This is a genomic window from Amycolatopsis sp. lyj-346 (assembly GCF_046548975.1).
Lineage (GTDB): Bacteria > Actinomycetota > Actinomycetes > Mycobacteriales > Pseudonocardiaceae > Amycolatopsis.
In genome coordinates, this window is sequence record NZ_JAJPWT010000002.1 from 1075916 (window position 1) to 1131580 (window position 55665).

Sequence of the window (55665 nt, forward strand, 5' to 3'; positions counted from 1 at the left end):
GCTCGCGACGGTAACGCAGCCGCGGCGCCCCCGCCGCCGCCGGTTCCGAAGATCACCTGGCCGGGCGGGCCGCGCCGGCTGGGTTCGGCGAACAACGAAACTTCGGCGCGGCCGAGGGGCGCCGGCCCGAAATCTCCGGGCCCTCGTGTTCCGCCGGCCACCGATCACCGGCTTCGTGCAGCTCCTGGGAGCGTGAGCCGCCTGTGGCGCGCGTCACGGAATGTGCGGCGATCTTCGGCGCTACACACAGGAGAACCCGTTCGTCCACAAGGGAGGGCCATGTCCGCCACCACCACCCCGGAAGAGTCCGTCGCCGTGCCCGAGCTGGAGGACTTCGACTTCCCGCTCACCGACGGTGCCGCCTGCCGCATCGACGACCCGGACTGCGAAGCCTGCCAGTGAAACCCCGGCTCCGGCCACCGCGCGACCCGCGGGGCCGGAGCCTGCCGCCTCAGACGCGCATGGCCAGCCACAACGCCATCCAGGCGAGGCACGCCAGCGCACCGCCGACCCCGAAGGCGAGCAGTACGCGGCGCAGCGCCGCGACGACGCCGGCCCGGCCCGTCATTTCGGTGATTCCCGCTTCAGCCATGGCCGGGGCATGCCCGCGTCCGGGGCCGTCAAACATCAGGCGCCCATCACGAGGCCTTCGATCGTGTGCTTCTGGGTGATCGGCGTCAGGACGTCGACGACCGGGCAGTCCAGGTGCCGCCGCACGGATTCCGGCAGCGCCGCCCAGAACTCCCGCGTCACGGCCGTGTCGTGGCGGGCGTCGTTGCCCGCTCCCGGTGCGTCGAGGCCCAGCACCAGGACGGGCCGGGCCTTGGCCGACTGATTGGCCGTGCCGCGGTGGATCGTCAGGGCCGACCGGATCGAAATGTCGCCCATCTGCGGGAACTTGCGCGTGGCGAGGTCCTGGTAGCGCGGGTAGGCCGCCCGCGGCGGGAACATGCCGTGCTCGAACGCGCTGCCGTCGTCCCAGTGCGTGCCGGGCGCGATCTCGAACGGCCCCATGTCCGGCTCCGTGTCGACGGCGGTCACGTTCACCGCCAGCGACGTCAGCCTGCGCTCGCGGGCGGTTTCGGCAGGCATCGGGAAGTCCCGGTGCCACGGCTGGTCGACGGCGCCGGCGAGCGGGACGTCGAAGCCCACCTCGACGATCCGGTACTCCGGCCCCAGCACCGCCTCGGCGACGGCGGTGATCCACGGGTGGGTGACCAGGTCGGTGAACCCGCGCAGCTGCTCCGGGTGGATCTCGACGTAGAAGCGGTTCGGGCCGCGGCCGACCGCTCCGTCCCGGCGGGCGCGGGCCTCGGCGAACGCGGTGTCGATGTCCTCGCCGAGCTGCCGCACCCAGTCGCGGGGGAACGCCCGGGGCAGGCCGATGATGCCGTCGGAGTCCAGCCGGCCGGTCAGCGCCGCGAGTTCGGCGGCGGACGGCGGCGCGAGGGCGGTCTGGTGTGCGGTCATCCGAACCTCCTGGGGACACACGGCGTGGCAGGCCCAGTTTGCAACGTGGCATGCCACGTTGCAAGAGGTACCATGCGCCGGTGAACCCGAAACTGCGTGACGTGGCCGAGCACGCCGGTGTCTCGGTGCGCACGGTGTCCAACGTGGTCAACGGGTTCCGGTACGTCGCCCCGGCGACCCGGGAGCGCGTGCAGGCGAGCATCGACGCGCTCGGCTACCGGCCCAACCTGGCCGCCCGCACGCTGCGGCGCGGCCGGACCGGTCTGGTGGCGCTGGTGATCCCGGAAATCGACTCGCCGTACTTCGCCGAGCTCGCCGCGCGGACGGTCCGGATCGCCGGGGCCAGGGGCCTGACCGTGCTCATCGACCAGACCGACGGCGACGCCGAGCGCGAGAAGGAGCTGCTGCACGGCCGGCGCAGCCAGCTGGTCGACGGCGTCCTGTTCAGCCCGTGGGCGGTGGCGCCCGCGGAGCTGGCCGCGCGCACCGACACCGTCCCGCTGGTGCTGCTCGGCGAGCACGACGGCACCGCCGGCGTCGACCACGTCGCCATCGACAACGTCGCCGCCGCGCGCGAGGCCACCCGGCACCTGCTGGCCTCGGGCCGCCGCCGCGTCGCGGCACTGGGCATCCAGCCGCGCTCGCTGAACGCGACCGCACGCCAGCGCCTGGCCGGCTACCGGCAGGCGCTGGCCGAGGCGGGCCTGCCGGTCGAGCCGGAGCTGGAGGTGCCGGTGCGGCGCCTGCACCGGGCCGACGGCCACCAGGCGATGCTGCGCCTGCTGGCGCTGCCCCGGCCGCCCGACGCCGTCTTCTGCTTCACCGACGAACTGGCCCTGGGTGCGCTGCGGGCCGCCGCCGACCGCGGTGTGGCGGTCCCGGAATCCCTGGCCCTGGTGGGGTTCGACGACATCGAAGACGGCCGCTACAGCGTGCCGGCCCTGACGACCGTGTCACCGGACAAGGACCGCATCGCCGAACTCGCCCTCGACCGCCTCACGCGGCAGGCGGCCGGCCCGGAACCCCCGCGGTCGATCGTCGCACCGCACCACCTGGAAGTGCGCGAGACGAGCTGAGCGGGTGGGGCGGCCGCCGCCGGGTAACCGCGCGGAAACGACCCCGGAGGACGCGATGGCACGGGACATCCACTCGGCGGAAGCGACGTCGAGCCGCGGCAGCGTCCGGGGCGACGGCCGCGGCGACCTCGCCTACCCGGTGGGCGAGCCGAGCGGCAACGGCACGTCCGACGCGCTCAACCCCGAGCGCCTCTACGCCGCCGCGCCGGCGACCTCTACGACGCGGTCACCCGCGAGGCGCTGTGGCTGCGCCCCCTGGTCGGCGCCGAGGTACCGGTGACCTTCGACCACGACCGCGGGCTCGCCCTGCAGCACCACCACGGCCCCGCCGACCCCGGCCAGAACTGACGGCTTCACCACCCCGCCACCGCCACCCGGTCGCGCCCCGCCTCCTTACCCGCGTACAACGCGTCATCCGCCGCCCGGATCATCTCGTCGAGGTCGGCCCCGGGCTCCGACGGGTGCAGTGCCGCGCCGATCGTTGCCGACAGCCTTACCGGCTCGCCCGTGGGCGCGGTGATGCGCAACGCCCGGATCCGGACGCGGATCCGCTCGGCGATCGCGCGGACCTCGGCTTCGTCGACGTCGGGCAGCAGGACGGCGAACTCTTCGCCGCCGTAGCGGCCGACCGCGTCCCCGCGCCGGACGGCGCGGGTGAGCACCGTGGCCACCTCGGCGAGGACGTCGTCGCCCACCGGGTGGCCGTGGGTGTCGTTGATGCGCTTGAACCAGTCGAGGTCGATCATCAGCACGCCGGTCCGGCCGCGGGTGCGCTCGAGGGTGTGCTCGGCCTGTTCGTGCCAGGCGATCGCGTTGAGCAGCCCGGTGCGCTGGTCGGTGCGGGCGGCGAGCTTGAGCTGGTCGAGCTGGACGCACTGGTGCAGCGCGAACGTCGGGATGATCATCAGCAGCGCGGCGGGCGGCCACCACAGCAACGCCAGTGCGACGAACACCCCGAGCGCGAGCTGGCTGACCTCCAGGAGGTTGTCCGAGGCGCTGCCCAGCAGCCGCCGGGGGTGCTCGACGGTGACCGTCCAGGCGATGGCCGTGCCGACGAGCCCGGTGTTGACCACCCACTGCACCGCGGCCGCGGCGACCACGGCGGCCAGGTCCGCCCCGCCGGGCCGCGCGCCGTCGGCGAGGTGCTCGTGGACCCCGCTCGAGCGCAGCACGGCCGCCGCGGCGGCCGCGGCCAGCGCGAGCGTGGCGGCGGTGTACACGGTGCGGTGCGGCGGCCGGACCGCGTCGAACCGGTTGACCAGCGCCCAGCGGTGGGCGTAGATCACCGCCACCAGCACCAGTTCGAGCACCAGGGGCAGCACGAGCACCCCGGCGAAGATCCAGACGCTGCAGAGGTCGACGTACGGCATGCCCGCGCGGTCGCGGCGCCGCCGTTCGATCAGGTGCGAGGCGTGCAGGTGCGGCAGCGCCGCCGCCGCGAGCCAGCCCGCCGTCACCCATTGTTCCGGTGTCGGTGCCGTGCGGGCCGCGAGCACCAGCACGCCGAACGCCACCAGGTCCACGCTCAGGACGAGGAACCGCACCCGCCCCGGCAACGACCACAGCTTCCACCCCGACGGTGACCGGCCCCCGCCGGTGACCACGTTGTCCCCCATCGCAGCGCCTCCCCGCGCCAGTGATCCCCCGGTCGCCCAGGGTAGTCGTGTTGCGGCCGGATGTCAGGCGTTTCCCGCCATCGCGACCCGACCGGGCGGCTGAGACCATTCCGGGTATCCGGCACCGGACGAACCGCACGGAAAGGCGAGCCGATGAGCGACAAAGGCTGGTGAAACCGCAGTTCCACTCCCCTTGCCACGCTGCCACACTGCCACCGGAAAGGAGCGCGCGATGAGCGACAAAGGCTGGTGACGCATCAGGCCTCGGCCGGGAGCGCGGCCGAGACGGCGTCCGGACTGCGGCGCGCCCAGGCCGCGGCCGCGGCGAGCGCGACCAGCGCTCCCGCGGTCCCCGCCCAGGCGATCGCCGCCGCCGGTCCGACCAGCTGGGCGAGCAGGCCGCCGGCCACGATCCCGAGCCCCTGCCCGGCGATCATCCCGGTCCTGGCGAACCCGAGGGTCCGTCCGCGCAGCCGCGGCGGGGACAGCTGGACGAACGTCGCCCCGGCGGTGACCTGGTAGGCCGAGCACAGGCCGGACACGAAGAGCAGGGCCAGCGCCGTGCCGAGGGTCGGCCGGCCCCAGAAGGCCACGAGCGGCGCCGACGTCCCGACCGCCAGCACACCGAGGGCGCGCACCCGCACCGGCCGGGCGAACCGCCGCAGCAGCAGCGCGCCGGCCACCGCCCCCGCCGGTTCCGCGGCCAGCAGCACCCCGATCCATTCGCCACCCGCCCCGACCTGCTGGGCGTACGGGACCGCGAGCCCCTCGGGGACGACGGTGAACAACGCCAGCCAGCCCAGCCACACCAGGGTGCCCAGCGTCCGGTCCCGGCTGACGGCCACCGCGCCCCCGGCGATCCGGCGCCACCACGTCGCCCCGCCTTCGCCTTCGCCTTCGCCTTCGCCGTCGGCCGGTGGCGGGTGGCGGCCGAGGCCGGCGCGGATCAGCAGCGCGGAAGCGGCGAACGTGGCGGCGTCGATCGCCAGTGCGGCGCGCGCGCCGACCCCGGTGACCACGAACGCGGCCGCGGCGAACCCCAGCACCAGGCACAGCTGCGTGGTGACCTGGTGCACCGCTTGTCCCGCCTCGTACCGGCCGCCCAGCAGCTCGGGCAGGACGGCGCCCTGGGCGGCCGAGAACGGTGCTTCGGCCAGCTGCACCAGCACGAGCAGCGCCGCCATCAGCGGCAACGGCACCGCCGGCACGGCCATCACCGCCACCAGCAGCGCCCGGATCACGTCGCAGGCCACCATCACCCGGCGGCGCGGGTACCGGTCGGCCAGCCACGACAGCAGCGCACCGGACACGAGGGCGGGCAGCATCGACAGCGCGTACGTCGCCGCGCTCAGTGCGGCGGAACCGGTGCGCTGGAACACGAGTATCGACAAAGCGACCCGGGCCAGCTGGTCCCCGGCCACCGACAGCAGGCCGGCCAGCCAGAGCAGGCGGAACCCGCGTACCGCGAACGCGGACCGCGTCGCACCCATTCCCCCACCCCCAGGCCGGCACACTGTCACGCAGAGCGTTGCCCAAGACGCTCACGGTAGCGCGTGCACCGGCCCCTCCTTCGTGTCGACCCTCCAATCACGCGTGTCGTCCCTTCAATCACGCGTGATGCCCGCTCAATCACGGCCGATGCCCCTTCCGGCCCGGCGAGCCGGTGGACGGGAAGGACATCTCGCGTGATCAGGGAGCCATCACGCGTGATCAGAGGGACGACACTCGTGATCGGAGGGACGACACGGGCCGGGCACGGGTCCTTCGGTTCGACTTGAGGCATCCGGATCCGGTCCTACACTCTCCGCATGGGTGCCCGATCCCGCCGAAGCGCCGGCAACCTGCCGGCCGAGCTGACCAGCTTCGTCGGACGGCGCCACGAGCTCGGGGAAGCGAAACGCCTGCTGTCCGCGGCGCGGCTGGTCACGCTGACCGGCTCCGGCGGCGTCGGCAAGACGCGGCTGGCGCTGCGGACCGCCGCCGATGTGCGGCGGGCGTTCCCGGACGGCGTGTGGCTGGTCGAGCTGGCCGACGTGGGTGATCCGCACCTGGTGCCGAACACCGTGGCGACGGCGTTCGGCCTGCGTGGCACCAGCGACCAGGCGGCCGGGCTCGCCGAGTACCTCGAAGACAAGCAGCTGCTCCTCGTGCTGGACAACTGCGAGCACGTCGCGGACGAGTGCGCGACGCTGGTCGCGAAACTGCTCGCGGGCTCCGGCGGGCTCCGGGTACTGGCCACCAGCCGGCACACGCTGCACGTGGAGGGCGAGCACCTCCTGCACGTCGAGCCGCTGCCGGTCCCCCGGGCCGGCGACACCGGCGGCCCGGTCGAAGCGGTGACGCTGTTCGCCGATCGCGCGGCGGCCGTCTCGCCCGGCTTCGCGCTCACCCCGGACAACCGGGCGACGGTGAGCCGGATCTGCCGTCGGCTGGAGGGCATCCCGCTGGCCATCGAGCTGGCCGCCGTCCGCGTGCGCGTGCTGTCGGCCGAACAGGTTCTCGAGCGGCTCGACGACCGGCTCGGCCTGCTCACCGCGCGACCGGCCGCCGTGCAGCCCCGCCGCCGGACCCTGGAAGCGGCGATCGACTGGAGTTTCGCGCTGTGCACTCCCGCGGAACAGCGGCTGTGGGCACAGGCGTCGGTGTTCCCCGGCGGATTCGACCTCGACGCCGCCGAGCACGTCTGCGCGCCCGCGGCGAACGGCGGCGGCAGCACGCTGGACGTCGTGACGGGACTGGTGGACAAATCGATCGTCCGCCGGCAGAACGGCACCTTCGGGCGGCACGCCTGGTACCGCATGCTGGAGACCGTCCGCGAGTACGGCGGCGCCCGGCTGGCCGAGGGCGACGAGGCCGGCGTGCGGGCCCGGCTGGCCGGGTACTACGCGGACCTCGCGCGGCGCTACCGGGCCGAGGGGTTCGGCCCCCGGCAGTCGGAGTGGCTCGGCCGGCTCCGCCGCGAGCACGCCAACCTCCGGGCCGTGCTGGAACACTGCCTGTCCGGTCCCGGCCAGGCGAGCCAGGCGCTGGACATCGCCGCTTCGCTGTGGAACTTCTGGTTCGGCGGCGGCCTGGTGCCGGAGGGCTGCGGGTACCTGCGGCGCGGCCTCGAGCAGTGCGGCGAGCACACCCTGGTCCGGGCCAGGGCGTTGTACGCGATGGCGTTCCTCGCGATCCAGACCGGCGCACCGCACGCGGACCTGCTGGCGGAGCTGACCGAGCTCGCCGAGGAGTTCGACGACGAACGCCTCCGGGCCGGCCACGCGGAGTGCGCCGGCATGGCCACGTTCTTCACCGGCGACCTGACCGGCGGTGAGGAACTGCTGGAGCGGGCGCTGGCCGGGTACCGCACGGCCGGCGACGCGCTGCTGGTGTTCGACACCCTGATCCTGCTGGCCGCCGCGCGCTTCTTCCTCGGCGATCCGCGTGGCGCGGCGGCCGCGGAGGAGGCACTCGCCCTCACCGACCGGTACGAGGCGCGCTGGTCACGGGGCTACGCGTTGTGGGCCGTCGCGATCCACCGCTGGCGCGCGGACCAGCCGCGGCAGGCCGCGGACCTGCTGCACGAGGCCGTCGCCCTGCGGCTGCCCGATCGCACCCTGCTCGCGTTCCTGGTCGAGGCGCTCGCGTGGTGCCACTCCGCCGAGGGCGAGCACGACCGGGTGGCCCGGCTGCTCGGCGGCGCCGGCGCGGTCTGGCGGCTCAGCGGCGCCCGTGTCGGCGAAATGAGCCCCTACCAGGGCATCGACGAGCAATGTGCGGCTTTGGCCCGCAAGGCACTCGGGGACGACGCCTTCGACGCGGCGTTCGCCGACGCGGCCGGCTCCGGCCTCGACGAGGTCGTCCGGTACGCGCTGCGGGAGCGGCCCGCCACGCCGGTGGCGGGCCCGGCGGCCGACCCCGGCGGGCTGACCCGGCGGCAGCGGGAGATCGCCGGGCTGGTGGCGCGCGGGATGAGCAACAAGGAGATCGCGGCCGCCCTCGTCCTCAGCGGACGGACCGTGGAAGGGCACGTCGAGAACATCCTGGTGAAGCTCGGCCTCACCTCCCGCACCCAGGTGGCTTCGTGGCTGGCGGGCCAGCCGGAGCAACCCGCGTAGCCATCCGGGTAGTTTCCCCGGTCCGCTCCGGTCCGGTCCGGACGATCCTCTTTCCCGCGACCAGTCACGGTGTGGAGGAGGACGAGGTGTCCATCGATTCGGTGCCACAGACCTGCCCCCGGTGCCGCCGCCCGACGGTCCTCATGTCCCACGCGTGGGGCCGCCAATGGGTGCACGTCGGCACCTGGCGACCGCAGTGCGGCAACCCGCCCTGGACAGTCCAGGCGGCGGAACCCCGGCCGCGGTAGGCCGGTTCGGACCAGCCGGGCGCGCGGCGGCGCCACCTCGCGTCGCCCGGCAGAACGTGGTGGGGCCGTGCCTTCCCCTCCCCCCAAGACGGCACGGCCCCACCACTCCCCCGGCTCGGCCACCACCCCCTGGGGCGGACGGCAGATCCCGCCGGGCAGCCTCGTAAACCGTTCCAGCCCGCAGGCCGGGCGCCGCTAGGCTGCGGCGGTGCCGGAGACGCGCCTCGACCTCGCCCGGATCCGGGCGGCCCGCCAGGTGATCGACCCGGTCTTCCTGGACACGCCGCTGTACCGCTGCGAGGCGCTGGAACCCGTGCTCGGGTGTTCGGTGAGCATCAAGCTCGAGACGGCGAACCCGGTGCGCAGCTTCAAGGGCCGCGGCACCGAAGTGGTCGCGAGCCGCCTCGGCTCGGGGGCGGTGGTGTGCGCCAGCGCGGGCAACCTCGGCCAAGCCCTCGCGTGGTCCGGGCGCGGCCGGGGCCTCGACGTCACCGTCGTCGCGTCGCGGCACGCGACGACGGCCAAGCTCGAACGCATCCGCGCGCTGGGTGCCCGGCTGGAACTGGTGGACGGCGACCACGAAGTGGCTCGCGAGCGCGCCGCGGCCATCGCCCGGCGCGACGGCATCCGGCTGGTCGAAGACAGCCTGGACCTCGAAACGTGCGAGGGTGCGGCGACCATCGGGCTGGAGCTGGTGGACGCCGCGCCGTCGTTCGACGCCGTCCTGATCGCTCTCGGCGGCGGGGCTCTCGCGACCGGCGTGGGGTACGTCGTGCGGTCCGGTGCGCCCGGCACCGAAGTGCTCTGCGTGCAGCCGGCGGGCGCCCCGGCGATGACGCGTTCCTGGCACGAGCGGCGGGTCGTCACCACCGGCCCGACGAACACGATCGCCGACGGCGTCGCCGGGCGGCGGCCGATCCCGGAGGTACTGGCCGATCTCCTCGTCGTCGCGGACGACGCCGTCCTGGTCGCCGAGGCGTCGATCATCGCCGGGATGCGGCTGCTCCTCGACCACGCCGGCCTGGTCGTCGAGCCATCCGCCGCGCTGGGCATCGCGGCGATCCTCGAAGACCGCGACCGCTTCGCCGGCCGGCACGTGGTGACCGTCGTGTGCGGCGGCAACGTGGACCCGGCCGCCTACCGCGGCTGGGTCGGCTGACGCGGGTTTCCCACGCGCGGCCGTCGCGTGCCGATTACCCCCGTTCGGCGCTCGTGAGCCCTTCAGCCGAGGGCGGCGAGCAGCTCGCGCTCGCGGTGCGGGCTGAGGCCCGCGCGCCGGTCCCGGTCCAGCCCCTGCTCGCGTTCCCAGCGCAGCGTGTCGGCCAGCACTTCCGTCCGGGGCCGGTGCCGCAGCCCCGCGGCACGCGCCGCCGACCCGTCCCGGGCCGACCACCCTTCCCAGCCCGGCTCGACCAGCCACATCGGCAGCGATTCGGGCCCCATGTACTGGGCCACGCCGTGGGCGAGCAGCCACGCCGGTCCGGCGGCGACCACCGGACCGGTGTGCCCACCGGCGGCGCGGGACAGCTCGATCCACTCCCCGAACGGAACGACCGGGCCGACCGCGTTGTACGTGCCGGTGGTGCCGGTCTCCGCGGCGCCGAGCAGCCAGGAGGCGAGGTCCCGCACGTCGACCACCTGGGTGGGCACGTCCGGCGTGCCGGGGACCAGCATCGGCCCGCGCGGATCGCGGGCCGCGCGGGCGACCCAGTAGCCGGAGCGCCCGGTGTGATCGCCGGGGCCGCCGATGAGCCCGGCTCGCGCAATGAGGAGCCGGTCGCCCACCGCGTCCGCCGAGGCCTGCTCGCAGGCGACCTTCGCCTCGCCGTACAGATCGCGGTCGACCTCGCCGCGGTCGGTGGGGGCGAGCAGGGCCGCGGACTCGTCGGCCCCCGGCGTGGCGTGGGAGGCGTAGGCGTTGCCGGACGAGACATACACCCAGTGCCCGGCCTTGCCGCCCAGCGCGTCGAGGGCGCCACGGACGAAACCCGGCTGCCACGACACCTCGACGACCGCGTCCCAGCTCCGGTCGAGCAGGGGTTCGTACGCCGACGGAGCGCGCCGGTCGGCGGCAACCAGCGTCGCTCCGTCCGCGACTTCTCCGCTCTCGCCCCGCGCGAGGCAGGTCACCCGGTGGCCGCGTTCGATCGCCTGCCGCGACAGCTCCCGGGCCACCCACGCCGTTCCGCCGAGCACCAAGATCTCCATCCGCACACACAAGCACGGGGACCGTCGCCTGGCCAGGCGGATTCGCCGACAGCGGAAGGACCGCCGCCGGCTCCCGCCCGCCGCTTTCGGCAATATCACCGCACCGGCTTCCGGTGAATAATTCTTCACCACATTCGGAAAACGCGGGTTCTTAGCCTGACCTCGTTACCCGAACGAGTGAACAGGGGCGGCATTCGGGCGACGTCCACCGCTGAATCCGCTCGTCACGGCAGGTGTCCAACACGGCAGGCGGCCCAGCAACTGCGCTGTTCGCATCGCCTTTTCGGCGCCAGGGTGAGAGTTCTTCAACCACACTGCCGGTGCGGCATAGGATTTTCCCTCGGCCAGGAAAACGTTTCCTGACGCATTCCGACCCGGTGAAGAATCGAGGATCGACCATGCGAAGACGCATGCTGGGGGCACTCCTGCCACTGGTGCTCACGGCGGCCACCGCCGTCCCGCTGCCCGCGGCCGCCGAGACCGCCGCGGCGGTCTCGGCGCTGACGAAGTCCGTGCAGGGCACCGGTTCGCCCGCCGCGCACGGCGCGACCGCGAACTGGGTCGTCGGCTACGAAAACCACGCGACCACGACCGGAACCGCCACCATCACCGACGCCGTCGGCGCCGGGCAGGCCTTCCAATCCGGTTCGCTGCACGTCCCACCCGGCTGGACGCCGGAATGGTCCACCGGCGGCGGCACGTTCACCGGCACCGAGCCGGCGTCCGGCGTCACCGCGGTCCGCGCGACGAACCCCACCGCCGGCCCCGACGCGACGCAGCTGACCGGCGCCCTCACCCCGCCCGTGCAGGCGGTCACCACCGCCACCGGCGGCGACGGCTTCACGCCGATCCTGTACCGCACGCCGAGCGGCGCGTTGCAGGCCTGGAACATCTTCCACCACCTGGGGACCACCGAGCCGAAGGTGGTCTGCACCGATCTCGCCACCGGGACGCGCTGCGGAGGCGGCACGTGGCCGAAGGTGCTCAACACCGCGCCCGGCCCGCTCGGCACGCTGGGGGCCGGGGACATCGCGAGCACGATGGTCGAGCAGTACGTGCGGGATCCCGCCGCGCCCGCGAAGGTCTACTACCCCGCCGTCACGGCCGCGTCCGTCGGCGTCGGCTGCCTCGACATGGCCGCCGCGGCCAACTGCGGGTACTGGTCGCTCGCCGCCGTCGGCGGATCGCCGCCGGTGCGCGGCCTCACCGGGTTCGTGGAAACCGGCGGCAACCTGTACGGCCTGGTCAGCAGCGGCGCGGTGGTCTGCTGGACCATCGCGACCCAGAGCGCCTGCGGCGGCCAGCCGTACGCGCCGATCGCGCCGCCCATCAGCGTGAACCCGTACGTCTACGGCGCGCTGGACGTGGTGGCGGGGAAGGTGTTCGCGTCGTCGTCGGACCCCCACACCGGGCAACAGCCGTCGCTGGGCTGTTTCGACCCGGCGACGGGGACGGCGTGCGCCGGCTGGGCTTCCTGGCGGCCGACGGGACCGGCGGGCAACTACACCTACAACGCCTACACGGCGTTCAGCACGGCCGGCGCCCCGGTGGGCGTGTGCTCGTCGACGACCGGTGGCACCAACGTCACGACGTGCTTCGCGCTCGACGGGTCGGCGCTGCCGGCCCCGCCGGGTGCGGCCGCGCTGACGGCCGGGGTCTACGTCTTCAACCCGGAGGTCGTCACCGATCCGGGCGGCCACGTGCGCAGTTACCTCCCGGTCTGGAACGGGGGTATCGCGGGTGCGGCGCTGTGCCACGACTGGACGACGGGAGCGGCGTGCGCGGGGTTGCCCGCCCAGATCACGCACCCGTCGGTCAACGGCGGCGCCACGCGGGACTACGGCTACACGTTCGACCCGCCGTCGGGTTGCCTGATCGGCCTGGGCGACGCGGGTGTGCTGTTCTCGATGGACCCGGTCACCGGCGCCACCCCGTGCGTCCGCTCCGGCGGGCAGGTGACCCTGCGTCCGGGTGACTTCTACTGCGACGGCGGAAGTCACGTCCAGGGCTACACGGCGGCGCGGCTGACCGGCGTCGATCCGGCGAACGTCGACTTCGCGGCCTCGCGGGTGACGGTCGTCGATCAGGACGGCGCCGTGGTGCCGACTCCGGGCTTCGCCCCGGACGGCTCGGTCGACCTGACCGGCGTCTCGGTGGCGGCGCACCCGTCGATCACCGTGACGACGACGCTGGTGCTCCACAATGCGGCCGGCTTCAGCGGTTCGCTGGTGGTCGACTTCGCGGGTGACGCACCACAGTTGTGCTTCCGCACGACGATTTCGGCGGACTGCGCGGTGACGTCGGTGGCGAACACGGCGACGGGCACGGACTCGACGGGTTCGTTCACGTCCAACACGGTGACGCTCCCGGTGGCCCCGGGCGCGTCGTGCACCCCGAAGGTGACCGTGCAGAAGGAGATCTGCACGGCGGTCCACCCGTCCCAGTGCGGTCCGGGCGGCGCCGGGCCGTGGGCGAAGCAGGCCCCGGTCGGCCTGCTCGGCGTGCTCGCCGCGTCGGCGTACTGGCGGATCACGGTGACGAACGAAGGTCCGGTGGGCATCACGTCCGCACAGGTCGTGGACCCCGTGGAGCCGTCGTGCCAGACGGGTCCGTTCACCCTGGCGGCGGGCCAGTCGAAGCAGGTGCACTGCGCGACGTACGCGCTGCTGAACCTGTTCCCGATCACCAACAAGGCGAAGGTGAGCTACCTGCCGGTGAACGTCCCGCCGGGGACGCCACCATCCACAACGGACTGGTCGTCGGCGAAGGCCTGTTCGCTGCTGTGCAGCCTGTAGGGAGGTGAGAAAGCCGGCCCGCGGGGACGTACCCCGCGGGCCGGCTCACACCGGGACGGCGTCGCCCGCGGCCGGCTCGGGCTCGGTGGCCTCCGGCGCGACCGCCGGTGCCACCAGTACCGCGCACAGCGGCACCGCCATCGCGATCGCGGCCAGCACGAACACCGGGAACAGGAAGGAGAACACCTCCGCGCCCGCCGGGTCCGGGGCGTTCGGGTCCACGGTCATCCGGACCGCCGCCATGCCCGTGTAGTGCATGCCCGTCACCGCCGCGCCCATCACGAAGCCCGCCAGCAGCCGCAACGAGAGGCGGTCGAGGAAGACCGCGAACCACAGCGCCGCCGTCGCCGCCACCACCGCGATCACCACCGAGAGGGCCACCAGGCCGCCGTCGTGGCCGAAGCCGCCCTTCACCCGCAACGCCGACATTCCCGTGTAGTGCATGACGTTCACCGCCAGGCCGGTGATGAGGCCGCCGGCGGCGAGGCGCCACCAGCCGAACTTCGCGCGGCCGCCCACCACCACGAGTCCCGCGAACACCGCCGTCACCGAGAGGATCGCCGACAGGACCGTGCGGAAGATGTCGTAGCGGACCGGCATGCCCGGCGTGCTGAAGCCGAGCATCGCCACGAAGTGCATCAGCCAGATGCCGACGCCGCCGATCGAGACGGCCGCCAGCACCAGCCACCGCACGCGGTGGCGGGGATCGGCCGCGTGGCGGGCCCGCACCGCGCACGCCAGCCCGACCGCGCAGCCGACCACCGACGTCAGGTACGCGAGCACGAGCAGCCAGTGCCCCAGCGCGAAATGCTCCATGGCGAAGTCCTCTCTACAGGTCGCGCAGCCCGTGCAGCACGCGTTCCATCAGGTCGTGGCGCTCGTCCCAGCCGGCGGTGTCCGACAGCGTGTCGCGGACGATCACCAGGTTGTCCGGCAGCAGGTCCGACACGAGCACGCGGACCACGCCGAGCGGCAGGGCCAGCAGCGCGGCGATCTCCAGCACCGACCGCGGCCGGACACACAGCTCGAGCACCTCCGCCAAAGCGCTCGACGGCTGGTAGACGGCTTCGGCCCGGCCGTCGGCAGTGGTCTCGACCAGCGCCTCGACGGCGATCTCGACCGACGGCGCCGTCCGGCCTTCCGTCCACGCGTAGGGGCGGGCGAGTGCCGGGCTGCGGCGCGGCTCGTCCCCGGACGGCGGATCTTCGATCACCGGCGGTCCTGGGCCACCGGTATCTCGCGCGCGGGTACGTCGACCTTCTGCCCCACCCGCTCGACCAGCATCGTCATCTCGTAGCCGACCAGCCCGATGTCGCAGCCGGTCGAGGCGAGCACGACGAGGTTCGAGCCGTCGCCGACGCTCATCAGCAGCAGGAAACCCTGCTCCATCTCGATCACCGACTGCACGACCCGGCCGGCGGTGAACAGCTCGGCGGTGCCCAGCGACAGGCTGGACAGACCGGCCGCGATGGCCGCGAGCTGGTCGCCGCGTTCCCGGGGCAGTGCCTCGTCGGCGGCGACGAGCAGCCCGTCGGCGGAGACGAGCACGGCGTGCGCGACACCCGAAACGTCCTGGACGAACCCGTTGACCAGCCAGTTCAGCGTCGCGGACCGTTCAGGCGGCGCGGGCAGCGTCCCGCCGCGGGACCGGGCCGCCTGCTGGGTGGCGGAGCGTCGGGGGTGCAGTTCCGTCATCGCGGATCCACTTCGTCCTTTCCGGATTGATCGGTGCGCGCCGCGGTCTCCAGCCGGGCCGCGCGCATGCCCTGGTAGTGCCGGGAGAGACTGCTGCGCACGGCGGCGGCGTCCCGGAAGGACCCGCCGGTCTGTTCGCGCCCCCGGGGCGCCACGGCCCCGGGGGCGAGCTGGGCACCGGGCCGCCGCGTGGGCAGCCCGGCGTCGGTGAGCCGCTGGGCGGAGGCGGGCTTGAGAGCGCTTTCCGCGGTTTGCCGTGTGCGGTCGGCCGGGGTGTCCCAGTCACCGACGGGGAGCTGCTCCGGCGGGGTGGTGGGTGACGAGGTGGCGGCCGGCGGGGAATCGGCGGCGGGCGGCTCGGCTGCTCCGGAGTGCCCGGCCGGGGTGGCTTCCGCCGGGATCGCCCGGTGCGCACCGGAAGTCTCGCTCACGGGATCCGCGCGGGTGACTCGTTCGGCAGGCACCGCGAACGTTCCGGAAGCCTCACCCGCCGGATCCGCACGAGCGACCCGCTCGGCAGGCACCGCGAGCGTCTCGGCGGCGGACGGCCACTTCACCGGCCCCGCCGTTCCGTTCCGGCGGACCACCGGCTTCGCCGACGGCTCGGTGAACCAGCTCGTCACCACCTGCTCGAAGATCGGCGTCGAAGCCTGCGCCGGCACCACCGGTGGCCGGTGGTGCCCGGTGCGGTTCGCCGTCGCCGGCCGGCCCGCGCCGATCGGGCGGGCCAGGTCGGCGATCACCAGTGCACCCGGGACGTGGACGCTGGCCGTCACCCCCGCGTGGCGGGCCGCCGTTCCGGTCGCGCGCAGCCGCACCGTCACCCCGTGCAGCGCCGCGAGCCTGGCGACCACGAACAGCCCCATCCGGCGAGTCGTCTCCGGGCCGACCGTCCCGGCCGCCGCCAGCCGGTCGTTCACCGTCGACAGCTCGGCCGTCGTCATGCCCAGCCCCCGGTCGACGACTTCGATGAGGAGGCCGCCGTCGGCGCCGCGGTCGGCCGTCAGGGCCACCTTGTGCTCCGGTGGCGAAAAGCGCGTCGCGTTCTCCAGCAGCTCCGCCAGGATGTGCACCACGTCCGCCGCCGCCTCGGGCTGGACCGAACCGCGCGGTGCGTTGCCCATCGCCACCCGGCGGTAGTCCTTGACCTCCGACGTCGCCGCGCGCAGCAGGTCGCGCGCCGGCACCGGTTCGCGGCCGTGGCGAACCGGGCGCCCGCCCGCCAGGACGTGCAGGTTCTCGCCGTTGCGGCGCAGCCGGGTCGCGATGTGGTCGATGCGGAACAGCTCGTCGAGCCGCCGGGGGTTCCGCTCCTCCGCCTCCAGGTCTTCGATGATCGACAGCTGCTGCTCGACCAGCGACTGGCTCCGCCGCGACAGCGTCATGAACATCTCGCTGACCTGCTTGCGCAGTTCGGCCTGTTCGACGGCGAGCCGGACCGCCTGGCGGTGCATGTCGTCGAACGCCCGCGCCAGCTGCCCGATCTCCTCGTCGGTCCGGACACCGCTGCCGGGCACCGCGCGCCAGTCGACGTCCTGGCCCGCACGGATCCGCCGGACGGTCGCCGGGAGCTGGTCGTTCGCCGCGCGCAGGGCGGCTGCGCGCAGCCGGCGCACCGGCGTGACCAGCGACCGCACCACCAGCAGCGCGATGGCGAGCGCGCCGAGCAGCGAACCGAGCACCAGTGCCGTGTCGCGCAGCGAGTCCGCCCGTGCCCGGTCGGCCGCCGCCGAGACGTCGCTCGCCAGCATCGCCGTGACGTCGTTCAGCACGGCCGTGACGCCGGTCGTCTCGGCGGCGATCGAGGGGGCGAACGACGCCAGCGCCGTGCCGGGCTGCTGCAGCGCGTCGAGGCGGGCTTCGGCCGGGCTCGTCGCGGCCTCGAACCGGGTCAGGAGCTCCCCCGCGAGCCGGTGCCCGGTCTGCTCGCCGAGCACCTCCTGCTCGGCCGCGGTCTGCACGACCGCCGGGCGCAGCGAAGCGTCGTCCGGGCTGTGCTGCGCCGCCCGCGCGTACGTCTCCTCGGTGGCCAGCTCGCCCCGGAGGTGCACCAGCAGCCGGGCGTTCTCCGCGCCGGCCGCGGTTTCGGCGCCCGCGTCGGCCGGGACGAAGGCGGGCACGAGGTCGCCGAGGGTGGCGATGATGTCGTTGTAGCCGGCGGCTTTCGTGCGGACGTCGCCGCCGCCGGCGCCGGCCGCGCGGATCCCGGCGAGCTTGCCCAGCGCGGTGTTCAGCGCCCGGCCGGTGTCACCGGGCAGCGGCGCGAAGCCCGCGTCGCGCTGGACCGCGGCCACCTTCGCGTCGACGGCCGCGGTCAGCGTGTCCGGCGCGCCCGCCGGTACCGCGACCGCGGCGACCATTTCCGCGCCGAGGGACGCGGTCAGGTCGATCGTGTCGCGCAGCACCGGCAGCCGGTCGCGGGCCGCGGTGAGCGCGGTCGCCCGGTCGAGTTCGCCCTGGATCCGGATTTCCGCGAGCACCACCGCGACCAGGACCGGCAGCAGCAGGACGACGCTGATCTTGGTGCGGACGCTCCAGTGCGCCGGCCACCACGCGGCGTCCGCCGGGCGGCGGCGCGTGGATCTGCTTTCGTGCATGGCGGAATCGCTCGATTCCCGGCCGCGCGCGCACGGCCGATGTCGAACTCGGACAGGACGGAGAACCCCAGGAAGACGTGGCGTTGATCGAGCCGATCAGCAGAAGACATCAGGCCCGCCACCCTTGTCAACCCTGCGGACCGGCGTTTCGGAACGCGGAGAGTGAATTGTTTCCGAGACTCACGGATTGTGCTCCGATGATCGCTGCTTGCACACCGTTCAAGCGCGTTCATGCAGCTCGCAGGGCCTACTGGGCAGTAAACAAGACCCGGTTCACACTGGCGGCAGAATTACCGACAGCAGCCGCCGGGGCGAATTCCGCCATTGTCCGGGCAGTGTGTTATTAATTCCCGCGACCGATGTGGACGGACCGCCGCGGGTGTCAGCGGTGGGTCCGGCGATCCAGCGGTCCCCACTCGCGGGATCCCTGCTCGTCCACCAGCCGCCGAGCCTCCTGCAGCACTTCGTCCGCCACCCACGCCAGCGGCTCCGCGTCCACGACCAGCGGCTCGTTGTCCGGGCCGCGGGCGATCTCGCGGCCACGCAGGACCCAGGGCCGCACGCCCGGGCCGCGCAGCTCGCGCAGGTGCTCGTAGTCGTACAGCCGGCGCGCCAGCCACAGCCGCACCGGACGGTCGTGCCACCACGGCTCGCGGCGCAGCGAGTTCGCCGACAGGCCCGGCAGCGCGATCCCCGTCAGCCCGTCGCGGCTCGACGCCTCGTCCGCCAGGTCGACCTCCGGGCCGCGCGACCAGCGGACGTACAGGTCACCGTGGGCCCCCTCTCGCCCGCACGCAGGTTGACGCCGATCGACCGCCCGGTCACCGCGATCCGGCCGGCGCCGGCGGACATCGGCCGAAAGGACGAGGCCGCGGCCGCCGAACCGCCCCTTCGGCCGAGGTGGCCTGCCCCTTCCCTCCCCTAGCTTGATCGTCAGGCGGGAGGAGGGGACCGTGAAGTTCACCGCCAAGCGAGTCGTCGTCTCCGCGGCCGTGGCCGGGGTCGCCGTGGTCGCCGTCGGGGCCACCGTGATCGCCACCGCCGCGGATCCCGTCTCGCCGGAGGTCACCAGCTCGACCCCCGCGGAAGCCGGGCACGGGACCGAAGGCAAGTACACCACCGGGGACTACGTGCTCACCGTGCACGAACTCGACGACGACGGCGACGGCACGAGCACCGCCATCGGGCCGCACACCACGTACTACTCCAAAACCCTGCACGGCAACGGATACCGGCAGCACACGGTCGTCAAGTTCTCGGCCGGGGCGGACGCCGGTGCGCCGATCGTCTTCAGCTACCCCGTTCCCGCGCCCGGCCGGGTCGTCGACTGCGTGGCCTCCGGGACCGACGCCTCGCCGCAAGTGCGGTGTGAAACCAAACCGGCGTTGCCCCGCGGCTGAGACCCCGCGTCACAGGCCGAGCGCGCTGCCCAGCAAGGCCGCCACCGCCGCCCGGTGGTCCGGGGTGTCCGCCCACCGGAGCCGACGGCCGGCCTCGACGACCACGCCGAAACCGGCGTGCACCAGCACCCGGGCCTGGCGGGGGTCCAGGTCCGGGCGGGCCTGGCACAAGTGCTGCTCCCACACCGCGATGTGCTCTCTCTGCGCCGCCACCAACGGGCGGCGCAGACCATCCGGCAAGCCGGCGATTTCCGCGTTGGCCACGCTGTTGAGGGCGCTGTGCTCGAAGCTGTACGCCACGTAGGTCGCCGTCAGCGCGCGCAGGGCGGCGTGCGGATCGGTCGTCCCGCGCAGGTTGTGGTCGACCGCTTGGGCCAGCAGGGCCGCGGCCTGCAGGCACGCCGCCGCCAGGATGTCGGCCTTGCCCGGGAAGTACCGGTAGAGCGCGGACGGGACCAGCCCCACCGCCTCGGCGATCCGGCCGTTCGTCACGGTGGCGAAGCCGTCCCGTTCGAACAGCGGGACGGCGGCCGCGAGGATCTCCGAACGCCGCGTCCGCGGCACCGGCGGCGCGGGTACCTCGACGGCGGGCGCGGGCACCGCCGCGGGGTCGGTGGCGGCCACCCGCCGGGCCGCCGCCTGCAGCAGTTCCCCGACCCGGCGCTGGGCGATCGAGTTGTGGTGCGTCGTGACGGACCCGATGGCGCCCAGCGCCCCCACGGCCCGCAGGTGCTCGCCGGGCCCCGGGTGCTCGCGCCGCACCGCCTCCGCCACGCGGTCGACGACGTGGGCGAACTTGCCCGCGAGCAGCCGCCGGTCGTCGCGCTCGAGGTAGCGGGCCTCCCACCGGTACACGCCACCGGTTTCCCGGTGGGCGACGGTGACCCGGGTGACGGCGGCGAAGATTTCCGCCAGCGCCGCGTCCGGTGGCACGTCGGCGAGCGCGGCGACGAGCCGGTCCGCCATGACGTTCGCGCACTCGGCGAACAACGCGTACTTGTTCGGGAAGTGCCGGTACAGGGCGGCCGCGGTGATGCCCACGCGCGCCGCGATCTCCTCCATGGACGCCGCGTGGTAGCCACGCTCGCTGAACACCGCGGCGCCCGCTTCGACGATGAGCTGCCGTCGGTTGCGGGGCCGGACGGCCGCGGCCGGTACGGCGGTCATCAGGGCCGCCGCCGGGGCCGGGTGCGCGGGAATCGGGCCATGCGTGTCAGTCAACCACAGGCCAGCCGGGTCTTGCCGACGCGCGAGCCACCTTCTATGTTAATGAGGAATCTCCTCTCAAGCACCGCTCATACTCAGTCTGACCGGCTACTACCTATCAAGGAAGCTAGGTAAGTAAATGAGCAATCTCAGCAGGAGAAACGCTCTTTCGCTCGGTGTCGCGCTGGGTCTGGCCGGCGCGGCGAGCGTCGTCCCCGCCTGGGCGTCGACGGCGGGGGCCGACCCGTGGTGGGTCTGGGACGACGAAGCCGACCGCTTGCTGGCGGGGCTCGTCGACAGCGGCCGGGTGCCCGCGGTCAACACCGCTCTGCGGTCGTGGGTGGACAACGACGATCCGCTGCCGGCCGGCCTGCCCGCCGACCTCACCGCCTGGCTCGGGCGCGTCAACCGGCTGCCCGGCTGGGCCGACGCCGCCAAGCTGCGCCGCGCCGCCGACTTCAACCGGCGGAAGGACACCTACCTGTTCGTGCTCTACGGCCTCGGCAGCGGCATCATGAGCACGGTCATCCCGCGCGAAGCCAGGTCGGTCTACTGGTCCGCGGGCGGTGCCGACATGCAGGACCGCGCGGCCAAGACGTTCACCTTCGGCTACGACCTGAGCGAAGCCGGCGCGTTCGAACCCTCCGGCCAGTTCGTGGTCACGGCCAACAAGACGCGCCTGGTGCACGCCGCGGTGCGCCACCTGCTGCCGCAGTCGCCGCGCTGGCGGGCGGTCGCCGACGAGCGGGTGCCGATCAGCAACGGCGACATCCTGGTCACCTTCCACAGCCTCGGCACCTTCGTGCACCGCAGGCTGCGCGACTGGCACGTCCCGATGTCGGCCGCGGACGAGGACGCCTTCCTGCACCAGTGGCAGGTCGCCATCCACCTGCTCGGCGTGCGGGACGAGTTCATCCCCAAGACGTGGGCCGAAGCGGACGCGCAGGCGGACCGGGTGCTCACCCCGCTGCTCGCCCCGACGCCCGAGGGCAAGGAACTGGCCGAGGACCTGCTGGGCCTGACGGCGCAGATCGACCTGGGCGTCACCCGTGGCTTCCTGAACGAATTCGTGCGGTACGTGCTCAGCAACGAGGTCGGCGACTGGCTCGGCCTGCCGCGCGACTACGCGGCGGCCACCCTGATCCGCACCGGGTGGCCCGCCTACATCGCCTTCCGGGAAGGGCTGCTGCCCATCGTCCCGGCGGGCTTCTTCCTCTTCGACCAGTTCGTCCGTGCGCTCGCCATGCTGTTCCTCAACAAGGGCACGTCCTCGACGAGCACGCCCATCACGATCCCGACCGGCAACCGGCCCGGCGCCTGACCGCGCCGGGCCGCCGTCGTCAGGCCGGTCCCCGGCCCCACAGCCGCCAGGTCTGGTTGAGCGGGCTGCTCTGGGTGACCGGCCGGCACGTCCACTGGATCACCGGGCCGCGTGCGGCCGTGGACACCCCGCTGACGTCGACGCACTTGCCGCTGTGCCGGGCGACGAGCTGGTGGTCGTGGGCGTCGTTGCCGCCGTAGGTGACCCGCCGCGGCGCGAACTGCTGGTTCGTGGCGCCGTCGGTGCAGGTCCGCTGCTGGACGGCCGCGCCGTCGTCGGCCGAGGCACCGGCCACCTCGAGGCACTTGCCGCTCTGCTGGTTGACGACGGTGTACGTGCCCGCCACCCCGGGCACCGGGCGGAAGTTCCACTGCTGCTGGCCGCCGCCGTCGCAGAAGTCCTGCTGCTGCCGGTTGCCGTCCGCGGTGCTCAGGTCGGTGTTGTCCAGGCACTGCTGGGAGTGCTGGGCGACGGCGACGGACTGGAAGCCGCCGTCCGACGGGGGCAGCAGGGTGATGCCGAACGCGTCGTCGACCGTCGTGTGCGGGAGGTCGACGGTCACGGCGTTGCCGGCGACCGTGGCCACGGAGTCCCGGATGGTGACCGGGCTCTGCACCGCGGCACCGCCGTTGTACGGGAACCGCTCGACGACGACCCGCACCTGGTTGTTCCGGACGACGCCCGCGGTGGCGTCCAGGCGCTGCAGGGAAACCGCGACGTTCCCTGTCGTGCCGCCCCCGCCGACCAGGACCTTCGCCACCCCGGCCGCCTTCGTGGCGAACGGGTCGTAAGCCGGGCTGGGCTTCGAGGCCACGACCTGCCCGGTCTGCGAGGCGTAGAAGCGGTAGGCCCACCACTCGCCCTTGGGCAGGTGCCGGCCCGCGGAGTTGCGGACGAGCAGGTTGCCGAGGTCGTTGTGCAGGTTGCCGCCGCCGGCCCAGTTGGCGCGCAGCCCATCGGCGCCGGCCCGCTCGAGCCGGGCGATGTACCAGGCGCCGTCGCCGGGGTTCTGCTCGTTCGACGCCCCGTACTCGTTGATCTGGTAGGGCCGCGGGTGCGGAATGCCGCGCGCGTCGAGCGAGGCGTTGGCGGCGGCGACGTTCGCCACCGGATCACCCGGCAGGGAGTGCCAGCTCACGATGTCCGGAACCGTGCCGGAGCCGCGGACGAAGTCGAGGTACTGCGTCCACCAGCTCGTCGAGGTGGACGGGACCCCGGCGAGGCTCGGGCCGACGATCGGCTGTGCCGGGAACGCCGCCCGGATGCGCTGGTACGTGCGCTGCCACAGGGCGAAGTACTGGCTCTGCGGCCGGTTCCAGAACAGCGTGATGTTGGGTTCGTTCCAGAGGTCCCACTCCACCGGGACGCCGGTGGCCCGCACGTCGCCGATGAGGCGGGTGAGGAAGGCGTCGTAGTCGGACCAGTTGCCGTTGTCGCCGGGGAACCGGGAGATCGGGTAGCCGTCGGCGCCCCACAGGTCGTGCACCAGCAGGACGAACCGGCCACCGAGCGCCTGGGTGCGCAGCAGCTGGGCCCGGGTGGCGTTCCACCGCCGGTCGTACCGGCCCGACACCCAGCCGCCCGGGCTGTCCAGCTGCGCGCCGCCGGCCCGCATCGCCTGGAAGTTCACGTCCCGGAAGAAGTGGTCGGGCGGTGCCGCCGCGTTCTCGGTCATGCCGTAGATCCACCCGGACGCCCGGTACGTGGGTGAGCCGCCGGCGGCGGAGAAGTCGACCGAGATCGACTCGTCCGCGGCACGGGCCGGCTCGGTGAGGGCCACGGCGGAGGCACCGGTCAGTGCTCCGGTGATCAGGAGGGCGGCCAGGCCACGGCGGACGCGGGGCCGCTGACGCGAGAGGTCCACAGACGACTCCTTTGGCGGTGGACGTGCGGAGGACGATCCCGGTCATCGAACCGGTTCGACCACCAAGGAACGTACGCCGCAAGCAATTCACCGACAATCGGCCAAATGGAGGCGAACCGGTTCGGCGACCGCCGAGGTCAGCAAAAAAGGGGGCCTCCCTCGCGTCACGCGCGAGAGAAGCCCCCTTCGGTGCGCTGCGGCGGCTCAGCGGTAGCCGGCGGCGACCACGTTCGCCTGGACCGCGTTCTCGGTCGCGTCCGACGGGTAGCCCGCGACCATCGCCCCTTCGTAGAACGTCCCCGCGCTCAGGTTCGCCCCGCCGCCGGGCTTGCAGCAGTCGCCCCCGCTGCCGAGGATGATCGCGCCCTGCTTCTTCATCGGGCTGTAGCCGCTCGGGAGGCTGCCGTCCCACATCGTCGTGAGGCCGCCCGACTGGGCGTTGCTGCCCTTGAGCGCGAACCGGGACGTGCCGTTGTTCTTCAGCATCGCCGTGACGAACTTGCTCGGCAGCGCCCGCTGGTTCGGGTTCCACTGCTGGCTGCCGCCCGGGTACAGCCCCCACTCGAGATCGGCCTGCACCCACGGCCCGGTGCCGGCGCACCCGCCGAACCAGCACTGCGTGCTGAAGTTGATCGCGTCCATCGCCCCGGCCGCGTCGGCCTTCCTGGTCGTCTCGCTGTTGCCGTAGTCGAAGCAGCAGCCGCTGTTGACGTGCGTCCCGCTCGTCACCATGTACATGCCCTCCGGCGCGCTGCCGGTCGGCACGCCGGTCAGGTGCCCGTCCCGCCAGTAGCTGTTGCCGGGGTTGATGAACAGCGAGTACGCCTTCGCGCCGCCGACCGTGAGCGACTCCGACGTCGCCTTCGCCGGGCTGCTCTGGCTGGACCCGGGGACGACGCTCGATCCCTGGTACCACAGGTCGTTCCCGCGTCCGGACTGGTCGTAGACCACCGTGATGACACAGGACGTGCCCGCGCAGAACGCGTCCTGGGCGGCCGCGTCGGCGGTGCCGCCCGCCGCACGGAGGCCCACGTTCCTGGTCGTGTTGTCGGACGAGCGCCGGACCTGGTAGAGGTTGCCCGCGTAGGTGCCGTACAGGGCCCGGACGGTGCTGTGCGCGGCAACGCACGGCGTGCCCCCGGAGGCGTAGATGTCGCACGGCGCCGTGCCGGACGGGTCCGGCGGGGTCGTCCCGCTCCACTGCTGGTTGCTCTGGCCGTGACAGGTCCACAGGACGACCGCGGTGCCGTTGGCCGTGCCGGCACCGGTCACGTCCAGGCACAGCCCCGACTGGACACCGCGGACCGTCCCGTCGGCGTTCTGCCGCCACTGCTGGTTCGCCCCGCCGTGGCAGGACCAGATGACGACCGCGGTCCCGGGCGCCGTCCCGTTGCCGGAAGCGTCCACGCACCGCGTGCCGTTCACCGTGCGCAGCTCGCCCGCCGCGGTGAACTCGTACGCCTGCCCGGCCTGGCCCGCGCAGTCCCGGATCTCCAGCGCCGTGCCCGGCGCGTCGGTGCCGCCCCGCACGGTCAGGCAGCGTTCCGACGCCGCGCTCACCAGGGGCACCGGCGCCGCCGACGCCGGTGCCGCACCGGCCAGCGCCGTCACCAGCATCGCGGCCACCACCACGAACACGCGCACTGATTCCTCCTCGGTCCTGAGTGGACAGCCAACTCACGCAGACTTGCGCGGCACCAGTTCGGTGTCGAGCACGGTGCACCGGCTCGGAGCCGCACCGTCGATCATCGCCAGCAGCTCGGCGGTCATCCGGGCACCCATCTCCTCGACCGGCTGGCGCACGGTGGTGAGCGGCGGATCCGTCCAGCAGCCGATCGGCAGGTCGTCGAACCCGACGACGGCGACGTCCTCGGGCACCCGGCGGCCCGCGCGGCGAAGCGCGCGCAACGCCCCGACCGCCATCATGTCGGAGGCCGCGAAGATCCCGTCGACGTCCGGACGGCGGCTCAGCAGCCGCGACGTCGCGTACTCGCCGGACCCCTGGCCGAAGTCACCGCACACCACGAGGCTTTCGTCGTACCGGCCGGCCCGCGTCATCGCCTGCCGGTACCCGAGCAGCCGGTCCACGCCCGCGGTCATGTCCTGCGGCCCGGCGACGGTCGCCACGACCTGGCGGCCGCCGTCGAGCAGCCGCTGGGTCGCCAGCCGCGCCCCGCCCTGGTTGTCGGCGTCCACGTACGGCAGCCGGCCCGTCCGGCCCGCCTGGACCGGGCGCCCGCCGAACACCACCGGGATGCCGAGCCAGTCCAGGTCGAGCGGGCGGCGGCCGTGCATGCCGACGACGAGTGCGCCGTCGACGTGCCCGCCGTCGAGGTACCGGACCACCGGCGACTGGTAGTCGTCGGTGGCCGGCACGGTGAGCAGCACCAGCTGCACCCCCACCGCGGTGAGTTCCCGGCCGACCCCCGCGGCGATCCGCGGGAAGTAGGGATCGGTGAACAACCGCGGCACTTCCTCGCACACCACCAAGGCGATCGAGCCGGTGTGCCGCGCGCTGGCCGCCTTCGCGGCCCGCTGCCGGGCATAGCCCAGCGCCAGCATTGCCGACTCCACCTGCTTGCGGCGTTCCGGGCTCACCCGCGGGAAGCCGTTCAGCACCCGGGAAGCCGTGGCGATCGACACCCCGGCCGCCCGCGCGACGTCGGCCAGGGTGGGCCGGAAGCCCGACGGTTCGATTACGGACACGGGCTCAGGCACGCTGGAGCTGGAACCGCTGGTTGGCGTTCCCGGTGAACGTCCACTGGGAGATCCGCGCGCCGTCGGCGGTCGAAACTCCCCAGACGTCCATGGCCAGGCCGCTCAACCGGTTGACCAGGCTCACCGCGCCGCTGCCCTGGTCGACGACCCGCCACTGCTGCGCGGTGGCGTTGGTGTCGGCCTGCTGGCTGATGTCCGCGCCGCTGTTGGCGTTCGCCGCCTGGAGCACCAGGCCGCTGTGGCGGGCCCGGACCCGGTAGTAGCCGTCACCGGAGTCGACGAAGTCGAACTGCTGGTTCAGCCCGCCGGTGGCCGACCACTGCTGGATGAGCGCGCCGGCCGCGGTGGACGAGCCGGCGATCTCGACGAGCTTGCCGCTGTGCTGGACCGTCAGCCGGTAGTTCACGCCGATCTGGACCGGCGCCGTGGGCGTGTTGGGGCCGAACTGCGTGATGAACTTCCAGACCTCGCCCGAGGTCCAGGTCTGCCAGCCGCTGCCGCCACCGTCCCGCGGGCCCGGGTCGTGCCCGCCGTCGAAGGCGGCCCAGACGACCGGGTAGCCGGCCCGGCAGCCGGAGTAGGCGGTGACGATGTGGGTCCGGCTGCCGGCGGCGGGCTCCGGCGGGTTCTGCGGGGTGCAGCCGTTGTTCCGGACGAACTGGTCGCGCAGCGAACGCCCGGACGAGATGGGCAGGACGTTGTCGCCGAGGCCGTGCATCCCGATGTAGGCGACGGGCTGGTTGCCGCCGCTGCAGCCGCTGAGGTTCGCGCCGGAGTAGATGGCGACCGCGCGGAACACGGTGGGCCGGGCGCAGGCCAGAGCGAAGCTCATCCCGCCGCCGTAGCTGAAGCCACCGGCGAAGACCTGCGAAGTGTCGACGCAGAGCGCGGCCTCGACCTGCCGCAGCAGGTCGTCGATGAAGGTGACGTCCTGGCCACCGGGGTTGGCCCAGCCGTTGCCGTTGCCCTGGGGCGCCACGAAAATCGTGTTGTTGCCCGAGCTGTCGGCCAACCGGCGGAGCCCGTAGTAGGACCAGTTGTAGCCGTCGGTCCCGCCCGAGTCGACGTCGTTGGCGGTGCCGCCCCGCCAGTGGAGGCCGACGAACAGCCGGTACTGGTGGTTGTTGTCGTAGTTGGCCGGGACTCGCAGGATGTAACTGCGGTTCTGGCCGCCGCTGGAGATCGTGTGGTTGCCGCTCGCCAGCCCGGGTGCTTTCCCGCAGCCGGCGGTGCCGGCGGCCGCGGCGGCCGGCCGGTCCGCGCCGGCGGGGGCAGCAGGGACGGCTTGCGCGGTGCCGCCTGCGAACAGGGCGAGCACGGCTCCGATCACGGTGGAGGCGAACAGGAATCTCTGTTTCACCATCACACGCTCCCTTCGTCTCGGACGTCGTTGTCCTCCCGGGCCAGTGCGGGATCCCGGGAGCAGAAAGGTCCACAGTGGAACGTCTAGCGCGGTGCGGTCACCGGCCGAAGAGCCGGCGCTGGATCTCCCGGCGGTAGTCCTCCAGGGTGTTGTCCAGGTGGACGCCGGCGGCGTGGGCCGCCGCGTCCGGATCGCCGTCGCGGATCGCCCGGTAGATCGCGGCGTGCTCCTCGACCGCGCCCTCCGCGTGCCCGCCGATCGCGCCGGACATCCCGATGATGTTCGACTGGCGTTGCAGGCGGCGGGCCTCGCGCACGGCCGCGACGAGGAACTGGTTGTGCGACGCGGCGGCGACCCCGGCGTGGAAGTCGTCGTCGCCCCGGTCGAACAGCGCGTACTGCCCGGTCAGGTGGCCGTGCCGGCAGGTTTCGGCGGCGGCCTCGATCGCGCGCAGTTCCGCGGGGGTGGCGTTGGCCGCGGCCAGCCGGCTCGCCGCCGTTTCCTGGATCCGCCGGAACTCGAAGAGCATGTAGACGTGGCCGAGATCGGCGGGCTGGAAGAAGCCGCCCCACCGGGAACCGCCGAGCATGCCCTCGTCGTCGGAGACATACAGCCCACGTCCTTTGTGCGCTCGCACCCGGCCGATGGCCGAGAGGATCTTGACGGCCTCCCGCACCATGGTCCGGCTGGTTCCCATCCGCGCCGCCAGCTCGTTCTCGGTCGGCATCCGGTCGCCGGGCCGCAGTTCCAGTTCGGCGATCAGCCGCAGGATCTGCTCCGCCACGACTTCGTAGCCGGGGCGATACGGGACAGGCGGTGCTACTTCCTCGTCACGGGTCACGTAATGAGTATGACTCAGTAACTCCGGTCAGCACCTTACCTCCTTCACCCGCCATCCGGTCAATCTCGGCCGAAGCGGCTTGAAAATTACACCCCGGGCCCTCTTCACCAGGGCGAGACGGAGCAATGAGCATGCTCCTCGCTTGACGCCGGGCAGGCGCGCTGTTCTCATGGATCACCGAGACAGCAACGGAAACTCGTCAACCAGTGTCGAAACTTTCGATCCCGGTCCGAACCTTTCCGCGTTGAATGAGTCCTACACATACTGCCCGGTCCGCCGCCGGACAGAGGCCGCTCCGCCTGACGCAACCCGGACGGCCGAACGCCGGGCGTCGTCAATCAGTACACAGTGGACGGTTAGCCGCGCCAGCCGCCGGCCCGTCTCCGGAGAGGTCCCCGCCCATGCCGTCGCGCATCGCCGCCGCGCTCGTCACCGCCCTCGTGGTGACCGCGCTCGCCACCCCGTCCGCCCACGCCGCGACCGTCACCATCGCCGTCGCCCCCGACGGCAACGACGCGAACCCCGGCACGCCCGCCCAGCCGGTGGCCACCCCGGCGAAGGCCCAGCAGCTGGCCCGCGCCCAGTCGGCGGGCAACGACGTCGTCGTGCAGCTCGCCGGCGGCACCTACCGGCTGGCCGCCCCGCTGCGGTTCACCAGCGCCGACTCCGGGCAGAACGGCCACACCGTCACCTGGCAGGCCACACCCGGGCAGAAGCCGGTCCTCTCCGGCGGCAGCCAGGTCACCGGCTGGTCGGTGCAGGACGCCGGCCAGAACATCTGGGTGGCGTCGGTGCCGCCGGGCGCGGACTCCCGGCAGCTGTTCGTCGACGGCGTGCTCGCCCCGCGCGCGGGGATCCCGATCTCCCGCTCCGACGTCCAGTTCACCACCAGCGGGATGACCATCACCAACCCGGCGCTGAACTACCTGGCCACGCTGCCGCAGCAGAACCGGATCGAGGTGGAGAGCCAGAACTCCTTCACCGACCGGTACTCCCCCGTCGAGCGCATCAGCGGCACGTCGATCGTGATGCAGCAACCCGCGTGGAACAACAACAACTGGGGTTACGACACCCTCGCCAAGCCGTTCGGCGGCGGCCAGCTGTTCCTCCAGAACTCCTACTCCTTCCTCAAGAACACCGGCCAGTGGTACCTCGACCCGCAGGCCGGGAAGCTGTACTACAAGGCGCCCGGCGGCTGGGTGCCCGGCAGCCACGACGTCGAGCTCCCCCGCCTGACGTCGCTGCTGCAGATCGGCGGCACCTACGACAACCCGGTGCGCGGCTTGACCTTCAAGGGCCTGAACTTCGAGCACACCACCTGGCTCACGCCCAGCACGTCGGTCGGGTACGCGAACCAGCAGACCGGCACGTTCCTCCCGGCCGCGGCGCCGATGCCGGGCGACTTCCTCACCTCCTGCCAGTCGGGCTGCCGCCAGTTCGAGGGCGCCCGCAACAGCTGGGCGCAGGCGCCCGCCGCCGTCCAGGTCTCGGCCGCCACCGGGATCACCTTCAGCGGCAACACCTTCACCCACCTCGGCCAGGTCGCCCTCGGCATCGGCAACGACGCGAACGCGAACGCCTCGGGCGTCGGCCTCGGCGCGTCGTCGATCACCGTGGACCACAACACCTTCACCGAGAACTCCGGCGGTGGCGTCGTCGTCGGCGGGGTGCGCCCCGACGCCCACCACCCGTCCAACCCCGCCATGACGAACCGGGACGTCACCATCTCGTACAACACGGTGAGCCGGGTCGCCCTGGACTACCGCGAGATGGCCGGCATCCTCTCGACCTACGCCACGCACACCGTCATCACGCACAACGACGTCTCGAACCTGACCTACGACGGCATCGACGTCGGCTGGGGCTGGGGTGCCAACGACCAGGGCGGCAGCCAGGACTACCGCAACCGCGGCCTGTACGACTACCAGCCCGTCTACCAGACGCCGACCACGCTGCGGGACACCGTCGTCAGCTACAACCGGGTGCACGGCACGAAGAAGCTGATGCACGACGGCGGCAGCATCTACAACCTCTCCGCCAACCCGGGCAGCTCCATCGACCACAACTACATCTACGACAACAACCGCACCGTCGGCCTGTACCTCGACGAAGGCTCCCGGTACGTGTCCGTCTCGGCCAACGTGATCCAGGACTCCGGGGTCTGGGCCTTCACCAACGCCAACGGCAGCAACAACACCAACGACAACACCTTCAGCGGCAACTGGCTCAACGGGGGTGCCACCCAGGTGGCCACCGGGCCGCCGCACAACAACGTGCTGAGCGGGAACGTCCAGGTCAGCGGCACGAACTGGCCGTCGGGCGCCCAGCAGGTCATCGCCGCCGCGGGCACCGGCGGGACCAGCCCGGCCGCCGGCCCGGTCCGCGCGCTCGGCAAGTGCCTGGACGTCAGCGGCGCCAGCACCACCCCCGGCGCCCAGGTGCAGCTGTGGGACTGCCACGGCGGCACCAACCAGGCCTGGGCCCGGACCACCGCCGGCGAGCTGGCCGTCTACAGCGGCGACAGCACCCGGTGCCTGGACGCCACCGGCCAGGGCACCACCCCCGGCACCCGGATCGTCACCTGGAACTGCAACGGCCAGCCCAACCAGCGGTGGCAGGTCAACGCGGACGGCAGCATCACCGGCGTCCAGTCCGGGCTGTGCCTCGACGTGACCAACGGCGCCACGGCGAACGGCACCGCGATCCGGCTGTGGACCTGCACCGGCGCGAACAGCCAGAAGTGGTCACTGGGCTGAAGGATCAACGGCAGCACGAACAACCAGTGGACCATCGCCGGCGTGTGACGGGCGATCAACGAGGAGGCACGATGCGAAAACGGCTCAGGTGGCTCGCCGCGGCCACGGCGGTCCTGGCCGCCGGCGCCCTCCTGCCGGGCACCGCGACCGCCGCGTCGAACGGCGGGGTCCGGGTCATGCCCCTCGGCGATTCCATCACCGAGGGCACGCAGGTCCCCGGCGGGTACCGGATCGGGCTCTGGCAGCGGGTCACGGCGGGCGGCTACCAGGTGGACTTCACCGGTTCGCAGTCCAACGGCCCGGCCACCCTCGGCGACCGCGACCACGAGGGACACCCGGGGTGGCGCATCGACCAGATCGACGCGAACATCGCCGGCTGGCTGCGCACCAGCACCCCGCACACGGTCCTGCTGCACATCGGCACCAACGACATCCTGCAGAACCACGACGTCGCCCGCGCGCCGGACCGCCTGTCCGGGCTGGTCGACCACATCACCGCGACGGCACCGGACGCCGAGGTCTTCGTCGCGACGATCACGCCGCTGAGCGGTGACGCACGGGAATCCGCGGTCCGCACCTTCAACGCGGCGATTCCCGGCATCGTGCAGCGCAACCGGAACGCCGGCAAGCACGTGCACCTGGTGGACATGCACGCCGCGCTGACCACCGCCGAGCTCATCGACGGCGTCCACCCCACGGCCGCGGGCTACGACAAGATGGCCGCGGCGTGGTACACCGCGCTGCGGGCGGTCCCGGGCAGCATCGGCACACCGGGGCAATCCGCGGCGGCGCAGCTCGTCGGCGCGCAGTCGGGCCGGTGCGCGGAGGTGGCGGATTCCGCCGACGGCACCCCCGTGCAGTTGCGGGACTGCGGTGCGCCGGTGTGGACGCGGACCGGCAGGCAGCTGGCGACCGCCGGGACCAAGTGCCTGGACGCGTCCGGCCAGGGCACGGCCGACGGCACCCCGGTGATCATCTGGACCTGCTCCGGCCAGGCCAACCAGCAGTGGAACGTCAACGCCGACGGGACGATCACCGGCGTGCAGTCCGGCCGGTGCCTCGACGCGACCGGGCAGGGCACCGCCAGTGGTACCCGGCTGGTCCTGTGGAGCTGCCACGGGCAAGCGAACCAGAAGTGGGTGCTGCGGGTGGCGGCGTGATCGGAACCGGGGCCGGACCGGCAATGTTCCCACCTGCGTTCCGGGCGGAACAACGAATGCGGAAAATTGATCACGGGCACCCCCTTTGCTCCGGCTCGCCATTGTGGTTTCATCAATACGACTTCGACTGAGAGCGCTCCCAGAATCGCTCCGGCACCATCGCCACAACGACGTGGAGGAGATCCATGAAACTGAGGAACGCCCTGTCCGCGGCCTTGCTCGCCGCGGCCGGTCTCGCGGCGCCGGTCGCCGTTGCGCCGGCCGCGCACGCGGACACGCTGATCTGTGACCAGTACGGCTCGACCACCATCGGCGGCCGGTACGTCGTCATGAACAACCGGTGGGGCAGCAGCGCTCAGCAGTGCATCAACGTCACGGGCAGCGGGTTCCGGATCCAGACCCAGCAGGGGTCCACCAGCGGCGGCGCGCCGTTGTCCTACCCCGCGGTCTACGTCGGCTGCCACTACACGAACTGCTCCCCCGGCACGAACCTGCCCCGGCAGCTCAGCCGGATCGGCAGCGCGTCGTCGTCGATCAACTACTCCTACGTCGGCAACTCGGTTTTCAACGCCTCCTACGACATCTGGCTGGACCCGACGCCGAAGACCAACGGGGTCAACCAGATGGAGCTGATGATCTGGTTCAACCGCACCGGCCCGATCCAGCCGATCGGCAGCCGGGTCGGCACGACCACCATCGGCGGGCGTGGCTGGGAAGTGTGGCAGGGCAACAACGGCGGCAACGACGTGGTGTCCTACGTGGCCCAGTCCACCATCTCGGGCTGGTCGTTCAACGTGATGAACTTCGTCAACGACGTCGACAACCGCACCCGCGTCGACCGTTCCTGGTACCTCACCAGCATCCAGGCCGGGTTCGAGCCGTGGAGTGGCGGCGTCGGCCTCGCGGTCAACTCGTTCTCCGCCAACGTCAACTGATCCGAAGGACCACGGCCGGGCGCCCTTGGCGGCGCCCGGCCGGCGCTCCGAAGCACCACCCCGTTCCACGGTCCCGATTGTTAGCGCTAACAGAGGTATTTCGCCGCAGAAAGTTTCATCCGGCGACGGAAATGTAAGTTACCCGGATTTCGTGGCCACCGATCCCACCGGCGGATACGCTGGCCGGCCGAGCTGAATCGGCGCGAAATGCCATCCCGCAGCCCACGAATGAAGGTGTGAACATGAAGTTGACATCGCGGTCCTTCTCCCGCGCCGCACTGGCCTCGGCGTTCCTGGCGACGACGCTCGGAGTCTCGCTGGTGCTCGCCAGCTCCGCCGACGGCGCGGCCTCGACGCTCGGCGCGGCGGCCGCCCAGAGCGGCCGGTACTTCGGCACCGCCGTCGCGGCCGGGAAGCTCGGCGACTCGACCTACGTGAACATCCTCAACCGGGAGTTCAACATGGTCACCGCCGAGAACGAGATGAAGTGGGACGCCACCGAACCCAACCCGGGGCAGTTCAACTACAGCAGCGGCGACCGGATCCTCAACCACGCCGTCAGCAACGGCAAGCGGGTGCGCGGGCACGCGCTGCTGTGGTACCAGCAGGAACCAGGCTGGGCACAGCGCATGGAAGGCGCCGGCCTGCGCCAGGCCATGATGAACCACGTCACCCAGGTCGCCACCCACTACCGGGGCAAGATCTACGCCTGGGACGTCGTCAACGAGGCGTTCGCCGACGGCAACAGCGGCGGACGGCGTGACTCCAACCTGCAGCGCACCGGCAACGACTGGATCGAGGCCGCCTTCCGCGCCGCGCGGGCCGCCGACCCCGGCGCGAAGCTCTGCTACAACGACTACAACACCGACGGCATCAACGCCAAGAGCACCGGCATCTACAACATGGTCCGCGACTTCAAGGCCCGCGGCGTCCCGATCGACTGCGTCGGCATCCAGTCCCACCTCACCAACAACGCGCCCAGCGACTACCAGGCCAACCTGCAGCGGTTCGCCGACCTCGGCGTCGACGTCCAGATCACCGAGCTCGACATCTCCGGCGCCAACCAGGCCAACGCCTACGCCGCCGTCACCCGCGCCTGCCTGGCCGTCGCCCGCTGCACCGGTATCACCGTCTGGGGCATCCGCGACACCGACTCCTGGCGCACCGGGCAGAACCCGCTCCTGTTCGACGGCAGCGGGAACAAGAAGGCCGCGTACAACAGCGTCCTCGCCGCCCTGAACGCCGCCACCCCGACCACGCCCACCACCCCGACGACGCCGACCACCCCCACGACACCGACCACGCCGACCACCCCGACGACGCCGAACCCCGGCGGCTGCACCGCTTCGGTCTCGCTCAACTCCTGGAACGGCGGGTTCGTGGCCACGGTGAAGGTCACCGCGGGCGGCACCCCGCTCACCGGCTGGCGGGTGACGACGCCCCTGCCCGGCGGCGCGGCCGTGACCAGTTCCTGGAGTGCCGGCAACAGCGGCACCACCGGCAACGTCTCCTGGTCCAACGTCTCCTACAACGGCAACGTGCCGGCCGGGCAGTCGACCGAGTTCGGCTTCCAGGGCACCGGCAGTGCCGAGGGGCTCACCGCCACCTGCTCGGCGAGCTGACCCGGCCCGTTCCCCGCTACCGACGGAGGTACCCGTGTCCCACCGAAGGCGCCTGTTCGCCTGGATGACCGCGGCCTTGTGCGCGGCGGCGCTCCTGCCCGGCACCGCGCACGCCGACAACCCGATCGTGCAGCACGTCTACACCGCCGACCCGGCCCCGCTGGTGCACAACGGCCGCGTCTACCTCTACACCGGGCACGACGAGGACGGCTCGACCTACTTCACCATGAAGGACTGGCGGGTCTGGTCGTCCGCGGACATGGTCAACTGGACCGACCACGGCTCGCCGATGGGCCTGTCGACGTTCAGCTGGGCCAAACAGGACGCGTGGGCCGGGCAGGCCGTCGAACGCAACGGCAAGTTCTACTGGTACGTCCCGGTGGTCAACCGCGCCACCGGCCGGATGGCCATCGGGGTCGGCGTCGCGGACAGCCCCACCGGGCCGTTCCGCGACGCCATCGGCCGCCCGCTCGTCGAAAACGGGGAGATCGATCCGACCGTCTTCATCGACGACAACGGCCAGGCGTACCTGTACTGGGGCAACCCGAACCTCTGGTACGTCCGCCTCAACGCCGACATGACGTCGTTCTCGGGCAGCCCCACGCAGATCCCGCTCACCACGGCCGGGTTCGGCACGCGTCCCAACGGCGGCAGCCGCCCGACGATGTACGAGGAAGGACCCTGGGTCTACAAGCGCAACGGCACGTACTACAACGTGTTCGCGGCCAAGTGCTGCTCGGAGTTCATCGCCTACTCCACCTCGCCCGGCCCCACCGGTCCGTGGACCTACCGCGGCACGGTGATGCCGACGCAGGGCAGCAGTTTCACCAACCACCCCGGGATCGTCGACTACAAGGGCAGCTCGTACTTCTTCTACCACAACGGCGCGCTGCCGGGCGGGGGCGGGTTCACCCGCTCGGTGGCGGTGGAGAAGTTCGCCTACAACGCCGACGGCAGCATCCCCACCATCACCATGACCAGCGGTGGGCCGCCGCCTGCCGACACGCTCGGCCCCTACACCCGGCAGGAAGCGGAAACCATCGCCTGGGGTTCGGGGATCGAGACGGAAGCGGCCTCCGAAGGCGGCATGAACATCGGGTGGATCGAGAACGGCGACAGCGTCAAGGTCCGCAACGTCGCGTTCGGGGCCGGCGCGAAGTCGTTCACCGCCCGCGTCGCCTCCGCGGGCTCGGGCGGCACGATCGAGGTACGCCTGGGCAGCACCACCGGCCCGGTCGTGGGCCGCTGCACGGTCCCCGCCACCGGCGGCTGGCAGACGTGGACTTCGGTGTCCTGCCCGGTCAGCGGCGTGACGGGCACGCAGGACCTGGTCCTGCGGTTCGCCGGCGGCAGCGGCTACCTCTTCAACGTGAACTGGTGGCAGTTCGCCGCCTGACCTCCCTCGCCGACCGGAAAGGGGCATGCACGTGGTGTCACGTCAACGATCGTGGGCAGCCGCCTCGGCTTTGCTCGCCGCGACCGGCCTCGCCGGCGCCGTCCTGGTGGCGACCCCGGCCGCGTACGCCGCGGCCGGGTGCTCGGTCACCTATTCGAAGACCTCCGAATGGCCGGGCGGCTTCGGCGCGTCCGTGTCGATCACCAACCTGGGTGACGCGATCAGCGGGTGGACCCTCGACTGGTCGTTCGCCTCCGGCCAGCAGGTGGGCCAGCACTGGAACGCGGCGATCACCCAGGCCGGGACCCAGGTCAGCGCGAAGAACGTCGCCCACAACGTCGCCATCCCCACCGGCGGCAAGGCGGAGTTCGGCTTCAACGGCTCGTTCACCTCGGCCAACCCGGTGCCGGCGGCGTTCCGGCTCAACGGCACCACGTGCACCGGGGACGTGGTGCCCACGACCCCGACCACGCCGACCACGCCGACCACCCCCACCACCACGACCACGCCGACCACCACGACCACCCCGAACCAGCCGGCCACCTTCACGAACCCGGTGCTGTGGCAGGACTTCGCCGACATCGACATCATCCGCGTCGGCAACGCGTACTACTACTCCGCCTCGACGATGCACTACTCCCCCGGCGCGCCGATCCTGCGCTCCTACGACCTGGTGAACTGGGAATTCGCCGGCCACTCCGTGCCCAAACTGGACTTCGGCGCCAAGTACGACCTCAACGGCGGCCGTGGTTACGTGCGCGGCATCTGGGCGTCGTTCCTCAGCCACCGCGCCAGCAACAACACCTTCTACTGGGGTGGCTGCATCGACTTCGCCAAGACCCACATCTACACCGCCACCGCCGTGGACGGCACCTGGTCGAAGCACACCACGATCGACAAGTGCTACTACGACGCGGGCATGCTCGTGGACGACGACGACACCATGTACGTCGCCTACGGCAACACGACCCTCAGCGTCGCCCAGCTCTCCAAGGACGGCAAGACCGAAGTCCGCTCGCAGCAGGTCTTCCAGACGCCGTCGAACATCGGCACGCTCGAAGGATCGCGGTTCTACAAGCGCAACGGCAGCTACTACATCTTCGTGACGCGTCCGGCCAACGGCCAGTACATCCTCAAGGCGAGCAACCCCTTCGGGCCCTACACCGTGCAGCAGGTGCTGCTGGACCTGCCGGGCCCGATCTCCGGCGGCGGCGTCCCGCACCAGGGCGGGCTGGTGCAGACGCAGAACGGCGACTGGTACTACCTGGCCTTCGTCGACGCCTACCCCGGCGGCCGCGTCCCCGCGCTCGCCCCGATCACTTGGACGGCCGACGGCTGGCCGCGGCTGCAGACGGTCAACGGCCGCTGGGGCACGACCTACCCGAAGCCGAACCTGCCACCGCCACCCCGGCAGGTCGAGCCGATGACCGGCACCGACACCTTCCCGGGGCCGGCGCTGGCACCGCACTGGGAGTGGAACCACAACCCCGACCCGACCAAGTTCTCCGTCGGCAACGGGCTGAAGCTGAGCACCGCCACGGTGACCGGCGACCTCTATTCGGCCCGCAACACCCTGACCCGCCGGATCCAGGGTCCCAGTTCCACGGCCACCGCCACGCTCGACCTGTCGTCGATGCGGGACGGCGACCGCACCGGCCTGGCGATGCTGCGCGACTCCTCGGCGTACATCGGCGTCAAACGCGACGGCGGCCGCAACCGGATCGTCATGGTCAACGGCCTGACCATGGACGGCAACTGGAACACCACCGGCACCGGAACGGAGGTGGCGAGCGCCGCCCTGTCCGGCACGCGGCTCTGGCTGCGCGCCAACGCCGACATCCGCCCCGGCAGCGGACGCCAGGCCCGGTTCTCCTACAGCACCGACGGGGTGAACTTCACGCCGCTGGGCACGGCGTTCACCCTGAACAACGCCTGGCAGTTCTTCATGGGTTACCGGTTCGCCGTCTTCAACCACGCCACCCAGGCACTCGGCGGCGCGGTCACCCTCCAGCGGTTCGACCTGACCACGCCCTAGCCCGCTGGCCGCGGCGCCCGGTTCCCCGCTTCGGGTGAACCGGGCGCCGTGCCGAGCCGTGCACCACTACAGGAAGTGGATCAACGGCTACGGAGGTCACTGCCATGCGTTCCCGACACCGGAAGATCAGCCGCGGCAAGATCCTGGCCGCGGCCGCCGCCGTCCTGGCGGCAGGCACCGCGGCCATCGCCCTGCCGCAGGCCAATGCCGCCGACTCCGCCGCCACCGCCGGCACCACCGCCTCGGCAGAGGCCATCACCGGGACCGCGTGGGCGGTCGACGCGCGGACCGGCGAAACCGTGGTCACCGCCGACAGCACCGTCCAGGGCGCCAAGTGGGACAGCCTGCTGGCGGCCACCCGCGGCAAGGCGGTCCGCGTCGAGCGGACGCCCGGGGTGCTCAGCCTGTTCGCCGAAGGTGGCGACGCGATCTTCGCCGGCGGCGCCCGCTGCTCCCTCGGGTTCAACGTGACGACGGACAGCGGGCCCGGCATCCTGACGGCCGGCCACTGCACCGCCGCCGGCCGTCAGTGGTCGCTGACCCAGGGCGGCCGGCCGGTCGCCACGGTCAAGCAGTCGACGTTCCCCGGCAACGGCGACTTCGCCCTGCTGACCTACGACAACGCTGCGACCAGCGCACCCAGCGCCGTCGACACCGGCGGCGGCCGGACGGTGACCATCGCCCGCGCGGCGGCGGCCCAGGTCGGCCGGCAGGTGTCCCGGATGGGCAGCACCACCGGGCTGCGCAGCGGCCGGGTCACCGCGCTGAACGCGACGGTCAACTACCCCGAAGGCCGGGTCACCGGCCTGATCCAGACGACGGTCTGCGCGGAACCGGGCGACAGCGGCGGTTCGCTGTTCACCAACGACGGCAGCGCGATCGGCCTCACCTCCGGCGGCAGCGGCAACTGCCGCACGGGCGGCGTGACGTTCTTCCAGCCGGTGACCACGGCACTGGCCGCGGTCGGCGCCCGCATCGGCGGCTGACCGGCCGGGCGGCCACCCGGCCCGATCGGCGGCCACCCGGCCCGATCGGCGGCCACCCGGCCGGTCAGCCGAGCCCGGGGGCGCCGACGAGGACGAGCACGCCGGTGCCGAGCCCGCCGAGCGGGCGGGTCAGCTCGAACCGTCGCGGGCGGCGAGCCCAAGCGCCCCAAGGCCACATTGGGTGCGCTCAACGCACCGAAGGCCACCTTGGGTGCGTCCAACGCACCGAAGGCCACATTGGGTGCGCTCAACGCACCGAAGGCCACCTTGGGTGCGCCCAACGCAACCAAGGTGGCCTTGGGGCGCACGAGACCAGGCGGGCGCGCCGACCCAGCGGCGGGAACCACCGCGTGGGGGCGAGCGACCCCAGGCCGGAAAGTAGGTTGCCCGCGGTAGCGCCGAGCGACCGGGGGTCGCCCGATGTGGGACGGGGTTCCCGCATACTGGTGACGGCCCCGGCGGAAGGAGAGGCGCTTGAGCGCAACCGCGGAGACGGGTACCGGCGCGTTCGGGCACCCTGCGTTGTTCTACCGCGGTGCCGCCGAGTACCTGGCGGGCACCGTGCCCTTCGTGTGGGGCGGGCTCGCCGCGGACGAGCCGGTGGCCGTCGCGGTGCCCGGGGAGAACCTCGAGCTGCTGCGGCGGGAACTCGGCGCCGACGCGGCCCGGGTCCGGCTGCTGGACATGACCGAGGCCGGGCGCAACCCCGGGCGGATCATCCCCGGCGTGCTGCGTGCCTTCGCCGACAGCCACCCCGGCCGCCCGGTGCGGATCATCGGCGAGCCGATCTGGGCGGCGCGCTCGGCCGTCGAGTACCCGGCGTGCGCTCAGCACGAAGCCCTCATCAACCTGGCCTTCGCCGGCCGGGACGGGACCATCCTGTGCCCTTACGACGCCGACGCGCTCGCCCCGGACGTCCTCGCCGACGCCGAGGTCACGCACCCGGTCCTGGTCGACGGCGCCGGGAGCCGCACCAGCCCCGCCTACGACCCGGCGGCGGTGATCGCCCGGTACAACCAGCCCCTCCCCGTGCCCGCGGGGACCTTCGAGCTGACGGACACCACCGACCTCGCGGCGGTCCGGGCGCTGGCCCACGTCCGCGCGGCCGCCTGCGGGCTGAGCGACGACCAGGTCGCCGACGTCGAGGTGGTCGTCACCGAGCTGCTGTCCAACAGCGTCGAGCACGGCAGCGGGTCGGGCACCGTCCGGTTCTGGGGCGGTGACGGCGAGTTTACCTGCGAGGTGCACGACCGCGGCCGGCTCACCGACCCGCTCGCCGGCCGCCACCCCGCGAGCCCCACGCAGCCGCGCGGGCGCGGGCTGCTGCTCGTCAACCACCTCGCCGACCTCGTCCGCCTGCACACCGGCGACGACGGCACTACCTTCCGGGCGTACTTCCGCGCCTGAGCCGCCGGTGCACGAAGCCACCCACCATGGCGCCGATCGCGACGCCGCCGTACACGTCGGTCGGCCAGTGCGCCCGCGTCCGGAGCCTGCTGTAGCACACGGCGGCCGCCAGCGGCGCGATCGCGGCGCCGGTGGCGGGCGCGGTGAGCGCGACGGCCACCGTGAACGCGGCCGCCGTCGTCGCGTGCGTGGACGGGAACGCCGACGACTTCGGCCGTTCGAGCAGCGCACGGTGGGCCGGCAGGTCATCCGCCGCCGGCCGCGGGCGGCGCACCACGGCTTTCACGCCGTGCCCGAACGCCATGCCGGCCGCCCCCGCCACGAGCCCACGGCCCGCCGCCCGGCGCCCGGGTCCCGGCCGCCACGCCAGCACCCCCGCCACGAAGACCCAGAGCTTGCCGCCCTGCGCCGCCGCGCTGAGGGCCGTGACCGGCCACGCCGGCCGGGTGACCGGAAGGTCGTTGTCGTCCGGTCCGTCCTCGGCACGAAAGGGTGATTCGCTCGGCATGGCCCCCAATTGCCCGCGTGGGCACCGGTTCAACCACCCCCGTCTGTCCACCGTGGAGCACCCCGGCGTTTGTCCGGGCCGTGAACGGGTATCCCCCGCGGGTGATTGCGCTGCGGCGAACCCGGCGTGGCGGCCGCGGCGGTGGCGGTGGCGGTCGCGGCACTGGCGGCGGGCTGCGGCACCGACCCCCGCGCCGAGACCGTGCACGCCGGGCGGCAGATCCGCGGTCAGCTCGAACTCCTGCGGCTCGTGGTGACCGCCGACCGCGACGATGTGCCGCCCGTACCCAGCCTCTCGGTCACCGTCCGCGACGCGGCCGACGAACTCGGCGCCGCGGGCCAGGACGTCGGCGAGCTCACCGACGACCGCGCCCGCGCGGCGCTGGCCTCGATCACCGACCGCGCGGTCGCGGTGGCCCACCGGCTCGACGACGGCCTCGGGGACGGCACCGACGAAGGGCTCGACATGATCGACGCCGACCGGCCCTGAGCGCCGGTCGGTGACATCCGGGCCTCCGGAGGGGCACTTTCACGTGAAAGTGCCCGCTTCGGACGCGGCGCGGCGGCTGCGCCCCGAGCCGGGGCTCCGCCACCCGGACCCCCGCAGGAGGTCAGGGCAGGCCGGCGAGGTCGGCCAGCAGGGCCATGTGGTGCTCGAAGTATTCGGCCTGCGCCCGGATCATGGTGTCGAGCCGGTGGAAGACCTCGAAGTTGACCTGGCCGAACAGGTGCGTCCACGCGAGCAGTACCCGGTCCAGGCTCTCCTCCGGCAGGTCGGTGGCCTGCCCGTCGATCAACCGCCGCAGGTCGGTGCGGACGGGCCCGGGCAGCGGCCGGGGTGAGTCCGGCTCCCCCGGGGCGGCGCCGACGACGGCGACGAGCAGGAGGATCACCTTCGACGCGGGCGCCACGGTCTCCGGCGGGGCGGCGTAGCCGGGTACCGGGTTTCCGTAGAGCAGGCCGTATTCGGCCGGGTGCGCGAGCGCCCACTCCCGCACCGCGCGGCACACGGCCAGCCACCGGCCGCGCAGGTCGTCGCGCGGGACCGCCGCTTCGGCGGCTTCCGCGGCCGCGCCCAGTCCGTCGTAGGCGTCGATGATCAACGCGGTCAGCAGGGCGTCGCGGCTCGGAAAGTACCGGTACAGCGCCGAAGGGACGATGTCCATGTCCCGCGCCACGGCACGCAGGGACAGGTTCGCGCCCTCCTCGGCGAGGCGGCGCCGGGCGGCTTCCTTGATTTCCTGGTGCATCTCCGAGCGGACCCGGGCGCGCACCGACGAGGCGGACATGACCCCAGTCTCGCACACGCCGAGAACACCCGAACGTGACGAGAACAGTGTTCTTGACGCCGTCCAAGCGCGCCCAGTACGGTGTTCTTGTTCGAGAACACTGTTCTCCTGGGGTGGAAAAGGTGGTCCCATGTCCCTGCACGTCATCGTCGGAGCCGGCCCGGTCGGCTCGGCCACGGCTCGCCTGCTTGCTTCCCGCGGCGAAGAGGTCCGCCTGCTCAGCCGCAGCGGCGGGGGTCCGGCGGTCGAAGGCGTCCGGCTGGTCGCCGCCGATGCCACCGACCCCGCCACCCTCGCGCGGCACGCCGAAGGCGCGGTCGCGCTGTACAGCTGCGGAGGACCGGCCTACCACCGCTGGGCCACCGGGTGGCCGCCGCTCGGCGCGGCACTCCTGCGGGCCGCCGAGACGAGCGGCACCCTGCTCGTCACCACCGGCAACCTCTACGCCTACGGTGCCGTCGACGGCCCGATCACCGAGCAGCTGCCGATGCGGCCCAACTCGGTGAAGGGCGAGGTGCGGGCGAAGCTGTGGGCGGACGCGCTGGCCGCGCACGAGGCCGGCCGGATCCGCACGGCCGAGGTGCGCGGGTCCGATTACCTCGGCGCGGGCGCGGCTTCGCTGTTCACCGCCATGGTGCTGCCGAAGGTGCTCGCCGGCGAGCGGGCCTCGGTGCCGGCCGACCTGGACGCCCCGCACAGCTGGACCCTGGTCGGCGACGTCGCCCGCACCCTGGTCGCGGTCGCGACCGACGAACGGGCCTGGGGCCGGCCCTGGCACGTGCCGACGGCACCGGCGATGTCACTGCGCCGGCTCGCCGGGCGCGCCGCGGAACTCGCGGGCGCACCGGCGGCCCGCCTCGCCGCGATGCCTGGCTTCGTGCTGCGCCTCGGCGGGCTCTTCGACCCGATCGCCCGGGAAACGGTCGAGATGCAGTACCAGCTGCGGCGACCGTTCGTCCTCGACTCGTCGGCCGCGACGGCGGCGTTCGGCATCGAGCCCACGCCGACCGACGAAGCACTGCGCGAGACGATCGACGGGCTGCGCGAACCGGCCGCGACCCGGTGAACGCGACGCGGCGGCGTGGCCCGGCCGTCAGCTCTGGCCGGGGATCTCCGTCGCGCGTTCCCACCCGGACGGCAGGCGGCTGACGTTGAGCGCGTGGTCGAGGCCGCTGGCCGACAACGCCCGGCGCACCACCCGGTTGTCACCGGTGACGATCCGCAGCGTGGCGTTCTCGCGGACCACCCTGGCCTGGATGCCGCCCAGGGCCGCGAGACCCGCCCCGTCGAGGAAGTCGACCTCGGACAGGTCGAGCACCAGGACCGGGAACCGGCGGTGGGCCCAGGTGCTCACCGCCGAGCGCACCTGGGGCGCACTGTCCGCATCGAGCGCTCCACGGATGCGGACCATGACCGCGCCGAAGTACGGGCGGATCACCTGGATGTCGGACGCACTGCGCTGTTCGCGCTTCGACGGCACTACGGGGATGGCCGTCGCTGGGGGCTGGACGACTAACATTCCACGCCTCATTCGCAGATGACGTGACGAGCGGGCCGATCTCGACCGACCCGCTCGGTCGCTGGCAAGTCGGGGGACGGATGCTGCTGAACCGCACTTCGCAGCGTAGTCCTTGATCCGAACGGCGCAACCCCGCCAACGGCCGAACCCACACCTCCGCACGCGGCCCGCACGCGCACAACTCAAACCACCCATCCAGGTGAACCATTGTGGCGAGCGGCAGCCTTGGCGGCCGGTCACGGTGACACCGCACTCACCGGGACCCGACTGTCCACATCGGATCGGTTGCCGAATTGACACCGCCGCCACCGGCCGGGGCGGCGCCGAGACGGCGGCCTCTTGACACGGACGGACTCCCGCCGCATCCTAGGTGCATCTCAGGGTTCCTGATATACATTCCGCCCTGATGTCCCGCTCAGTTACATCCGCTCAGTGAGGAGTCGGACCGATGACCGCAGTGGAGGAGCGGCCGGACATCCGGCCCCGCCCGGACGTCCCACCGGGCCGGTTGTTCATCGGCGGCCGGTGGATCGAGGCCGAAGCCCGCTTCGACGCCGTCGACCCGGCCACCGGGAAGACCCTCACCTCCCTCGCCCGCGCGTCGGCCGCCGACGTCGACGCCGCCGTGGCCGCCGCCCGGCAGGCGGCCGAAGGCTGGGCCGCGACGCCGGGCCGGGCGCGGGCCCGGGTGCTGCACCGGGTCGCGGACCTGGTGCGAGCCCGCGCGGACGAGATCGCCGCCGTCGAAAGCGCCGACGTCGGCAAGCCGATCTCGCTGTGCCGGGCGGTCGACGTCGAGACCGTCGCCGAGCAGTACGAGTACTACTCGGCGCTGGCGCAGGGCGTGGACGGCGCGACGCGGCCGATCCCGATCCCGTCGCACGCCTACACCCGCCGCGAACCGCTCGGCGTGGTCGCCGCCATCACGCCGTTCAACTTCCCGCTGATCCTGTCCACCTCGAAGATCGCGCCCGCGCTGGCGGCCGGCAACACCGTGGTGCACAAGCCGGCCGAGGACACCTCCCTCAGCGCGTTGCGGATGGCCGGCATCCTCGCCGAGGCCGGCGTGCCCGACGGCGTGCTCAACGTCGTCACCGGCTTCGGGTCGGAGATCGGGGAAGCCCTGCTGAGCCACCCCGGGGTCGACAAGATCGCGTTCACCGGCTCCACCGCGGTCGGGCGGCACGCGGCGAGCGTGGCCGGGGAGCACCTGAAGCCGGTCACCCTCGAGCTCGGCGGCAACGCCGCGCACATCGTGTTCGAGGACGCCGACGTCGAGCAGGCGGTCGGCGCGGCGATCAAGGCCTTCGTGTTCAACACCGGCCAGTTCTGCATGGGCGGGCCCCGGCTGCTGGTCGCCGACGCGCTGTACGAAACGGTGCTGGGCGCACTCGCCGAGGCCGTGCCGCACGTGCCGGTCGGCGACCCGTTCGACCCCGCGACCGTGGTCGGCCCGATGGCGGGCGAGCGGCACCGGGCGAAGGTGGAGCAGTACGTCGAGCAGGCCCGCGCCGACGGCGGCCGGATCGTCGCCGGCGGCGGGCGGCCGGACATCGAGGGCGGGTTCTTCTTCCAGCCGACGGTGATCGCGGACCTGCCGGACACCTCCCGGGTGATCCAGGAGGAGATCTTCGGCCCGGTGCTGACCGTCCAGCGCTTCACCTCCGAAGACGAAGCGGTCGCGCTGGCCAACGGCACGCCCTACGGCCTCGCGGCCGGCCTGCAGACGACGAACCTGGCCCGCGCGCACCGGGTCGCCGCGCGGCTGCAGGCCGGCATCGTCTGGGTCAACGACTGGGCGATGCTCGACCCGGCGATCCCGTTCGGCGGCGTCAAGGACTCCGGCTTCGGCCGCGAATACGGCCCCGAAGCCCTCGACGCCTACACGCGCACGAAGTCCGTCGTCATCTCCCTCGCCTGACCACAGGAGCATCCCCATGCCCACCACCACAGCGGCCGTCGTGGAGTCCGCCGGCTCCGGGTTCACCCTCGGCGAAGTGGCCCTCGACGAACCCCGCCCGGACGAGGTGCGGGTCCGCATCGTCGCGACCGGCGTGTGCCACACCGATCTCGGCGTCGCCGCCGGCGCCCTGCCCTTCCCGCTGCCCGGCGTGCTCGGCCACGAAGGCGCCGGGATCGTCGAGGAGACCGGCGCCGCGGTCACGCGCGTCGCGACCGGCGACCGGGTCCTGCTCAGCTACACCTCCTGCGGCGGCTGCGCGAACTGCCGCGACGGCCACCCCGCCTACTGCGAGACCTGGCTGCCCGCCAACCTGCTCGGCGGGCGCCGCCCGGACGGCACCACCCCGATCTCCCGCGACGGCACCCCGCTCGGCGGGCACTTCTTCGGCCAGTCCAGTTTCGCCGGGCACGCCGTCGCCGACGAACGCAGCGTCGTCAAGGTCGCCGCCGACGCGCCGCTGGAGCTGCTGGCCCCGCTCGGCTGCGGCATCATGACCGGCGCCGGCGCCGTGTGGAACGTCCTCGCCCCGCGCCCGGGCGCCACGCTGCTGGTCACCGGTGCGGGTGCGGTCGGCCTGTCGGCGGTCATGGCCGCGCGGCTGACGCCGTCGACGCGGATCATCGCCGTCGACCGCGTGGCGGCACGGCTGGCTTTGGCCCGCGAGCTCGGCGCCACCGACACGATCGACACCAGCGGCGAAGACCTCGCCGAGGCGGTCGGGAAGCTGACCGGCGGCCGCGGCGTCGACGGCGTCGTCGAGACCACCGGCAACGCGGGCGTCCTGGGGACGGCGATCGGCGCGCTGGCCGCGCGCGGCACCGCGGTCGTCGTCGGCGCGCCCGCGTTCGGCACGGAAGTGCCCGTGGACGTCAACTTCCTGCTCCCCGGACGGCACGTCGTCGGCCTCACCATGGGCGACGCGGACACCCAGGCACTCGTGCCGACGCTGGCCGAACTCGTCGCCACCGGGCGGTTCCCGCTCGAAAAACTGGTCACCCACTACGAGTTCGGGCAGATTCAAGAAGCAGTGGACGACATGCTCACCGGCAAAACGATCAAACCGGTGCTCCGCTGGTGAAGGAGGTGGCAGTGAATCTCCCCGACTTCGGTCTGGGCAGCTGGCCGGCGCGGCGGGCGCGGATCTCGCCGGACCGGACGGCGCTGGTGCAGCACGACCGGTCGCTCACCTACGCCGGGCTCGCCGACCGCGTCGACCGGCTCGCCGGCGCGCTGACCCGGCTCGGCGTGCGCCCGGGCGACCGGGTGGCCTACCTCGGCGTCAACGACATCACCGTGTTCGAGACGCTGTTCGCCGCCACCCGCTGCGGCGCGATCTTCGTCCCGCTGAACTACCGGCTCGCCCCCGCGGAAATCCGGTACATGCTCGACGACAGCGGCGCGTCGGTCCTCGTGCACAGCGCGGACACCGCCGGCCTCGTGGCGGCGGCCGGTTCGCTGCCGGACGGCGTCGTCATCCCGACGGACCCTGCGGAGGGGGGCTTCGAGGCGGAGATCGCCGAGGCCGGGCCACTGCCGGACACCGAGGTCCGGCTGGACGACCCGTGCCTGCTGCTCTACACCTCCGGCACCACCGGACGGCCGAAGGCGGCGGTCCTCACCCACGGCAACCTCACCTGGAACACCGTCAACCAGCTCGCGCACCTCGACGTCCTGAGCACCGACAAGGCGCTGTGCATCGCGCCGCTGTTCCACTGCGTCGGGCTGGGCCAGATCACCCTGCCGACGCTGTTCAAGGGCGGCAGCGTCGAACCGGTGGCGAAGTTCGATCCGGGCACCATCCTCGCCCGGATCGGGGACGCCGGGATCACCAGCTTCTCCGCGGTGCCCACCATGCTGGAGATGATGAGCCGCCACGACGCCTGGGACCGCACCGACCTGAGCTCGCTGACCTGCGTGCTCTACGGCGGGTCGCCGGTGGCCGAGCGCGTCGCCCGCGCGTGGCTCGACCGCGGCGTGAAACTCCTGCAGGGCTACGGCATGACGGAAGCCGCCCCGGGCGTCTCGATGGCCACCCACGAGGGCACGCTCGACCACCCGGTCGCCGCCGGGGTGCCGCACTTCTTCACCGACGTGGCCGCCCTCGGGCCCGAACTGGCACCCGGACCGTTGGGCGGGACCCCCGCCGAGCTGCTCGTCCGCGGCCCGCACGTCTTCGGCGGCTACTGGAACCGGCCGGAGGAGTCGCAGGCCGGTTTCGTCGACGGTGCCTGGTTCCGCACCGGTGACGTCGTCCGCGTCGACGACGACGGCTGGGCCCACGTCGTCGACCGGGTCAAGGACATGATCATCTCCGGCGGGGAAAACGTGTACCCGGCCGAAATCGAAGCGGTCGCCCTCCGGCTCGACGCGGTCGACGCCTGCGCCGTGGTCGGCGTGCCCGACGAGCGCTGGGGCGAAGCCGGCGCGGCCTTCGTCGTGGTCCGGCCCGGTGCGGAGCTGGACGAACCGCGGTTCCGCGCCCACCTCGAACAGCATTTGGCGCGCTACAAGGTCCCGAAGCACGTGCAGTTCACCGACACCCTGCCCCGCAACGCCACGGGCAAGATCCGCCGCGTCGAACTGCGCACCCTGGCCGCCGAAACCTTCACGAACGGACCCGCATGACCACCCCTCTCCTGCCCCCTTCGCTGCGCCTGGAGCTGCGGGACGACATCGCCGTGCTGCGACTGGCCCGTCCCGAGAAGCGCAACGCCCTCGACGACGCGACCGTGCTCGGTCTCGAGTCGTTCTTCGGCGCCCCGCCGCCGGGCGTCAAGGCCGTCGTGCTCGACGCCGTCGGCGACCACTTCTCCGCCGGGCTGGACCTGTCCGAGCTCACCGAGCGCGACGCGTTCGAGGGCCTCGAGCACTCGATGATGTGGCACCGCGCGTTCGAGCGGCTCGAACGCGGGCGGGTCCCGGTGGTCGCCGTGCTCAAGGGCGCGGTCGTCGGCGGCGGCCTGGAACTGGCGGCCGCCGCGCACATCCGCGTCGCCGAACCGTCGGCGTTCTACGCCCTGCCGGAAGGGCAGCGCGGGCTGTTCGTCGGCGGCGGCGCGTCCGTGCGGGTGCCGCGGCTGATCGGCGCGCACCGGATGGCCGACATGATGCTCACCGGCCGCGTGCTCGACGCCGACGAGGGCCACGCCGCCGGGTTGTCGCACTACCGCGTCGAAAACGGCCTGGAGCACGCGCTCGGCCTGGCCCGCAAGATCGCGGGGAACTCCCCGATCACGAACTTCGCCGTCCTGCAGGCGCTCCCCCGCATCGCCGAGGCCAACCCGGCCGAGGGCTACCTGATGGAAGCGCTGATGGCCGCCGTCGCCAGTGGCAGCGCCGAGGCGAAGGAACGGATGCAGGCCTTCCTCGAGAAGCGCGCCGGGAAGGTCGGCCGATGATCCTGCGCCCGGTCGCGCCCGACGTCCGCGAAACCACCGAGCTCGGCCGGTACCTGCGGTGGCTGGAAGACCGCGGCCATTCGTTCGACGACTACGCGGCGCTGCACCGGTGGTCGGTGACCGACCTCGACGGCTTCTGGTCCTCGATCAAGGACTTCTTCGGCGTCCGCCTGAACACCCCGGCCACCGCGGTGGTGCCCGACCGGCGGATGCCGGGCACGGACTGGTTCCCCGGCGCGACCCTCAACTACGCCGAACACGCTCTGGGCCACGGTGCGGACGGCGAAACCGCGATCATCGCGTACTCCCAGACGCGGGAGCGCACCGAGCTCACCTGGGGGCAGCTGCGCGACCAGGTCGCGCGCGCCCGCGCGGGGCTGGCCCGGCTCGGCGTCGGCCGCGGCGACCGCGTGGCCGCCTACCTGCCCAACATCCCGGAAGCCGTGGTCGCCTACCTCGCCGTCGCGAGCCTGGGCGCGATCTGGGCCTCCTGCGCCCCCGAGTTCGGCGCCCGCTCGGTGGTCGACCGGTTCGGCCAGATCGAGCCACGGGTCCTGCTGACGGTGTCCGGCTACCGCTACGGCGCCAAGGACGTCGACCGCCGCGCCGAGGTCGCCGAGATCCGCGCCGGCCTGCCCACCGCCGAGCACGTCGTGCACGTCCCCTACGGCGGCCACGACCTGCCCGGCACGCTCGCCTGGGACGACCTGCTCAGCGAAAGCAGTGACATCCGGGCCTTCGGCCCGAGCCGGGGGCTCCGCCACCCGGACCCCCCGAAGGCATGCGTGTCCGGGTTCGAGCCGGTCGCCTTCGCGCACCCGCTGTGCGTGCTGTTCTCCTCCGGCACCACGGGCAAGCCGAAGGCGATCGTGCACGGCCACGGCGGAATCCTGCTGGAGCACCTCAAGAACCACGGCCTCAGCTGGGACCTGCGCGCCGGCGACCGGATCCTGTGGTTCTCCACCACCGCCTGGATGATGTGGAACGCGCTGGTCTCGGGGCTGCTCACCGGCGCGTCGATCGTGCTGGTCGACGGCAACCCGCTGCACCCGGACCTGGCCTGGCAGTGGCGGCTGGCCCACGAGACGCGCGCGACGCTGATGGGCGCGAGCCCGGGATTCCTGATGGCGTGCCGGAAAGCGGGGCTCGACCCGGCCGCCGAGTACGACCTGTCCGCGCTGCGGCAGCTCGGCGCGGCCGGCAGCCCACTGCCCGCGGAAGGCTTCCACTGGGTGCACGAGCGGTTTCCGGGCGTGCTGCTCAACGTCGGCAGCGGCGGCACCGACGTGTGCAGCGGCATCGTCCAGGGCAGCCCGCTGCAGCCGGTCCGGGCGGGCGAGATCTCCGGCCCCTGCCTCGGCGTCGCCGCGAAGGCGTTCGACGAGCACGGCGCCGAAGTGGTCGGGGAACTGGGGGAACTGGTGATCACCGCCCCGATGCCGTCGATGCCGGTGGGGTTCTGGGGCGACGGCTCGGGCGAGCGCTACCGCGAGACGTACTTCTCAACCTACCCCGGCATCTGGCGGCACGGCGACTGGATCCGGTTCTCGCCCGAAGGCAGCTGCGTCATCGCCGGCCGCTCGGACGCGACGCTCAACCGCGGCGGCGTCCGGCTGGGCACCGCCGAGTTCTACGCCGTCGTCGAGGAACTGCCGGAGATCGAGGACTCCCTCGTCGTGCACCTCGAAGACCCCGCGGGCGGCAACGGCGACCTCCGGCTGTTCGTGGCGCTGCGGTCCGGCGCCGAACTCGACGACACCCTGCGCGGCAAGATCGCTTCGGCGTTGCGGAGCGCGCTTTCGCCGCGGCACGTGCCGGACGCGATCACCGCCGTGCCGTCGATCCCGCGCAACCGCACCGGGAAGAAACTGGAGCTGCCGGTGAAGAAGCTGCTTCGCGGCGCACGGCCGGACGACGTCGCCGCGCGCGACGTCCTGGCCGATCCGGCGTCGCTGGACCCGTTCGTCGCGCTCGCCGGCGGCCCGGCATGACCGTCCGGATCACCTCGTCCCCCGCCGGGCGCGCGGCGAAACCCGGCCGGATCACCACCGTCGCGATCGTCGGGACCGGCGTGATCGGCGCCGGCTGGGCCGCGCACTTCCTCGCCCACGGTTTCGACGTCGTCGCCACCGATCCGGCTCCCGGCGCCGAAGACCGCCTCCGCGCCGACGTCGCCGCGCACTGGCCCACCCTGGTCCGGCTCGGCCTCGCCGAAGGCGCTTCGCAGGATCGGCTCAGCTTCGCCACCGACGCCGGCGCAGCCGTGTCGGAAGCGGATTTCGTGCAGGAGAACGGACCCGAGCGCGAAGACGTCAAGCACCGCCTGTTCCGCGTGCTCGACGAGGCCGCGCGGCCGGACGTGATCCTGGCGAGCAGCTCCTCCGGGCTGCTGCCGAGCGTCATCGCGCAGGGCTGCCCGAGGCATCCCGAACGCGTGGTCGTCGGGCACCCGTTCAACCCGCCGCACGTGATCCCGCTCGTGGAGGTCGTCCCGGGCCGGGAAACCACGCCCGCGGTCGTCGACCGCGCGATGGCGTTCTACACCGCGGCGGGCAAGCGGCCGATCCGGCTGACGCGGGAGGTGCCCGGCCACGTCGCGAACCGGCTGCAGGCCGCGCTGTGGCAGGAGGCGTACTCGCTCGTCGAACGCGGCGTCGCGACGGTCGCCGACATCGACGCCGCCATCGCGCACGGGCCCGGCCTGCGCTGGGCCGTGCTCGGCCCGTTCGCCAACCAGCACCTCTCCGGCGGGGCGGGCGGGCTCGCGCACGTCCTGCGCCACCTCGGCCCGCCCACCGAACAGTGGTGGCGTGACCTCGGCCGCGTTCACCTGACCCCGGAACTCGCCGAGTCCCTCGTCGCCGGGGTCGACGCCGAACTGGCCGGCGTCGACCACGACCGGCTCATCGCCGCCCGCGACGCCGTCCTCGACCGCCTGCTGGCCGCCAAGGCCGAACAGCCCGACCTGCCCTGAACCTGGAGCTCCCGTGGACCTTTCCTCCCTGACCGCCATCGACGTCCACACCCACGTCGAACAAGACGGCCACGGCTGTTTCGCCCTCGACCAGGAACTCCTGGACGCCTCCGAGAAGTACTTCCGCGCCGGGCAGGACCGCACGCCGACGGTGACCGCGATCGCCGAGCACTACCGGGCCCGGAACATGGCCGCCGTGGTCTTCACGGTCGAGGCGCCGGCCGCGACCGGGCACCCCGCGCTGTCGAGCGAAGAGATCGCCGACGCCGCCGCGGAACACGCCGACGTGCTCATCCCGTTCGGCTCGGTCGACCCGCACGCCGGCAAAGCCGCGGTCCTGCGCGCGCGGCGGCTGGCCGGCGAGCACGGGGTGCGCGGGTTCAAGTTCCACCCGAGCCTGCAGGCGTTCGAGCCCAACGACGTCCGGTACTACCCGCTGTACGAGGCGATCGCCGAACTGGGCGTGCCGGCCCTGTTCCACACCGGGCAGACCGGCATCGGCGCCGGCCTGCCGGGTGGGCACGGGATCAAGCTGCGCTACTCGAACCCGATGCTGCTCGACGACGTCGCCGCCGATTTCCCCGACCTGACGGTGATCCTGGCACACCCGTCGGTGCCGTGGCAGGACGAGGCGATCTCGATCGCGACGCACAAGGCGAACGTGTACATCGACCTGTCGGGGTGGTCGCCGAAGTACTTCCCGCCGCAGCTGGTGCGCGCGGCCAACACGCTGCTGAAGCGGAAAGTCCTGTTCGGCTCCGACTTCCCGGTGATCACCCCGGACCGCTGGCTCGCCGACTTCGCCGCGCTGGACCTCAAGGACGAGGTGCGTCCGTTGATCCTCAAGGACAACGCCATCGAAGTACTCGGGCTGGCCTGACCGCCCCGCCACGTTTGTCCGCTACGTCCCCGGGCATCCGCAGCCCTTCCAGGTCTCACGATCGGAGGCGGCGCCGTGGCGGAGGGTGACGTGCACACCTACTACGAAGACGGACTGTGGAAGAACCGCGTCGAAGGCGGCCGCCGGGCGTCCAACACCTCCCCCCGCCGCGTCGACGCCGTGCTGGCGGGGCGCCAGATCGCGCGGAAGCGCCGGGTCGGGCACTTCGTCCACACGCCGGAAGGCGAGGTCGAAACCGAGCGCGACTACCGGCCTCGCCGCACGGAACAGCGGTGACGACCGTCACGGTGGCTGTAACGGATCACCTGTTCAGGCGATAGCCCGTTCGTGTCCGGGGACGCCCCGGGCCTTCACGAACGGACCAACCATGCCTCGCCTCCGCCTGGCCGCGCTCCTCACGGCCGGATCCCTCGCCCTCGCCGGCTGCTCCGGCACGTCGGACACGCCGGCACCGGCCGCCGCCGCCGCTGTCACCACTCCGGCCGCGACGTCCACGACTCCGGCACCCCCGGCCCTCGACGCCGCCAAGGTGGGCGCGGCCGTCTCCGCCGCCGCCAAGCAGGCTTCGGCCGTGCACGTCAAGGGCACGATCGCCCAGCAGGGCAGCGCCATCAACCTGGACCTGCAGCTCAACGCGGACAGCGCGAGCGGCACCGTGGTGAAGGACGGCCTCGAGATCCCCGTCCTGCGGATCGGCGACAAGTACTACTTCAAGTTCACCGACTCCCTGGTGAAGCAGGCCGGCATCCCGGCCGCGGCCGCCAAGCAGATCACCGGCAAGTGGGTGCCCTCCACCGCCAAGATCGGCGCGGGCATCGCGGGCGCGTTCAAGGAGTTCCTCGACTACAAGTCGTTCACCGGGGGCATGCTGGGCGAGCTGGAGAAGGCGAAGTTCACGGCGGGCGAGGCGACCACGCTCGCGGGCGAGCCGGCCCTGACCTTCACGAGCCCGGACGGCACGGCCACGGTGGCGGCGGCCGAGCCGCACTACCTGCTGCGCATGGCGGACCCGAAGAGCGGCGCCATGGAGTTCCGGGACTGGAACAAGCCGACGACGGTGTCCGAGCCGCCGGCCGCGGAGATCTACTCGGGCCCGGGCGCCTGATTCGTTCGAACGGGAAGGCCGCCGCACCGGCGGCGGCCTTCCCGGCGGTGCGGTTCAGCACCGGGCCAGCAGCGCCCACACCGTCTTGCCGCCCGAGCGGGACCGGCTGCTCCCCCACCGCTTCGCGACCTTCGTGATCATCCGCAGGCCCATGCCCGCGCAGGCCAGGTCGAGGCCTTCCCGCAGCACCGCCGGCCGCGTGCTCTCGTCCGAGACCTCCACCGTCAGCGTTCCGCGGCGCAGCTCCAGCCGCAGCCGGGGCGCGGAATCCGTGTGGCGGAGCGTGTTTTCGACGAGCTCGGTCGCGATCAGCTCGGCGTCCTCGGCCAGCTCCGGCACCATCCACTCGGCGCAGACCCCGCGGACGAACCCGCGGGCGCGCGCCGACGTGCGCGGCGAGCGGTCGAGCAGGCGGCCCACCCGCCGCCGGGCCGGGCAGGTCAGCGCCGCCTCCGCCGTGGCGGCGTCCGGGTACACCGGCACACCGGTCCCCGCGAGCGCCGCCCGCTGTTCCGGGCGGCCGGTGACCAGGGCGAACGGGATCGCCGGCCAGTCGCCGACGCGCAGCGCGACCAGGGCGAACACCCGGATCAGCGCCCGGTCGCGCAGTTCGAGGCGCTCGATGTCGATCAGCACACCGTCCTCGGAGTCGACCGCGAATTCGAGCAACCGGTCGCGCAGCTGCGAGTACGTCGTCCGATCCAGCACACCGACGACCGCGGCCTTCGCCGGCGCGCCCTGCCGGGGCACCAGCCACACCGAGTTGTGCCGGGCGAGCACCGGTGACCACCTCCTTCACGACGATCACCCGATCGGATATCCCGCCTGGATCCCGGCAAACACGGCGATCTTCGGATTGATGCGGCCGATCGGGGGAACTCCCCCGGCTCCGAAGGGAGACGACGTGTTCCGTCACACGAAGCTGCTGCAGTTCGAAGCCAAGCCCGAAAAGCCCGACCCCGTCTACGCCCACAAACTCCAGGAACTCATCGGCGGCGCCTACGGCGAAATGACCGTCACCATGCAGTACCTGTTCCAAGGCTGGAACTGCCGCATCGAAGGCAAGGACAAAGACCTGATCATGGACACCGCCACCGAAGAAATCGGCCACGTCGAAATGCTCGCCACCATGGTCGCCCGCCTCCTCGAAGGCGCCCCCGCCACCCTCACCGCCGAAGCCGTCAAAGACCCCGT

The 55665-nt window shown here is 72.6% G+C and carries 48 protein-coding genes; 27 read left to right on the forward strand and 21 right to left on the reverse strand.

What is annotated here, in order from left to right:
• The first annotated feature begins 279 nt into the window (after nucleotides 1-279).
• Complete coding sequence (locus ACLJQE_RS11340) at nucleotides 280-402, forward strand: hypothetical protein (protein WP_255410490.1); 123 nt, start codon at nucleotides 280-282, stop codon at nucleotides 400-402.
• Nucleotides 403-451: 49 nt separating this feature from the next.
• On the opposite strand, the gene ACLJQE_RS11345 is transcribed toward ACLJQE_RS11340, so the two are convergent.
• Nucleotides 452-592: a hypothetical protein gene (locus ACLJQE_RS11345; RefSeq protein ID WP_410617055.1), complete on the reverse strand. Its 141-nt coding sequence runs from the start codon at nucleotides 590-592 to the stop codon at nucleotides 452-454.
• Between the two features lie 35 nt (nucleotides 593-627).
• Nucleotides 628-1470, reverse strand: coding sequence for a phytanoyl-CoA dioxygenase family protein (locus ACLJQE_RS11350; protein ID WP_410639106.1), 843 nt, complete (start codon nucleotides 1468-1470; stop codon nucleotides 628-630).
• Between the two features lie 80 nt (nucleotides 1471-1550).
• Between ACLJQE_RS11350 and ACLJQE_RS11355 the strand changes: the two genes are divergently transcribed.
• Nucleotides 1551-2546 (forward strand): LacI family DNA-binding transcriptional regulator, encoded by a 996-nt coding sequence (locus tag ACLJQE_RS11355; RefSeq protein ID WP_410639107.1) that lies wholly within the window; start codon nucleotides 1551-1553, stop codon nucleotides 2544-2546.
• Between the two features lie 192 nt (nucleotides 2547-2738).
• Here ACLJQE_RS11355 and ACLJQE_RS11360 read toward each other — a convergent pair whose 3' ends face one another.
• The 3 genes from ACLJQE_RS11360 to ACLJQE_RS11370 form a co-directional block, all read right to left on the reverse strand.
• Nucleotides 2739-2903, reverse strand: coding sequence for a hypothetical protein (locus ACLJQE_RS11360; protein ID WP_410639108.1), 165 nt, complete (start codon nucleotides 2901-2903; stop codon nucleotides 2739-2741).
• Nucleotides 2900-4162, reverse strand: a complete 1263-nt coding sequence (locus ACLJQE_RS11365) for a diguanylate cyclase domain-containing protein (protein WP_410639109.1) — start codon at nucleotides 4160-4162, stop codon at nucleotides 2900-2902. The genes ACLJQE_RS11360 and ACLJQE_RS11365 overlap by 4 nt, the downstream gene beginning before the upstream one ends.
• A 257-nt stretch (nucleotides 4163-4419) precedes the next feature.
• Nucleotides 4420-5652 (reverse strand): MFS transporter, encoded by a 1233-nt coding sequence (locus tag ACLJQE_RS11370; protein WP_410639110.1) that lies wholly within the window; start codon nucleotides 5650-5652, stop codon nucleotides 4420-4422.
• A gap of 318 nt (nucleotides 5653-5970) precedes the next feature.
• Here ACLJQE_RS11370 and ACLJQE_RS11375 point away from each other — a divergent pair, with 318 nt between their 5' ends.
• Together ACLJQE_RS11375 and ACLJQE_RS11380 are read left to right on the forward strand one after the other, a co-directional pair.
• Nucleotides 5971-8262, forward strand: a complete 2292-nt coding sequence (locus tag ACLJQE_RS11375) for an ATP-binding protein (RefSeq protein WP_410639111.1) — start codon at nucleotides 5971-5973, stop codon at nucleotides 8260-8262.
• A 456-nt stretch (nucleotides 8263-8718) separates the two neighbouring features.
• Nucleotides 8719-9669, forward strand: a complete 951-nt coding sequence (locus ACLJQE_RS11380) for a threonine/serine dehydratase (RefSeq protein WP_410639112.1) — start codon at nucleotides 8719-8721, stop codon at nucleotides 9667-9669.
• Between the two features lie 62 nt (nucleotides 9670-9731).
• On the opposite strand, the gene ACLJQE_RS11385 is transcribed toward ACLJQE_RS11380, so the two are convergent.
• Complete coding sequence (locus tag ACLJQE_RS11385; RefSeq protein WP_410639113.1) at nucleotides 9732-10718, reverse strand: epimerase; 987 nt, start codon at nucleotides 10716-10718, stop codon at nucleotides 9732-9734.
• A gap of 398 nt (nucleotides 10719-11116) precedes the next feature.
• On the opposite strand from ACLJQE_RS11385, the gene ACLJQE_RS11390 reads away from it, so the two are divergent.
• Complete coding sequence (locus ACLJQE_RS11390) at nucleotides 11117-13513, forward strand: hypothetical protein (protein WP_410639114.1); 2397 nt, start codon at nucleotides 11117-11119, stop codon at nucleotides 13511-13513.
• Between the two features lie 45 nt (nucleotides 13514-13558).
• Here ACLJQE_RS11390 and ACLJQE_RS11395 read toward each other — a convergent pair whose 3' ends face one another.
• From ACLJQE_RS11395 to ACLJQE_RS11415, 5 genes are all read right to left on the reverse strand, one after another.
• The gene (locus ACLJQE_RS11395) at nucleotides 13559-14329 is read right to left on the reverse strand and encodes an MHYT domain-containing protein (RefSeq protein WP_410639115.1); all 771 of its coding nucleotides are present in this window, start codon (nucleotides 14327-14329) and stop codon (nucleotides 13559-13561) included.
• Nucleotides 14330-14342: 13 nt separating this feature from the next.
• The gene (locus ACLJQE_RS11400) at nucleotides 14343-14726 is read right to left on the reverse strand and encodes a DUF742 domain-containing protein (protein WP_410639116.1); all 384 of its coding nucleotides are present in this window, start codon (nucleotides 14724-14726) and stop codon (nucleotides 14343-14345) included.
• Nucleotides 14723-15208 carry a roadblock/LC7 domain-containing protein gene (locus ACLJQE_RS11405; RefSeq protein WP_410639117.1) on the reverse strand — a complete coding sequence of 162 codons (486 nt, stop codon included), beginning with the start codon at nucleotides 15206-15208 and terminating at the stop codon, nucleotides 14723-14725. Before ACLJQE_RS11405 ends, ACLJQE_RS11400 begins: the two co-directional genes overlap by 4 nt.
• Nucleotides 15205-17805, reverse strand: a complete 2601-nt coding sequence (locus tag ACLJQE_RS11410) for a sensor histidine kinase (RefSeq protein WP_410639118.1) — start codon at nucleotides 17803-17805, stop codon at nucleotides 15205-15207. Before ACLJQE_RS11410 ends, ACLJQE_RS11405 begins: the two co-directional genes overlap by 4 nt.
• Before the next feature lie 382 nt (nucleotides 17806-18187).
• Entirely contained in the window at nucleotides 18188-18769 is a 582-nt protein-coding gene (locus ACLJQE_RS11415; protein ID WP_410639119.1) for a DUF6098 family protein, read from the reverse strand.
• On the opposite strand from ACLJQE_RS11415, the gene ACLJQE_RS11420 reads away from it, so the two are divergent.
• The gene (locus tag ACLJQE_RS11420) at nucleotides 18759-19205 is read left to right on the forward strand and encodes a hypothetical protein (protein WP_410639120.1); all 447 of its coding nucleotides are present in this window, start codon (nucleotides 18759-18761) and stop codon (nucleotides 19203-19205) included. The genes ACLJQE_RS11415 and ACLJQE_RS11420 overlap by 11 nt on opposite strands.
• Before the next feature lie 9 nt (nucleotides 19206-19214).
• Here ACLJQE_RS11420 and ACLJQE_RS11425 read toward each other — a convergent pair whose 3' ends face one another.
• A complete protein-coding gene (locus ACLJQE_RS11425; protein WP_410639121.1) occupies nucleotides 19215-20372 on the reverse strand; it encodes a TetR/AcrR family transcriptional regulator in 1158 nt (385 codons plus the stop codon).
• Nucleotides 20373-20550: 178 nt separating this feature from the next.
• On the opposite strand from ACLJQE_RS11425, the gene ACLJQE_RS11430 reads away from it, so the two are divergent.
• Nucleotides 20551-21732, forward strand: coding sequence for an oxygenase MpaB family protein (locus ACLJQE_RS11430; protein ID WP_410639122.1), 1182 nt, complete (start codon nucleotides 20551-20553; stop codon nucleotides 21730-21732).
• 19 nt (nucleotides 21733-21751) lie between these two features.
• Here the strand turns inward: ACLJQE_RS11430 and ACLJQE_RS11435 are convergent, their stop codons facing one another.
• The 5 genes from ACLJQE_RS11435 to ACLJQE_RS11455 form a co-directional block, all read right to left on the reverse strand.
• On the reverse strand, nucleotides 21752-23596 hold the full coding sequence (locus ACLJQE_RS11435) for an RICIN domain-containing protein (RefSeq protein WP_410639123.1): 1845 nt from the start codon (nucleotides 23594-23596) through the stop codon (nucleotides 21752-21754).
• 204 nt (nucleotides 23597-23800) lie between these two features.
• The gene (locus ACLJQE_RS11440) at nucleotides 23801-25240 is read right to left on the reverse strand and encodes an arabinofuranosidase catalytic domain-containing protein (RefSeq protein WP_410639124.1); all 1440 of its coding nucleotides are present in this window, start codon (nucleotides 25238-25240) and stop codon (nucleotides 23801-23803) included.
• A 33-nt stretch (nucleotides 25241-25273) separates the two neighbouring features.
• The gene (locus ACLJQE_RS11445) at nucleotides 25274-26302 is read right to left on the reverse strand and encodes a LacI family DNA-binding transcriptional regulator (RefSeq protein ID WP_410639125.1); all 1029 of its coding nucleotides are present in this window, start codon (nucleotides 26300-26302) and stop codon (nucleotides 25274-25276) included.
• Between the two features lie 4 nt (nucleotides 26303-26306).
• Entirely contained in the window at nucleotides 26307-27677 is a 1371-nt protein-coding gene (locus ACLJQE_RS11450; RefSeq protein ID WP_410639126.1) for an RICIN domain-containing protein, read from the reverse strand.
• A 97-nt stretch (nucleotides 27678-27774) separates the two neighbouring features.
• A complete protein-coding gene (locus ACLJQE_RS11455) occupies nucleotides 27775-28518 on the reverse strand; it encodes a FadR/GntR family transcriptional regulator (RefSeq protein WP_410639127.1) in 744 nt (247 codons plus the stop codon).
• A gap of 401 nt (nucleotides 28519-28919) precedes the next feature.
• Here ACLJQE_RS11455 and ACLJQE_RS11460 point away from each other — a divergent pair, with 401 nt between their 5' ends.
• From ACLJQE_RS11460 to ACLJQE_RS11495, 8 genes are all read left to right on the forward strand, one after another.
• A complete protein-coding gene (locus ACLJQE_RS11460; protein ID WP_410639128.1) occupies nucleotides 28920-31274 on the forward strand; it encodes an RICIN domain-containing protein in 2355 nt (784 codons plus the stop codon).
• Between the two features lie 71 nt (nucleotides 31275-31345).
• Nucleotides 31346-32434, forward strand: a complete 1089-nt coding sequence (locus ACLJQE_RS11465) for a ricin-type beta-trefoil lectin domain protein (protein ID WP_410639129.1) — start codon at nucleotides 31346-31348, stop codon at nucleotides 32432-32434.
• 185 nt (nucleotides 32435-32619) lie between these two features.
• On the forward strand, nucleotides 32620-33369 hold the full coding sequence (locus tag ACLJQE_RS11470; protein ID WP_410639130.1) for a GH12 family glycosyl hydrolase domain-containing protein: 750 nt from the start codon (nucleotides 32620-32622) through the stop codon (nucleotides 33367-33369).
• A gap of 242 nt (nucleotides 33370-33611) precedes the next feature.
• Nucleotides 33612-34991 (forward strand): endo-1,4-beta-xylanase, encoded by a 1380-nt coding sequence (locus ACLJQE_RS11475; RefSeq protein ID WP_410639131.1) that lies wholly within the window; start codon nucleotides 33612-33614, stop codon nucleotides 34989-34991.
• A 64-nt stretch (nucleotides 34992-35055) separates the two neighbouring features.
• Complete coding sequence (locus ACLJQE_RS11480) at nucleotides 35056-36387, forward strand: glycoside hydrolase family 43 protein (protein ID WP_410639183.1); 1332 nt, start codon at nucleotides 35056-35058, stop codon at nucleotides 36385-36387.
• Nucleotides 36388-36412: 25 nt separating this feature from the next.
• A complete protein-coding gene (locus tag ACLJQE_RS11485) occupies nucleotides 36413-38422 on the forward strand; it encodes a family 43 glycosylhydrolase (RefSeq protein WP_410639132.1) in 2010 nt (669 codons plus the stop codon).
• Nucleotides 38423-38526: 104 nt separating this feature from the next.
• Entirely contained in the window at nucleotides 38527-39408 is an 882-nt protein-coding gene (locus ACLJQE_RS11490) for a S1 family peptidase (RefSeq protein WP_410639133.1), read from the forward strand.
• A gap of 474 nt (nucleotides 39409-39882) precedes the next feature.
• A complete protein-coding gene (locus tag ACLJQE_RS11495) occupies nucleotides 39883-40815 on the forward strand; it encodes an anti-sigma factor RsbA family regulatory protein (RefSeq protein WP_410639134.1) in 933 nt (310 codons plus the stop codon).
• On the opposite strand, the gene ACLJQE_RS11500 is transcribed toward ACLJQE_RS11495, so the two are convergent.
• On the reverse strand, nucleotides 40787-41323 hold the full coding sequence (locus tag ACLJQE_RS11500; protein ID WP_410639135.1) for a phosphatase PAP2 family protein: 537 nt from the start codon (nucleotides 41321-41323) through the stop codon (nucleotides 40787-40789). The two genes, ACLJQE_RS11495 and ACLJQE_RS11500, sit on opposite strands and share 29 nt — an antisense overlap.
• 126 nt (nucleotides 41324-41449) lie before the next feature.
• Between ACLJQE_RS11500 and ACLJQE_RS11505 the strand changes: the two genes are divergently transcribed.
• Nucleotides 41450-41812 carry a hypothetical protein gene (locus ACLJQE_RS11505; RefSeq protein WP_410639136.1) on the forward strand — a complete coding sequence of 121 codons (363 nt, stop codon included), beginning with the start codon at nucleotides 41450-41452 and terminating at the stop codon, nucleotides 41810-41812.
• A gap of 121 nt (nucleotides 41813-41933) precedes the next feature.
• Here ACLJQE_RS11505 and ACLJQE_RS11510 read toward each other — a convergent pair whose 3' ends face one another.
• Nucleotides 41934-42611 carry a TetR/AcrR family transcriptional regulator gene (locus ACLJQE_RS11510; protein ID WP_410639137.1) on the reverse strand — a complete coding sequence of 226 codons (678 nt, stop codon included), beginning with the start codon at nucleotides 42609-42611 and terminating at the stop codon, nucleotides 41934-41936.
• Nucleotides 42612-42741: 130 nt separating this feature from the next.
• On the opposite strand from ACLJQE_RS11510, the gene ACLJQE_RS11515 reads away from it, so the two are divergent.
• Entirely contained in the window at nucleotides 42742-43677 is a 936-nt protein-coding gene (locus ACLJQE_RS11515; RefSeq protein ID WP_410639138.1) for an NAD-dependent epimerase/dehydratase family protein, read from the forward strand.
• Nucleotides 43678-43704: 27 nt separating this feature from the next.
• Here ACLJQE_RS11515 and ACLJQE_RS11520 read toward each other — a convergent pair whose 3' ends face one another.
• Nucleotides 43705-44091 carry an STAS domain-containing protein gene (locus ACLJQE_RS11520; RefSeq protein WP_410639139.1) on the reverse strand — a complete coding sequence of 129 codons (387 nt, stop codon included), beginning with the start codon at nucleotides 44089-44091 and terminating at the stop codon, nucleotides 43705-43707.
• 487 nt (nucleotides 44092-44578) lie between these two features.
• Here ACLJQE_RS11520 and ACLJQE_RS11525 point away from each other — a divergent pair, with 487 nt between their 5' ends.
• The 9 genes from ACLJQE_RS11525 to ACLJQE_RS11565 all read left to right on the forward strand — a co-directional run bounded on the left by ACLJQE_RS11525 (nucleotide 44579) and on the right by ACLJQE_RS11565 (nucleotide 54471).
• Nucleotides 44579-46051, forward strand: a complete 1473-nt coding sequence (locus ACLJQE_RS11525; protein WP_410639140.1) for an aldehyde dehydrogenase family protein — start codon at nucleotides 44579-44581, stop codon at nucleotides 46049-46051.
• A gap of 16 nt (nucleotides 46052-46067) precedes the next feature.
• Nucleotides 46068-47171, forward strand: a complete 1104-nt coding sequence (locus ACLJQE_RS11530) for an NAD(P)-dependent alcohol dehydrogenase (protein ID WP_410639141.1) — start codon at nucleotides 46068-46070, stop codon at nucleotides 47169-47171.
• Between the two features lie 11 nt (nucleotides 47172-47182).
• Nucleotides 47183-48718 (forward strand): acyl-CoA synthetase, encoded by a 1536-nt coding sequence (locus tag ACLJQE_RS11535; RefSeq protein WP_410639142.1) that lies wholly within the window; start codon nucleotides 47183-47185, stop codon nucleotides 48716-48718.
• Nucleotides 48715-49491 carry a crotonase/enoyl-CoA hydratase family protein gene (locus tag ACLJQE_RS11540; RefSeq protein ID WP_410639143.1) on the forward strand — a complete coding sequence of 259 codons (777 nt, stop codon included), beginning with the start codon at nucleotides 48715-48717 and terminating at the stop codon, nucleotides 49489-49491. Before ACLJQE_RS11535 ends, ACLJQE_RS11540 begins: the two co-directional genes overlap by 4 nt.
• The gene (locus ACLJQE_RS11545) at nucleotides 49488-51482 is read left to right on the forward strand and encodes an acetoacetate--CoA ligase (protein ID WP_410639144.1); all 1995 of its coding nucleotides are present in this window, start codon (nucleotides 49488-49490) and stop codon (nucleotides 51480-51482) included. The genes ACLJQE_RS11540 and ACLJQE_RS11545 overlap by 4 nt, the downstream gene beginning before the upstream one ends.
• Nucleotides 51479-52465 carry a 3-hydroxyacyl-CoA dehydrogenase NAD-binding domain-containing protein gene (locus tag ACLJQE_RS11550; RefSeq protein ID WP_410639145.1) on the forward strand — a complete coding sequence of 329 codons (987 nt, stop codon included), beginning with the start codon at nucleotides 51479-51481 and terminating at the stop codon, nucleotides 52463-52465. The genes ACLJQE_RS11545 and ACLJQE_RS11550 overlap by 4 nt, the downstream gene beginning before the upstream one ends.
• Before the next feature lie 13 nt (nucleotides 52466-52478).
• Entirely contained in the window at nucleotides 52479-53345 is an 867-nt protein-coding gene (gene couO / locus ACLJQE_RS11555; RefSeq protein WP_410639146.1) for a 4-hydroxyphenyl-beta-ketoacyl-CoA hydrolase, read from the forward strand.
• A 75-nt stretch (nucleotides 53346-53420) separates the two neighbouring features.
• The gene (locus ACLJQE_RS11560; RefSeq protein ID WP_410639147.1) at nucleotides 53421-53642 is read left to right on the forward strand and encodes a DUF2188 domain-containing protein; all 222 of its coding nucleotides are present in this window, start codon (nucleotides 53421-53423) and stop codon (nucleotides 53640-53642) included.
• 91 nt (nucleotides 53643-53733) lie between these two features.
• Nucleotides 53734-54471: a hypothetical protein gene (locus ACLJQE_RS11565; RefSeq protein ID WP_410639148.1), complete on the forward strand. Its 738-nt coding sequence runs from the start codon at nucleotides 53734-53736 to the stop codon at nucleotides 54469-54471.
• 54 nt (nucleotides 54472-54525) lie between these two features.
• Here the strand turns inward: ACLJQE_RS11565 and ACLJQE_RS11570 are convergent, their stop codons facing one another.
• Nucleotides 54526-55251 (reverse strand): ATP-binding protein, encoded by a 726-nt coding sequence (locus ACLJQE_RS11570; protein ID WP_410639149.1) that lies wholly within the window; start codon nucleotides 55249-55251, stop codon nucleotides 54526-54528.
• 124 nt (nucleotides 55252-55375) lie between these two features.
• Here ACLJQE_RS11570 and ACLJQE_RS11575 point away from each other — a divergent pair.
• Nucleotides 55376-55665: manganese catalase family protein (locus ACLJQE_RS11575; protein WP_410639150.1), on the forward strand; the 290-nt coding region annotated here is incomplete at its 3' end.

Coding starts and splice junctions, on each gene's coding strand:
- ACLJQE_RS11340 (WP_255410490.1), top strand. CDS start 280: ATGTCCGCCACCACCACCCCGGAAGAGTCCGTCGCCGTGCCCGAGCTG.
- ACLJQE_RS11345 (WP_410617055.1), bottom strand. CDS start 592: ATGGCTGAAGCGGGAATCACCGAAATGACGGGCCGGGCCGGCGTCGTC.
- ACLJQE_RS11350 (WP_410639106.1), bottom strand. CDS start 1,470: ATGACCGCACACCAGACCGCCCTCGCGCCGCCGTCCGCCGCCGAACTC.
- ACLJQE_RS11365 (WP_410639109.1), bottom strand. CDS start 4,162: ATGGGGGACAACGTGGTCACCGGCGGGGGCCGGTCACCGTCGGGGTGG.
- ACLJQE_RS11370 (WP_410639110.1), bottom strand. CDS start 5,652: ATGGGTGCGACGCGGTCCGCGTTCGCGGTACGCGGGTTCCGCCTGCTC.
- ACLJQE_RS11375 (WP_410639111.1), top strand. CDS start 5,971: ATGGGTGCCCGATCCCGCCGAAGCGCCGGCAACCTGCCGGCCGAGCTG.
- ACLJQE_RS11385 (WP_410639113.1), bottom strand. CDS start 10,718: ATGGAGATCTTGGTGCTCGGCGGAACGGCGTGGGTGGCCCGGGAGCTG.
- ACLJQE_RS11390 (WP_410639114.1), top strand. CDS start 11,117: ATGCGAAGACGCATGCTGGGGGCACTCCTGCCACTGGTGCTCACGGCG.
- ACLJQE_RS11395 (WP_410639115.1), bottom strand. CDS start 14,329: ATGGAGCATTTCGCGCTGGGGCACTGGCTGCTCGTGCTCGCGTACCTG.
- ACLJQE_RS11405 (WP_410639117.1), bottom strand. CDS start 15,208: ATGACGGAACTGCACCCCCGACGCTCCGCCACCCAGCAGGCGGCCCGG.
- ACLJQE_RS11410 (WP_410639118.1), bottom strand. CDS start 17,805: ATGCACGAAAGCAGATCCACGCGCCGCCGCCCGGCGGACGCCGCGTGG.
- ACLJQE_RS11425 (WP_410639121.1), bottom strand. CDS start 20,372: ATGACCGCCGTACCGGCCGCGGCCGTCCGGCCCCGCAACCGACGGCAG.
- ACLJQE_RS11430 (WP_410639122.1), top strand. CDS start 20,551: ATGAGCAATCTCAGCAGGAGAAACGCTCTTTCGCTCGGTGTCGCGCTG.
- ACLJQE_RS11450 (WP_410639126.1), bottom strand. CDS start 27,677: ATGGTGAAACAGAGATTCCTGTTCGCCTCCACCGTGATCGGAGCCGTG.
- ACLJQE_RS11460 (WP_410639128.1), top strand. CDS start 28,920: ATGCCGTCGCGCATCGCCGCCGCGCTCGTCACCGCCCTCGTGGTGACC.
- ACLJQE_RS11465 (WP_410639129.1), top strand. CDS start 31,346: ATGCGAAAACGGCTCAGGTGGCTCGCCGCGGCCACGGCGGTCCTGGCC.
- ACLJQE_RS11470 (WP_410639130.1), top strand. CDS start 32,620: ATGAAACTGAGGAACGCCCTGTCCGCGGCCTTGCTCGCCGCGGCCGGT.
- ACLJQE_RS11475 (WP_410639131.1), top strand. CDS start 33,612: ATGAAGTTGACATCGCGGTCCTTCTCCCGCGCCGCACTGGCCTCGGCG.
- ACLJQE_RS11480 (WP_410639183.1), top strand. CDS start 35,056: ATGACCGCGGCCTTGTGCGCGGCGGCGCTCCTGCCCGGCACCGCGCAC.
- ACLJQE_RS11485 (WP_410639132.1), top strand. CDS start 36,413: ATGCACGTGGTGTCACGTCAACGATCGTGGGCAGCCGCCTCGGCTTTG.
- ACLJQE_RS11490 (WP_410639133.1), top strand. CDS start 38,527: ATGCGTTCCCGACACCGGAAGATCAGCCGCGGCAAGATCCTGGCCGCG.
- ACLJQE_RS11500 (WP_410639135.1), bottom strand. CDS start 41,323: ATGCCGAGCGAATCACCCTTTCGTGCCGAGGACGGACCGGACGACAAC.
- ACLJQE_RS11510 (WP_410639137.1), bottom strand. CDS start 42,611: ATGTCCGCCTCGTCGGTGCGCGCCCGGGTCCGCTCGGAGATGCACCAG.
- ACLJQE_RS11515 (WP_410639138.1), top strand. CDS start 42,742: ATGTCCCTGCACGTCATCGTCGGAGCCGGCCCGGTCGGCTCGGCCACG.
- ACLJQE_RS11525 (WP_410639140.1), top strand. CDS start 44,579: ATGACCGCAGTGGAGGAGCGGCCGGACATCCGGCCCCGCCCGGACGTC.
- ACLJQE_RS11530 (WP_410639141.1), top strand. CDS start 46,068: ATGCCCACCACCACAGCGGCCGTCGTGGAGTCCGCCGGCTCCGGGTTC.
- ACLJQE_RS11540 (WP_410639143.1), top strand. CDS start 48,715: ATGACCACCCCTCTCCTGCCCCCTTCGCTGCGCCTGGAGCTGCGGGAC.
- ACLJQE_RS11545 (WP_410639144.1), top strand. CDS start 49,488: ATGATCCTGCGCCCGGTCGCGCCCGACGTCCGCGAAACCACCGAGCTC.
- ACLJQE_RS11550 (WP_410639145.1), top strand. CDS start 51,479: ATGACCGTCCGGATCACCTCGTCCCCCGCCGGGCGCGCGGCGAAACCC.
- ACLJQE_RS11565 (WP_410639148.1), top strand. CDS start 53,734: ATGCCTCGCCTCCGCCTGGCCGCGCTCCTCACGGCCGGATCCCTCGCC.